The organism is Mesorhizobium sp. P2_B11 (genome assembly GCF_056404855.1).
The window spans coordinates 1-57,671 of sequence record NZ_JBFUDF010000001.1 but is presented as its reverse complement, the minus strand read 5'-3'; the positions used below and the strand labels follow the sequence as shown (position 1 = coordinate 57,671).

General features: G+C 63.5%; 47 protein-coding genes and 1 riboswitch (1 of these 48 running past the window's edge). Of the genes, 19 read left to right on the top strand and 28 right to left on the bottom strand.

The window, feature by feature from the left end:
- Together xylB and AC1DYJ_RS00230 are read right to left on the bottom strand one after the other, a co-directional pair.
- On the bottom strand, positions 1-943 hold the 5' portion of the coding sequence (gene xylB / locus AC1DYJ_RS00235; RefSeq protein ID WP_477278920.1) for a xylulokinase. 512 nt of this gene lie to the left of the window's left edge; the window shows 943 of its 1,455 coding nt (coding positions 1-943); the start codon lies at positions 941-943; the stop codon falls past the left edge of the window.
- Between the two features lie 82 nt (positions 944-1,025).
- On the bottom strand, positions 1,026-2,348 hold the full coding sequence (locus tag AC1DYJ_RS00230; RefSeq protein ID WP_477278918.1) for a tetratricopeptide repeat protein: 1,323 nt from the start codon (positions 2,346-2,348) through the stop codon (positions 1,026-1,028).
- A 225-nt stretch (positions 2,349-2,573) separates the two neighbouring features.
- Between AC1DYJ_RS00230 and AC1DYJ_RS00225 the strand changes: the two genes are divergently transcribed.
- Complete coding sequence (locus AC1DYJ_RS00225) at positions 2,574-5,363, top strand: autotransporter family protein (protein ID WP_477278916.1); 2,790 nt, start codon at positions 2,574-2,576, stop codon at positions 5,361-5,363.
- 282 nt (positions 5,364-5,645) lie between these two features.
- Here AC1DYJ_RS00225 and AC1DYJ_RS00220 read toward each other — a convergent pair whose 3' ends face one another.
- Complete coding sequence (locus AC1DYJ_RS00220; protein ID WP_477278914.1) at positions 5,646-6,269, bottom strand: LysE family translocator; 624 nt, start codon at positions 6,267-6,269, stop codon at positions 5,646-5,648.
- A gap of 228 nt (positions 6,270-6,497) precedes the next feature.
- Here AC1DYJ_RS00220 and AC1DYJ_RS00215 point away from each other — a divergent pair, with 228 nt between their 5' ends.
- The 6 genes from AC1DYJ_RS00215 to AC1DYJ_RS00190 all read left to right on the top strand — a co-directional run bounded on the left by AC1DYJ_RS00215 (position 6,498) and on the right by AC1DYJ_RS00190 (position 12,614).
- The gene (locus AC1DYJ_RS00215) at positions 6,498-7,262 is read left to right on the top strand and encodes a L,D-transpeptidase (protein ID WP_477278912.1); all 765 of its coding nucleotides are present in this window, start codon (positions 6,498-6,500) and stop codon (positions 7,260-7,262) included.
- A 178-nt stretch (positions 7,263-7,440) separates the two neighbouring features.
- Positions 7,441-8,607 (top strand): diphosphate--fructose-6-phosphate 1-phosphotransferase, encoded by a 1,167-nt coding sequence (locus tag AC1DYJ_RS00210; protein ID WP_477259685.1) that lies wholly within the window; start codon positions 7,441-7,443, stop codon positions 8,605-8,607.
- On the top strand, positions 8,607-9,371 hold the full coding sequence (locus tag AC1DYJ_RS00205; RefSeq protein WP_477278910.1) for an MBL fold metallo-hydrolase: 765 nt from the start codon (positions 8,607-8,609) through the stop codon (positions 9,369-9,371). The genes AC1DYJ_RS00210 and AC1DYJ_RS00205 overlap by 1 nt, the downstream gene beginning before the upstream one ends.
- Positions 9,372-9,610: 239 nt before the next feature.
- Positions 9,611-11,137, top strand: a complete 1,527-nt coding sequence (locus AC1DYJ_RS00200) for a DegQ family serine endoprotease (protein ID WP_477278908.1) — start codon at positions 9,611-9,613, stop codon at positions 11,135-11,137.
- Positions 11,138-11,259: 122 nt separating this feature from the next.
- Positions 11,260-11,871, top strand: coding sequence for a molybdopterin-dependent oxidoreductase (locus AC1DYJ_RS00195; RefSeq protein WP_477278907.1), 612 nt, complete (start codon positions 11,260-11,262; stop codon positions 11,869-11,871).
- Complete coding sequence (locus AC1DYJ_RS00190; protein WP_477278905.1) at positions 11,868-12,614, top strand: FAD-binding oxidoreductase; 747 nt, start codon at positions 11,868-11,870, stop codon at positions 12,612-12,614. Before AC1DYJ_RS00195 ends, AC1DYJ_RS00190 begins: the two co-directional genes overlap by 4 nt.
- A gap of 67 nt (positions 12,615-12,681) precedes the next feature.
- On the opposite strand, the gene AC1DYJ_RS00185 is transcribed toward AC1DYJ_RS00190, so the two are convergent.
- Together AC1DYJ_RS00185 and AC1DYJ_RS00180 are read right to left on the bottom strand one after the other, a co-directional pair.
- A complete protein-coding gene (locus AC1DYJ_RS00185) occupies positions 12,682-13,782 on the bottom strand; it encodes an FAD-binding oxidoreductase (protein ID WP_477278903.1) in 1,101 nt (366 codons plus the stop codon).
- A 22-nt stretch (positions 13,783-13,804) separates the two neighbouring features.
- Positions 13,805-15,052, bottom strand: coding sequence for an aromatic ring-hydroxylating oxygenase subunit alpha (locus AC1DYJ_RS00180; protein ID WP_477278901.1), 1,248 nt, complete (start codon positions 15,050-15,052; stop codon positions 13,805-13,807).
- A gap of 118 nt (positions 15,053-15,170) precedes the next feature.
- A riboswitch (cobalamin riboswitch) is annotated at positions 15,171-15,372 on the bottom strand.
- A gap of 502 nt (positions 15,373-15,874) precedes the next feature.
- Here AC1DYJ_RS00180 and AC1DYJ_RS00175 point away from each other — a divergent pair.
- From AC1DYJ_RS00175 to AC1DYJ_RS00165, 3 genes are all read left to right on the top strand, one after another.
- Positions 15,875-16,078: a DUF680 domain-containing protein gene (locus AC1DYJ_RS00175; protein WP_477278899.1), complete on the top strand. Its 204-nt coding sequence runs from the start codon at positions 15,875-15,877 to the stop codon at positions 16,076-16,078.
- A gap of 80 nt (positions 16,079-16,158) precedes the next feature.
- On the top strand, positions 16,159-16,365 hold the full coding sequence (locus tag AC1DYJ_RS00170) for a DUF680 domain-containing protein (RefSeq protein WP_477278897.1): 207 nt from the start codon (positions 16,159-16,161) through the stop codon (positions 16,363-16,365).
- Positions 16,366-16,436: 71 nt separating this feature from the next.
- A complete protein-coding gene (locus AC1DYJ_RS00165; RefSeq protein ID WP_477278895.1) occupies positions 16,437-16,673 on the top strand; it encodes a DUF680 domain-containing protein in 237 nt (78 codons plus the stop codon).
- Positions 16,674-16,749: 76 nt separating this feature from the next.
- Here AC1DYJ_RS00165 and AC1DYJ_RS00160 read toward each other — a convergent pair whose 3' ends face one another.
- The 5 genes from AC1DYJ_RS00160 to AC1DYJ_RS00140 all read right to left on the bottom strand — a co-directional run bounded on the left by AC1DYJ_RS00160 (position 16,750) and on the right by AC1DYJ_RS00140 (position 23,380).
- Positions 16,750-17,862, bottom strand: coding sequence for an ABC transporter ATP-binding protein (locus AC1DYJ_RS00160; protein WP_477278893.1), 1,113 nt, complete (start codon positions 17,860-17,862; stop codon positions 16,750-16,752).
- Between the two features lie 65 nt (positions 17,863-17,927).
- The gene (bglA, locus tag AC1DYJ_RS00155) at positions 17,928-19,589 is read right to left on the bottom strand and encodes a beta-galactosidase BglA (RefSeq protein WP_477278891.1); all 1,662 of its coding nucleotides are present in this window, start codon (positions 19,587-19,589) and stop codon (positions 17,928-17,930) included.
- Positions 19,590-19,594: 5 nt separating this feature from the next.
- Positions 19,595-20,749, bottom strand: a complete 1,155-nt coding sequence (locus AC1DYJ_RS00150; protein ID WP_477278889.1) for a carbohydrate ABC transporter permease — start codon at positions 20,747-20,749, stop codon at positions 19,595-19,597.
- 1 nt (position 20,750) lies between these two features.
- Positions 20,751-21,764 (bottom strand): carbohydrate ABC transporter permease, encoded by a 1,014-nt coding sequence (locus AC1DYJ_RS00145; protein WP_477278888.1) that lies wholly within the window; start codon positions 21,762-21,764, stop codon positions 20,751-20,753.
- Between the two features lie 260 nt (positions 21,765-22,024).
- The gene (locus tag AC1DYJ_RS00140) at positions 22,025-23,380 is read right to left on the bottom strand and encodes an ABC transporter substrate-binding protein (RefSeq protein WP_477278886.1); all 1,356 of its coding nucleotides are present in this window, start codon (positions 23,378-23,380) and stop codon (positions 22,025-22,027) included.
- A gap of 364 nt (positions 23,381-23,744) precedes the next feature.
- On the opposite strand from AC1DYJ_RS00140, the gene AC1DYJ_RS00135 reads away from it, so the two are divergent.
- The gene (locus AC1DYJ_RS00135) at positions 23,745-24,767 is read left to right on the top strand and encodes a substrate-binding domain-containing protein (RefSeq protein ID WP_477278884.1); all 1,023 of its coding nucleotides are present in this window, start codon (positions 23,745-23,747) and stop codon (positions 24,765-24,767) included.
- Between the two features lie 843 nt (positions 24,768-25,610).
- Here AC1DYJ_RS00135 and AC1DYJ_RS00130 read toward each other — a convergent pair.
- Positions 25,611-26,489 (bottom strand): hypothetical protein, encoded by an 879-nt coding sequence (locus AC1DYJ_RS00130; RefSeq protein ID WP_477425891.1) that lies wholly within the window; start codon positions 26,487-26,489, stop codon positions 25,611-25,613.
- Between the two features lie 533 nt (positions 26,490-27,022).
- On the opposite strand from AC1DYJ_RS00130, the gene AC1DYJ_RS00125 reads away from it, so the two are divergent.
- Both AC1DYJ_RS00125 and AC1DYJ_RS00120 read left to right on the top strand, forming a co-directional pair.
- Positions 27,023-28,165, top strand: a complete 1,143-nt coding sequence (locus AC1DYJ_RS00125; protein WP_477278880.1) for an amidohydrolase — start codon at positions 27,023-27,025, stop codon at positions 28,163-28,165.
- Between the two features lie 124 nt (positions 28,166-28,289).
- Positions 28,290-29,636 carry an NAD(P)/FAD-dependent oxidoreductase gene (locus AC1DYJ_RS00120; RefSeq protein ID WP_477280184.1) on the top strand — a complete coding sequence of 449 codons (1,347 nt, stop codon included), beginning with the start codon at positions 28,290-28,292 and terminating at the stop codon, positions 29,634-29,636.
- A 13-nt stretch (positions 29,637-29,649) separates the two neighbouring features.
- Here the strand turns inward: AC1DYJ_RS00120 and AC1DYJ_RS00115 are convergent, their stop codons facing one another.
- From AC1DYJ_RS00115 to puuE, 14 genes are all read right to left on the bottom strand, one after another.
- On the bottom strand, positions 29,650-31,074 hold the full coding sequence (locus AC1DYJ_RS00115) for a S8 family serine peptidase (protein ID WP_477278878.1): 1,425 nt from the start codon (positions 31,072-31,074) through the stop codon (positions 29,650-29,652).
- On the bottom strand, positions 31,064-31,732 hold the full coding sequence (locus tag AC1DYJ_RS00110) for an anti-sigma factor (RefSeq protein ID WP_477280183.1): 669 nt from the start codon (positions 31,730-31,732) through the stop codon (positions 31,064-31,066). Before AC1DYJ_RS00110 ends, AC1DYJ_RS00115 begins: the two co-directional genes overlap by 11 nt.
- Before the next feature lie 14 nt (positions 31,733-31,746).
- A complete protein-coding gene (locus AC1DYJ_RS00105; protein ID WP_477278876.1) occupies positions 31,747-32,313 on the bottom strand; it encodes a sigma-70 family RNA polymerase sigma factor in 567 nt (188 codons plus the stop codon).
- 280 nt (positions 32,314-32,593) lie between these two features.
- On the bottom strand, positions 32,594-33,433 hold the full coding sequence (locus AC1DYJ_RS00100; protein ID WP_477278874.1) for an alkaline phosphatase family protein: 840 nt from the start codon (positions 33,431-33,433) through the stop codon (positions 32,594-32,596).
- A 93-nt stretch (positions 33,434-33,526) separates the two neighbouring features.
- Positions 33,527-35,116 carry an ABC transporter substrate-binding protein gene (locus AC1DYJ_RS00095; protein WP_477278872.1) on the bottom strand — a complete coding sequence of 530 codons (1,590 nt, stop codon included), beginning with the start codon at positions 35,114-35,116 and terminating at the stop codon, positions 33,527-33,529.
- Between the two features lie 106 nt (positions 35,117-35,222).
- Positions 35,223-36,878, bottom strand: a complete 1,656-nt coding sequence (locus AC1DYJ_RS00090) for an ABC transporter ATP-binding protein (protein WP_477278870.1) — start codon at positions 36,876-36,878, stop codon at positions 35,223-35,225.
- On the bottom strand, positions 36,878-37,702 hold the full coding sequence (locus AC1DYJ_RS00085) for an ABC transporter permease (protein WP_477278868.1): 825 nt from the start codon (positions 37,700-37,702) through the stop codon (positions 36,878-36,880). Before AC1DYJ_RS00085 ends, AC1DYJ_RS00090 begins: the two co-directional genes overlap by 1 nt.
- A gap of 10 nt (positions 37,703-37,712) precedes the next feature.
- A complete protein-coding gene (locus AC1DYJ_RS00080) occupies positions 37,713-38,672 on the bottom strand; it encodes an ABC transporter permease (RefSeq protein ID WP_477278866.1) in 960 nt (319 codons plus the stop codon).
- A gap of 16 nt (positions 38,673-38,688) precedes the next feature.
- Positions 38,689-40,275, bottom strand: a complete 1,587-nt coding sequence (locus tag AC1DYJ_RS00075) for an ABC transporter substrate-binding protein (RefSeq protein ID WP_477278864.1) — start codon at positions 40,273-40,275, stop codon at positions 38,689-38,691.
- Positions 40,276-40,429: 154 nt separating this feature from the next.
- Positions 40,430-42,415, bottom strand: coding sequence for a CocE/NonD family hydrolase (locus AC1DYJ_RS00070; RefSeq protein WP_477278862.1), 1,986 nt, complete (start codon positions 42,413-42,415; stop codon positions 40,430-40,432).
- 96 nt (positions 42,416-42,511) lie between these two features.
- Positions 42,512-43,105, bottom strand: a complete 594-nt coding sequence (locus tag AC1DYJ_RS00065; RefSeq protein ID WP_477278860.1) for a nucleoside deaminase — start codon at positions 43,103-43,105, stop codon at positions 42,512-42,514.
- A gap of 7 nt (positions 43,106-43,112) precedes the next feature.
- On the bottom strand, positions 43,113-43,613 hold the full coding sequence (locus AC1DYJ_RS00060; RefSeq protein WP_477278858.1) for an ureidoglycolate lyase: 501 nt from the start codon (positions 43,611-43,613) through the stop codon (positions 43,113-43,115).
- Positions 43,610-44,467, bottom strand: a complete 858-nt coding sequence (locus AC1DYJ_RS00055) for a bifunctional allantoicase/(S)-ureidoglycine aminohydrolase (RefSeq protein WP_477278856.1) — start codon at positions 44,465-44,467, stop codon at positions 43,610-43,612. Before AC1DYJ_RS00055 ends, AC1DYJ_RS00060 begins: the two co-directional genes overlap by 4 nt.
- Before the next feature lie 26 nt (positions 44,468-44,493).
- A complete protein-coding gene (puuE, locus tag AC1DYJ_RS00050) occupies positions 44,494-45,912 on the bottom strand; it encodes an allantoinase PuuE (RefSeq protein ID WP_477278854.1) in 1,419 nt (472 codons plus the stop codon).
- A 183-nt stretch (positions 45,913-46,095) separates the two neighbouring features.
- Here puuE and uraH point away from each other — a divergent pair, with 183 nt between their 5' ends.
- The 4 genes from uraH to xdhC all read left to right on the top strand — a co-directional run bounded on the left by uraH (position 46,096) and on the right by xdhC (position 51,394).
- Positions 46,096-46,470 (top strand): hydroxyisourate hydrolase, encoded by a 375-nt coding sequence (gene uraH / locus AC1DYJ_RS00045; RefSeq protein ID WP_477278852.1) that lies wholly within the window; start codon positions 46,096-46,098, stop codon positions 46,468-46,470.
- A gap of 3 nt (positions 46,471-46,473) precedes the next feature.
- On the top strand, positions 46,474-47,955 hold the full coding sequence (xdhA, locus tag AC1DYJ_RS00040; RefSeq protein ID WP_477278850.1) for a xanthine dehydrogenase small subunit: 1,482 nt from the start codon (positions 46,474-46,476) through the stop codon (positions 47,953-47,955).
- Positions 47,955-50,300, top strand: a complete 2,346-nt coding sequence (xdhB, locus tag AC1DYJ_RS00035) for a xanthine dehydrogenase molybdopterin binding subunit (RefSeq protein WP_477278848.1) — start codon at positions 47,955-47,957, stop codon at positions 50,298-50,300. Before xdhA ends, xdhB begins: the two co-directional genes overlap by 1 nt.
- Before the next feature lie 62 nt (positions 50,301-50,362).
- Positions 50,363-51,394: a xanthine dehydrogenase accessory protein XdhC gene (gene xdhC, locus AC1DYJ_RS00030; protein WP_477278846.1), complete on the top strand. Its 1,032-nt coding sequence runs from the start codon at positions 50,363-50,365 to the stop codon at positions 51,392-51,394.
- A 6-nt stretch (positions 51,395-51,400) separates the two neighbouring features.
- Here xdhC and AC1DYJ_RS00025 read toward each other — a convergent pair whose 3' ends face one another.
- The 3 genes from AC1DYJ_RS00025 to AC1DYJ_RS00015 all read right to left on the bottom strand — a co-directional run bounded on the left by AC1DYJ_RS00025 (position 51,401) and on the right by AC1DYJ_RS00015 (position 54,629).
- Entirely contained in the window at positions 51,401-52,651 is a 1,251-nt protein-coding gene (locus tag AC1DYJ_RS00025; protein WP_477278844.1) for an LLM class flavin-dependent oxidoreductase, read from the bottom strand.
- Positions 52,648-53,589 carry an LLM class flavin-dependent oxidoreductase gene (locus AC1DYJ_RS00020; RefSeq protein WP_477278842.1) on the bottom strand — a complete coding sequence of 314 codons (942 nt, stop codon included), beginning with the start codon at positions 53,587-53,589 and terminating at the stop codon, positions 52,648-52,650. The genes AC1DYJ_RS00025 and AC1DYJ_RS00020 overlap by 4 nt, the downstream gene beginning before the upstream one ends.
- 119 nt (positions 53,590-53,708) lie before the next feature.
- Positions 53,709-54,629, bottom strand: coding sequence for a LysR family transcriptional regulator (locus AC1DYJ_RS00015; protein WP_112397109.1), 921 nt, complete (start codon positions 54,627-54,629; stop codon positions 53,709-53,711).
- A gap of 138 nt (positions 54,630-54,767) precedes the next feature.
- Between AC1DYJ_RS00015 and AC1DYJ_RS00010 the strand changes: the two genes are divergently transcribed.
- Positions 54,768-55,985, top strand: a complete 1,218-nt coding sequence (locus AC1DYJ_RS00010; protein WP_477278840.1) for a urate hydroxylase PuuD — start codon at positions 54,768-54,770, stop codon at positions 55,983-55,985.
- 2 nt (positions 55,986-55,987) lie between these two features.
- On the top strand, positions 55,988-57,304 hold the full coding sequence (guaD, locus tag AC1DYJ_RS00005; RefSeq protein ID WP_477278838.1) for a guanine deaminase: 1,317 nt from the start codon (positions 55,988-55,990) through the stop codon (positions 57,302-57,304).
- The last annotated feature ends 367 nt before the right edge of the window (positions 57,305-57,671 follow it).

Genomic DNA, 57,671 nt, shown 5'->3' with positions numbered 1-57,671 from the left:
TCAGTTCGCCGGCCTTCTTGCCCGATATTTCCGACAGCCAGTTCAACGAATCCGTTGCCGACAAAATGACGCCCATCTGGTGCCAGGTGTTGGGCAGAGCGTGGCAGAAGGTGTGGACCGCACTGGCCGGGTTGGGCAGGTAGGACGCGTTGGCGGCAAACAGCACGCCGGACGTGCCGAGCGACACAAAAGCGTGGCCGGCGCCGACCGTGCCCATGCCGCAGGCCGAAGCCGCATTATCGCCGGCGCCGCCGGCTACCGGGATGCCTGCCTGGACGCCCCATTTCGAGGCGAGCTCGGCGCGCAAGGCGCCGGCCTTCTCCGTGCCCTCGACCAGCGACGGCATCTGCGTCTCGTCGAGCGATGTCGCTGCGAGCAGTTCGGAAGACCAGCGTCTCTTGCCGACATCGAGCCATGAGGTGCCGGCCGAGTCGGACATTTCGGAGATATGCTCGCCGGTCAGCCAGAACCGCAGATAGTCCTTGGGCAGCAGCACCTTCGCCACCTTGGCGAAGACAGCCGGCTCGTTGTTCTTCACCCAGGCGAGTTTTGGCGCTGTGAAGCCGGGGAAAACGATGTTGCCGGTCAGTTTGCGAAAGCGCGGATCGGCATCGAGCGCAGCCGCCTCGGCATGGCTGCGCGTATCGTTCCACAATATGCAAGGGCGCAGCACCTGGTCGCCGGCGTCGAGCAAGGTGGCGCCATGCATGTGGCCGGAGAGGCCGATGCCTTTGACCGCGGCGAGCTCTTTCGGATGCGCTGATTTCAGCTCGGCAATGGCGGTCTCGCAGGCGCGGACCCAGTCGGCTGGGTTTTGCTCGGACCAGCCGGGGTGCGGCCGCGAGACGTCAAGCGAAGCATGACCGGAGCCGATGACGGTTTGCCCGGCATCGATCAACAGCGCCTTGACGCCCGACGTGCCTAGATCGAGGCCGAGATACATGCATTCCTCCCATTGCCATTAATTTTTTCGGGTCTCGAAAAAATCTGGCTTGGCCAGTTTTTAAAACAAGATCAGCTGCGGGTCAATTCTCTGACAAATTGGCGGCGCGCCGCGAAAACAGCGCCGACAGCGGACTGTCCGGCCGGGCCAGCTGGCGCTCTGCCGTCAGGGCGCGTGCAAGCGCTGTGTCGCCCGCCCGCAGCGCCGCCTCGATCAGCGTCAGGTCGATCACGTCGCGCTGCGCATGGCTGCCGCCGAAGCGATGAGCAATCGACCGTATCGGCCGGATCAGGCGCACCGCCTCGGTGTAGTTGCCGTCGCCAAAGGCCTTGATCGCGAGCGTCAACGGATGGCCGACATCCCTGGTGAAGGCAGCGTTGTCGTCGCTGCCGCGCATCGCCTCGCGCTGTGCCTCGAGCAAGGTCTTGGCTGGCGCTTCGAGCCCGGCGCCGACGAAGGCCATCATGGCATGGGCGTCGTTGAAGGCGTAATTGCCGGCACCGATCTTGGGCCAGTTGGCGGCGAGCGCTACCCAGCGGTCGCCGACGTCGACGCCACCGAGAAGAAGCCGCCACAGGATCGCCGAGGCATCGACCATGTTGAGCGCCATCGTCGACGGCGTGCCGTAGATCGGCCCGTCATATAGGGCCAACACCTCTTCGGCCTCGCCGAGATCGTAGTGGAAGAGCGCCAAATGCCACCAATTGTGCACCTGCAGGAAGCTGTCCCTTGTCCACGCCTCGGGATTGGTCCGCATCCAGGCAATGCCGTCCTTTTGCCGGCTTTGCATTTCCATGACATGGGCGACTGCGTGCTGCGCCCAGCCGTCGCGCGGCTCGATGTCGACGGCCTGCCGGCCCAGTCTCTCGGCGCGCGCATAATCACCCATTTCCTCCAGCCCGAAGGCCTGCATGCCGAGAATGGCATGGTAGCCGGGCATGCCGCTTTGCCATGACGGCAGCGCGCGGCCGATACGGTCGCGCAGCATGCGGGCGTTGCCAGTGAAGAAATCGACCTGATGCCCGGTCTGCAGCGCCACCGCGTCCAGCGGGAAGTCGATGGCGATATCTTCGAGCAAGCGCGAGGCCTCGTGCCAGCGGCCGGCGGCGAGATGGCCAAGGGCCGCGACATGCGCCTGCTCGCGCGCGGTCGCCGCAAGCGGCAGCGCCGTTTCGTGGCATGCCTTGGCCACCGCCGTTGCCTCGCGCTCGGTGGCGAGGCCGAACAGATAGCCCTTGAACACATGCGCCATGACGAAGCCGGGGTCGGTCGCAATGGCGCGATCGATGGAAGCGACGGGGTCGCCGATGAAGCATTGCAATTCGCGGACGGCCTGGCTGTAAGGCGTGAAGCCGGTCTCTGTCGCGCCCGATAAGGTCAGGCCGAATGCATCCCTGACTGCCATACCCGGCCCTCCGGTGATCATAAAGTTCCGCTGTGCGCCGATCCTAGAGCATTGGCGGCGGGCGCGCCAAGCGAAGTCTGGACCAATCAATACTGGAGTCCAGTTCAACTAGTTTCGTAGTTCATCAACCATGAGGGGCAGAATAGGCTTTGTAAAATCTGGCGGATTATGTCTTCATTGCGGCGCCGGGCGGGGAGCTTGAAATCGCGAATCGAGAGGGACGCGATGCGGCACCTGAAGAACCAGCCTGCGGACAGTTGTTCGCGGGATACGGAGGGAGCAGTTGCTTTGCCGCCGCGAAAGCTGCGTCATCCACATCCATGGTTAATTAGCGTTCTCTCAACTACGGCACTGGCGTTGCTGCCCAATTCTACGGCCTTCGCCGCCTGCGCGCTGGTCCTGCCGGCCGGGAATACCGCCTACATCTGCGACAGCGGCGATTCGGGCGGCAGCCTCACCGACACCAGCGGCGACAACACACTGACCTTCCCCACCGCCGGCACCGGACAGATCAGCGGCAACGTCACCTTCGGCACCGGCATCGACCGCATCGACATGCAGTCCGGCACCATTACCGGCACTGTTGACCAGGGCGGCGGCACGGATTTCTTCACCATCGGCGGCGGCACCGTCGTCGGCAATGTCCAGCAAGGCGCCGGTATCGACGATTTCAACATGAGCGGCGGCCAGATCGGTTCGCTGAACCAGGGCGACGCACTCGACACCTTCTTCATGAGCGGCGGACGCATCGTCGATTTCTTCGACGACGGCGACCGCGCGGTGATGACCGGTGGTCGCATCGGCCGCGTCAACATGAAGCTCGACGACAATTTCTTCAACATGTCCGGCGGCACCATCGACCGCAACCTCGTCACCGGCTTCGGCAACGACACCATCCTTCTCTCGGGCGGTACCATCGGCGGCAACATCAGCGTCAGTGGCGGCACCGACAGCGTAACGGTGACCGGCGGTACGGTCGGCGGCGACGTGCTGATGAGTTTCGGCACCGACAACTTCGTCTGGAACGGTGGCGGCATCATCTATGGCATGGTCGATCTCGGCGGCGACATCGACACCGCGAAGCTGAGCAACCTCACCAACGCCAATCTCGGCGGCACCGATGCGATCACCGGTGGCGCCGGCGCCGACACACTCACCTTCGACAACGTCAAGCTGGATGGCATCAGCCGCGTTCAGAACTGGGAAACCATCAACGCCACTGACGACACGGAATTGACGTTGGACAGCAATCTCGTGCTCGGCGACAGCGCCACCGGTACGGGCGCACTCAACGTCGACGCTTCCAGCACTTTGTTCGGCGGCGGCTTCAACAGCTCGATCGAGGCGTTCACCGCCGGCCAGATGGCGTCGGTCGGCAATGCCGGCCGCATCGACCTGACCAATGGCGGCTCGGGTGTGACTGACCGGCTGACGATCAGAGGCAATTATGTCGGCCTCGGCGGCCTGCTGCTCATCCAGACCGAGCTCGGCGACGATTCCTCGGATTCGGACAGGCTGGTGCTGTCGGGCGGCACCGCTTCCGGCACGACAGGCATTGCGGTGGTCAATGTGGGCGGCGCCGGGGCCGAGACCACCGCCAGCGGCATCATGGTCATCCAGGCGGAAAACGGCGCCACATCGGGGGCCTCGACGTTTGCGCTGGCTGCACCCGTCGCCGCCGGCGCCTTCGAATATTATCTGTTCAAGGGCGGTGTCACCGCCGGCACTGAAGAAAACTGGTATCTGCGCTCGACCCTGACCACACCGGCGCCGCCGGCACCTGCACCGCCGCCGCTCGAACCGACGCCGACGCCGGAGCCCGAGCCACCGGCGGTCGAGCCGCCGCCTCCGCCGCCATCCGAACTGCCGCCGACACCGCCGCCGAGCGATGGCGACATCAACAATCCGCCGGTCGATCCGACACCGCCGGTGCAGCCCGCCGATCCGGAGCCCGAACCGCCGCCACCGCCACCTCCGGCGCCGCCGGCCGACCCGCCGCCACCGCCACCAACCGTGCCGACCGATATCCCCGATCTGCCGACCCCGGCGCCGGGTGAAGAAATCCTGCTCTACCGTATCGAGGTGCCGGTCTATTCGGCCTTGCCTCCGGTGGCCGAGCACCTGGCGATGAGCATGCTTGGCACATTCCACGAACGGCGCGGCGAACAGAGCCTGTTGTCGAACGCCGAGATATCGCCAGTCTGGGGGCGCATCTTCGGTCAGGACACCAAAATGGCCTGGTCGGGAACGGTGTCACCATCCTTCGATGGCACGCTCTTCGGCCTGCAGGCCGGCTTCGATGTGTTCGGGCGCGAGACAGCGTCAGGCAGCGTCGATCGCGCCGGCCTGTTCATCGGCTATGGCAGCATGAATGGCGATGTGCGCGGCCAGGCGCTGGGTCAGGACGGCCTCTCCGTCGGCGGCATCGATCTCGGCGGCACCAGCGTCGGCGGCTACTGGACACGCATCGGTCAGGGCGGCTGGTATCTCGACGGCGTGCTCATGGCGACCTTCTTCAGCGGCTCGGCAACCTCGTCGCGCGACATCGGCATCGACATCGACGGAACCGGCATCACCGCCTCGCTGGAGGGCGGCTATCCGACCGCGCTGGCGCAAGGCTGGACGCTCGAGCCGCAGGCGCAACTGGTCTGGCAGCACCTGTCGCTCGACGATGCCACGGACCGTTTTTCGTCGGTCTCCTTCGATCTCGACGACCAAGTGAGTGGCAGGCTCGGGCTGCGGCTGCAGGGTGAGACGGTGCTGAACGGCATCGCGCTGCAGCCTTACCTCAAGGCCAATCTCTGGCATGATTTCGGTGGCACCGATCACGTCAATTTCGGCGCCACCGACATCTCGACCGAAGGCAAGTCGACATCGCTGGAATTCGGCGGCGGCGTGGTCGCCAAGGTGACCGACAAGGTCAGCCTCTTCGCCACCGGCGACTACACCACCAATCTCGGTGGCGACAAACGCCGCGTGCTCGAGGGCAATCTGGGCTTTAGCGTCAAGTGGTGAAAGCCAAGGCCGGCATTCCAGTGATGTCGGCCTGCAAGCAAATAGAGAAGTCTGCGCTGCCCCTCATTGCCCTGCCGGGCATTTCTCCCCGTAAACGGGGAGAAAGAGGCTGACCGCAACCTCGGCGCCACCTTCTGCAACGCAGATGATTGGCGAAATCGTCAAATGCGAGCGTCCTTCTCCCCGTTCACGGGGAGAAGATGGCGGCAGCCAGATGAGGGGCGGCGCCGACGTCAAATATGCTAACTCTGATCGTCGGCCTTGGTTCAGAAAGCCTCGACCTTAGCGTCCCGAGCGCATCGCCACCGTGGCGATCCCCGCGCCGACCAGCAGCGTGCCGCCGGTGCGGTTGAAGATGCGGATCGCCTTGGGGTTGCGCACGACATTGCGGGCGCGCGCCGCAATCAGTGCGTAGCCGAAGGCATTGGCGAAGGCGAGCGCCAGGAAGGTGGTCTCGAAGATCAGCATCTGCGGCCAGAAATCGGCCTCGCGATTGAGGAACTGCGGCAGGAAGGCGACGAAGAAAGTGATGCTCTTCGGGTTGAGCGCGGTGACCAGCCAGGCATGCGCCATCATCTTGGCCGCGGACACGGCGTCGTTGCGCGGTTCGGCTTTCAGCGCACCGCCAGCGCGGAACAGTTTTATGCCGAGATAGATCAGATAGCAGGCACCGATCAGCTTCAGGACGGTGAACACGGTCGCCGACGCGGCCAAGAGCGCGCCGATGCCCAGCATCGACAATGTCATGGCGGTGAAGTCGCCCAGCGCCACGCCGACCGCCATCGGCAGAGCGGTGCGCCAGCCCTGGCCCAGCGCGTAGGACACGACCAGCAGGATGGTTGGGCCGGGAATGATGAGCAGAACGGTGGAGGCGGCGGCGAAGGCAGCCCAATTTTCGAACGACATCTTTGTCTCCTTGAGCGCAAAGAAAAGGATAAATCCTTGGGCTCGCCGGAATGTAAAGAGCCATCCCAAAAAATTCGCGGCGGACCGGTTTGCCCCATCTGCGGAGTTGTTCAAAAAACAGGGTTAAGGCCCGACCGAACGCCTTCATGCTTTTTCAACCATGTTTGGCGAAACTGCCCGCTATCCGGCCGGACCGTGTTTCCCGCCGACAGCGTAGGGTTTGGGTGTATGCGTGAGTTGCCGCAGAATCTGACGCCGCCAAATGGCGACGCAATCGAAACCGAACATCTCTATTCCCGCCGCTTCGTCCTGACAGGGGCCGGCGCCATGGCGCTGATCGGCATGGCCGGCTGCAGCACCGCGACGCTAGAACTGCCGCAATTGCAGTTGGACGATACGGTCACCGGCTCGGTGCGGCCGATCCGCCCGGCGATCAGCGTCGACAAGAATGTCACCGGCCCCGACATCATGTATGCCGCGCTCAACGATGGCGGCTTCGAGGTGCCGGCCGTGCCCTACCAGAAGGTCAAGCCGGAGTTCCGCCGCCAGATCGTCGTCAACGAAACCGGCGAGGCGCCCGGCACCATTGTCGTCCATCTCAACGAACGCAAACTCTACCTCGTACAGGAGGGCGGCGACGCCATCCGCTACGGCGTCGGCATCGGCAAGGACGGCTTCCGCTGGTCCGGCCGTGCCAACATCCAGTACGGCAAGGAATGGCCAGTGTGGACACCGCCGCCGGAAATGATCCAGCGCAAGCCGGAACTGGTGAAATGGCAAAACGGCCAGCCCGGTGGCCTGACCAATCCGCTCGGCGCGCGTGCGCTCTACATCTACCAGGATGGCAAGGACACCGGCTATCGCATCCATGGTTCACCCGAATGGGCGAGCATCGGCCAGGCGATGTCGTCGGGCTGCGTGCGCCTGATCAACCAGGACATCATCGACCTCTACAGCCGCGTCTCCAAGAAGAACCCGGTCGTCGTCGTCTGATCCTTCTGCGGCGGTTTGGCGCCGCTCTTGTCTGAGCATGATCTCTGGACAAACGGGAACCGTTTGTCCGAGAAAACCGGTTTCCACTTTTCGGGATCATGCTCTTGTTCTCCCGTTGCGCGATGCGGCAAGACAGGCCAAGGTGCCTTGAAAACCATCACGCCGGGAGAGATCAAGCATGGCTGGAACGTTTGTCATCGCACAGGGCGGCGGCCCGACCGCCGTCATCAACCAGACGGTTGTCGGCGCCACGCTGGAAATCCGCAAGCGCCATCCCGGCGCCAAGGTGCTGGGCTCCATCCATGGCGTGCGCGGCATTCGTGACGGCAATTATGTCGACCTCTCCGCCATCCCCGAGGATCGGCTGCGGCTGATCGCGGGAACGCCGAGTGCCGCCCTCGGCTCAACGCGCGACAAGCCGGATGCCGCCTATTGCGAGGTCATCCTCAACGGCCTGAAGAAAGCCGGCGCCGACGCCTTCATCTATATCGGCGGCAACGACACGTCGGGCACCCAGCAGATCCTGACCGATGCCGCCGGCGGCAGCATCGCTTTCGTGCATGCGCCAAAGACCATCGACAATGATCTCGAGGAGAACGACCACACGCCGGGCTTCATCTCGGCGGCCGAGTTTGTTGCCGGCGCCTTCCTGTCGGTCGATCTCGATTTTCGCGCTTTGCCCGGGATCTATGTCGGCATCGTCATGGGCCGCCACGCCGGCTTCCTGACAGCCGCCGCCGCCGCCTGGCAGCTCGATCCTGACAGCGGTCCGCACCTCGTCTACGTGCCGGAGCGGCCGTTCTCGGCCGCCGGCTTCATCGATGACGTGCGCGCCTCGCTCGACCGCCACAAGCGCTGCATCGTCGCCGTCTCCGAAGGCGTCAGCACCGCCGACGGCAAGGCGCTGGTCGAGAGCCTGGTGCCGCCGGACAAGCTCGAGCGCGACGCCCATGGCAACGTCAAACTGTCGGGCAGCGACCTGCCGGCGGCGCTGGAACGGGCGCTGGCCGAAGGCCTGCCAGGCAAGCGGGCGCGGGTCGACGCATTGGGCTACATGCCGCGCGGCTACATCGGCGCGATCAGCGCCGTCGACGCGCAGGAAGCTTTCGATGCCGGCGCCTTCGCGGTTGCCGTCGCCGGCGAAGGCGGCGGCTCGGTGGCGCTGCAGTATGACGGCAGCAAAACCGTGCTGAAGAAGGTGCCGCTGAAGAACGTCGCCGGCAAGACGCGTCATATGCCCGACGATTTCATGAAGCCCGACGTCAACCAGTTGTCGGAGGCTGGCATGGCCTATCTGAAGCGGCTGGTGCCGGAAAAGTACAAGGTCGGAAAGCCCTTCGTCTGATGGGCGACCGTTTTGGCGGTGCCCGTTTTGGCGGCGAACGTGTTGTCGGCGACTGGTTCGGCAAGACTGTCATCGATATCAGGACAACGATGCTGACAGAGCCGTTCGTGCACGATTTCGTGCGCGCCAACATCTGGCATTTCAGAGGACGCGATGCCGACCTGCTGGTCGACACCGGCATGGGCATCTGTCCGCTGGCGCCTGAGATCGACACACCTGAGGGTAAGCCGCTCATCGTTGTGGCCACCCACATTCACCTCGACCATGTCGGCTCGCTGCATGAATTCCCGCTGCGGCTCGGGCCAATCCAAAGCGCCTCGACCTTCAGCACCATGGATGAGGCCGTCACCTACGCCTACATGTTCACCAACCTCGACGGTGCCGTCTCGAAATTGCCGGCGCCGGGCTGGACGGCGGCCGACTACAAGATACCGCCGGCGCCGCTGACGCGCACACTGGACGAAGGCGATGTCGTTGACCTCGGCGACCGGCAGTTCCGTGTCCTGCATCTGCCCGGACATTCTCCGGATTCAATCGCGCTGTTCGATGAGGCCGACGGCCTGTTCTTTGCCGGCGACGCCATCTACGATTCCATGCTGATCGACGACCTGCCGGACTCCTCCAAACCCGATTATCGCCGAACCATGCAGCGGCTGATCGAGCTGCCTGTCCGTCTCGGCCATGGCGGCCACGGGCCGAGCTTCGACGGCGCGAGGATGCGTGAGATCGCCAGCGCCTATCTCAGGCGCACACAGGGCCGGTGAAGGCCGCTGAAGGCTGGCCACCCGCTGCCGTCTAACGGAAATGTGATCGGATATTAAATCTTCGTAAGATGGCGCAGAAACCCTAAATCGGGCCGATCCGCACCCTAGATGCAGGGCTGTCGATCCGGCCGGCTGCCATGCCAGGCGAGACGGGCAACCGCGACCGCCGACACGCCGATGACTATTCCGCCCGGGAATGAGCCACGGCGCCGGATCATTTCTCGCCCGGACAAACGACCATGTCAGACATACTTCGCAGACATCGCGTCGCGGCCTTGCTGGGCGCTGCGCTGATCGTCAGCCCCTTCGTCGTGTCTTTCGCTCAAAGCGCAAGCAACGCCGTCGCGACAACCCAGACTCCTGTCGCCGGCATAGCGGCGCCCAACGGCTCCTTTGCGCCGATCGTTGCCATCGCCAAGCCGGCGGTGGTGACCGTCACCACCGTCATGAAGGCGCAGCCACAGGACATGAGCGATGAGCAGCCCTTCAGCGGCAATTCGCCCTTCGACGACTATTTCCGCCAGTTCTTCGGCGACCAGGGCATCCCGATGCCGAAGACCCCGCCGCAGCAGGCGCAGCGGACTGAAGCGCTCGGCTCCGGCTTCATCGTCGACGCCGACGGCACCATCGTCACCAACAACCATGTCGTCGACGGCGCCACGTCGATCAAGGTCACGCTCGACGACGGCACCGAGCTCCCCGCCAAGCTGGTCGGCCACGACGCCAAGAACGACCTCGCCGTGCTCAAGATCAAGGCGGACAAGCCGCTGCCGACGGTCAAATGGGGCGATTCCGACAAGCTCATGCCGGGCGATCAGGTGCTGGCGATCGGCAATCCGTTCGGCATCGGCACCACGGTCACCGCCGGCATCGTCTCGGCGCGCGGCCGTGACCTCAACAGCGGGCCCTTCGACGATTTCATCCAGATCGACGCGCCGATCAACCATGGCAATTCCGGCGGACCGCTGGTCGATGTCGCCGGCAATGTCGTCGGCATCAACACGGCGATCTATTCGCCCAATGGCGGCAGTGTCGGCGTCGGCTTCGCTATTCCTTCGGACCAGGCACAAAAGGTCGTCGCCAAGCTGATGAAGGGAGGCAACATCCAGTACGGCTATCTCGGCGTGCAGATCCAGCCGGTGACGCCGGATGTGGCTGGCGCCGTCGGCCTCGATCATCCTGGCGGAGCGCTGGTTTCCGAGGTCACCGAGGGATCGCCGGCGGCAAAGGCCGGCATCAAGACCGGCGATGTCATCACCAGCTTTGCCGGCGAAGCGATCAAGGATCCCAAGGACCTGTCGCGCGCCGTCGCCGATGTCGCGCCCGGCGCCAAGGAAACGCTCGATGTCTGGCGTGGCGGCAAGACGGTGCAGATCTCCGCCGATGTCGGCCGCAACAATGACGATGTGAAGACCGCCTCTACCGGGGGCGACAATCAAAAGCCTTCGGCCGGCCAGGCGCTTCGCGTGCCGTCGCTCGGCCTTGGCCTGACCGATCTCACGCCCGATATCCGCGAGGAGCTGAACCTGGCGTCCAACCAGCGCGGCGCCGTGGTCGAGCGTGTCAATCCGGACAAGGCGGCCGCCAATGCCGGCCTGCAGCCGGGCGATGTCATCGTCGCCGTCGACCAGTCTCCGGTGCGCAACGCAAGACAGGCCAACCAGGCGATCGCCGAGGCCGGCAAATCGGGCCGCAAGTCGGTGCTGCTTCTGGTCGACCGCGGCGACGCGCAGATCTTCGTCGCCGTGCCCTTCGCCGCCGGCTGAGCCATGACGCGGCAGGCTCGCCAACCACTCGCGGGCCTGCCGTGTCACCCAAAATTCCTGTTGCCCGATCAGGCATCTTCGAGAACACTGCGGCTGCATCCCCAGCAGACGGACACGTCCCGATGGTCACTCGCGGTTTCTCCTCCGGTCGAAAGCCTCCGACAGAGACGGATGCTCGCATCCCGCCCGGGCAATATCTCGAGCAGGGTTTTCCGGTGCTGTCGGCAGGGCCGACGCCGCGCGTGCGCACCGAGGAGTGGTCGTTCACGCTCAAGCACGGGCCGCGCCCGATCAAGAAATGGAACTGGGCCGAGTTCAACGCACTGCCCTTGACCAAGATGACGCGCGACATCCACTGCGTCACCGCCTGGACCAAGTTCGACACCGCATGGCAAGGCGTGCTGGTCGACGACATTCTTGCCGATGCTGGTATCGAAGCGCCGACCGGCTTCCTGCTGGCGCATGGCTATGATGGCTACACCACCAACGTGCCGGCCAAGGACCTCACCACCGGCAAGGCGATGGTGGCATTGCTCTATGAGGGCAAGCCGATCACGGCCGACCATGGCGGCCCGGCGCGGCTTCTGGTGCCGCATCTCTATTTCTGGAAGTCGGCCAAATGGCTGAACGGGCTGCAGTTCACCGAACGCGACGAGCCGGGTTTTTGGGAATTGCGCGGCTATCACATCTATGGCGATCCGTGGCGCGAGCAGCGCTATAGCAGCGATCCATGAGCGAGGCCGCATCGCCGCAGTCGCCCTGGCAGACGGCCACAATCACCCGCATCGAGATGCGCACGCCGCGCGTCACCAGTTTCTTCTTCGCGCTGTCACGGCCTTTTGCCTATCGCGCCGGACAGCATGTCGATGTCAGGCTGACGGCGCCGGACGGCTACCAGGCGCGCCGTTCCTACTCCATCGCCTCGGCACCGGAGTGCGGCGCCACGATCGAGCTGGCGATCGAAAAACTCGAGGACGGCGAGGTCTCGCCCTTCTTCCACGAGGTGGCGGCGGTCGGCGACGAGATCGAGCTGCGCGGGCCACTTGGCGGGCATTTCGTCTGGTCCGACAGCGAGGGCGGGCCGTTGCTCCTGGTCGGCGGCGGCTCCGGCGTGGTGCCGCTGATGGCGATGGTGCGTCACCGGGCCTTGCGCAAATCCACGGTGCCGGTCGCGCTGATGTTTTCGGTGCGGGTCTGGGACGAGGTGATCTTCCGCGACGAGCTGATCGGCCTCGACGACCGCCGCGACGGTTTCGACCTGGTGCTGACGCTGACGCGCGAGGCCGCACAGCGTCCGTCCGACTATTCAAGGCGCATCGACACGGCAATGGTCATGCAGGCGCTCACACGGCTGCCACAACCGCCGGCGCTTGCCTTCGTCTGCGGCTCGAACGCCTTCGTCTCGGCCGCCGCCCAGGCGCTGATCGACACCGGCATGTCTGCGGACATCATCCGCACCGAGCGGTACGGCGTCTAATGCATGTCGCCCAGAAGTGTGCAGCGGTTCTGGGACAACGACATGCATAAAAACAAAGCGGCGACGCTCAGGCCTCGATTTCGAGCGCCGACAGCGGTTTCGAGCAGCAGGCGAGAATGAAGCCGTCATCGATCTCGTGGTCGAGGATGCCGCCATTGTGGCTCATCTCGACATCGCCGGAGACCTTCTTCACCTTGCAGGTGCCGCACAGGCCGAACTCGCAGGCGGCCGGTATGCGCACGCCTGAGCTGCGCGCTGTCTGCAGCACAGTCTGCCCGGCGACGCAGTCGGCGTCGACCTCCGAAAGCGAGAAGCGGATCGGGGTCACAGCTTCGACAGGAACAGCAGTGCCGTCTTCGCCGGGTGAGGCAAACGGCGCCGGCACCTCCTCCACCGCGGGCGTGGCAAAGCTCTCCTGATGATATTTCGTCATGTCGAAGCCGGCGGCGTCCAGCATGCCGCGCACGGCGCGCATGAACGGATCGGGGCCGCAGCAGAAGATCTCGCGTTCGCGGAAATCGGGCGCCAGCAGCGGCAGCCGGATCGCGTCGATGCGGCCCATATGGCCGTACCAGCCTTCACGGCTCGAGCGTTCCTCGATCATGAAGCCGAGCGACAGGCCGGGCATATGGCCACCAAGCAGTTCAAGTTCCTTGCGGAAGATGATCTCTTCCGCGCGCCGCGCGCAGTTGACGAAGCCGACATCCGTCCATGGCGCACAGTCGTTCAGCCAGCGCAGCATCGACATCATCGGCGTCACGCCGGAGCCGGCCGAAATGAACAGATATTTGGCCGCGGGGTGGCTGTGCAACGAGAAGTCGCCGGCCGGTCCATAGGCCTTGACGTGGGAGCCGGGTACCAGGTTCTCGAACATCCAGCGTGTGCCGATGCTGCCGGCTTGCGCCTTCACCGTCACCGCGATCGAAAACGGCCGCGACGGCGACGACGACAGCGTGTAGGTGCGCATCAGCGGCCCGTCCGGTGTCGGCAGCTCCAGCGTCACGAACTGGCCCGGCTTGTAGCGGAACCAGGTCTGGTTGTCGGAGCGGAAGGTGAAGGTCTTGACGCCGGGCGCCTCGTCGCTGACGCCGATCACCTCCAGCACCTGCAGCCTGTCGTTCCATGGCGCCATCTGGTCGAGATGGCGATAGAGCCCAAGATCCGTCATCGCATTCATCCTTCAACCTCTCTTAGGCGACGCTGCGCAGCGCCGGCCGCCCGCCTTCGACAAGGCGCGGGCCAATGAAGGCCGCGTACCATTCGACGAACTGGATCACGCCGCCTTCATGCAGCTCCGAATAGGGGCCTGGCTCATAGGCCGGCGACAGGATGCCGAAGGCGTTTTCCTCGACGATGCGGCGGTCCTGGTCGTTGGTCTCGGTCCAGACATGGGTGAGCTCTTCAAGGTTGTAGTCGACACCCTCGACCGCATCCTTGTGCACCAGCCACTTGGTCGTCACCGCGGTTTCGGTGGCGCTAATCGGTAGCACACGGAAGGTGACGGCGTGGTCGCCGAGGATGTGGTTCCAGGTCGTCGGATAGTGGTACAGCAGCAAGGAGCCGATGCGGTCGGTCGCGACGCTGTCGGACAGGTTCTTCTTCACCGCCCGCTTGCCGGTCATCGTGTAGCTGACCGCATCGCGCAGGAGCGGCGCGCGGGTGGCGCGGTATTGTCCGGCAGGATCGATGCGGAATTTGCTCGGCAGGCCCGCCTCCTCGCATTTTGCCCAATGCGCCAGCATCTCCGGGTCGCTGTCGGCGCCCTGCACGCCGGTCACGGTCGGCGCTTCCGGGAAGGTCTTGCAAAGCTCGGGATGATTGCCGGCGCAGTGATAGCACTCGCGGTTGTTTTCCCAGACCAGCTTCCAATTGCCCTTCTCGATGATCGTGCTCTCGAAGGCGACCTTGGCTTCGCTAAGCCGGTGCGGCTTGAGGTACGGTTCGATCATGGCGCGCATCGGCGCGAAGTCTGCGGGTTCTTTCGCCAGGCAGATGAAGATGTAGCCGGCCACACTTTCGCAGGCGACCGGCTTCAGGCCGAACTGGCTCTTGTCGAAACCCTCGGCCATCTGGCGGGCGAACAGCAGGCGGCCATCGAGTTCGTAGGTCCACTGGTGATAGGGACAGACGAGCTTTGCCGCCGTACCTTTCTCGGTGTTGCAGACGCGGCTGCCGCGATGGCGGCAGGAATTGTGAAAGGCGTTGATGTTGCCCTTCTGGTCGCGGACCAGCACCACCGGATAGTCGCCGATCTGCACGGTGATATAGCTGCCGGGCTTCGGCAGTTCGCAATCATGGCCGATGAACAGCCAGTCGCGATACCAGATCAGCTCCATGTCGAGCTTGAAGTAGTCCGGGTCGGTGTAGAAGGGCTGTTCGAGCGAAAAGCCTTGCTTGCGGCCGTTCAAGAGCCTCAGCATGTCGTTGCGCGCATCCATAGTTCTGTCCTCGTGGTTTAAGGACTGAACTTGGTGGTGATGGAGGAAGGATCGGCCGCAGGCCGGCGGTGACGCCGGACATGCACTATCCACCTCTTGACCGCCCACCGCGATCAGTCGAGTTCAAGCATCTCGGGCTGGTTTCCGGGCTCTGGAGTTGTCCTTGCGGACCATCGCGACACCTTCCCAGGCTATTGCCCAGTGGTCTCCCGTTGCGACTTGGACTCCACCACCGTTGCGGGGGCAGCGCCGGATTCTGACCGGCTTCCCAATTCTCCGCTGCGTCGTCACGAAGCGGCACCTGAGATGTGATCATCTAATCACGGCAGCGATCGCGACATCGGCATGAATGCGACATCGTCTCCATGCGGCGCGACACGCGCGACAAACGCGGGCGGCCGACGATTGTGGGGCTGACGGCGCTGTTTTCGGGACAGATCGCGGCCATCGCAAATCACCTCGAATCAGACTGTCGACCAACGAAAAAACCGTCAACAGTATCGAAAAGTGACTATTAGCAGTTTCTAAAATCGAACCGAACGGTTCGTTTCTGTTGACAATGCGTGCAGGACGGTGTGAACGCTGACGCCCGGACACACTCAGTGAGCCGAATGGCGCTTTCACATAAACCTTTGTATTATTTACATAAAATAAGATGATAGGCATGCTTATGAAAATTACAAGAGGCGAAGTTGCGGCCTGGTTGGAACAACTTCGTGATTGGAAACCAGCCTACGGCTTTCCCACATCGGGGCTGTCCGAACGACGCGAATTCCTCCCAGGACACGCCGCTAGACGGACAGCAAAACTGGAGTACCAAAAATGAAAAAGATCATCCTCACTGCCGCCGCCGTTTTGGCCATCACCGGCAGCGCCTTCGCTGGTGGCGACAATTATGGTTCCAATGGTGCGAACCAGCCCGCTGCCGCGGTTGACAGCTCGTATACGGCTTCCATTCAGAAGTCGGCGCCCGCTGACAAGCAGCCCATCGTTCAGGGCAGCGACCGCAACCTCTTCGGCCGTTAACAGCTGATCCCGATCCAAACAACAGAGTCGCGGCACGTCCGTCGCTCTTGGGATCTCGAAGATATTCAGGAGTATTTAAAATGAAAAAGATCATCCTTGCTGCCGCCGCCGTTCTGGCAGTTTCCGGCAGCGCTTTCGCCGCCAGCGACAACTATGGTTCGAATGGCGCCAACCAGCCCGCGGTTACGTCGACCGACAATAGCCACACCGCTTCGGTTGAGAAGTCGGTTCCGGCCGAGCAGGTCCCAGCTCAGAGTTCCAACCGCGACCTCTACGGCAACCGCTAACAGCCGATCCCCAGCATGTGGCGGATTTGTCCGTCACTGCTGGCGACATCGCAAAATTCAGGAGACTTGAAATGAAGAAGATCATTCTTGCCACCGCAGCCCTTCTGGCTGTTTCGAGCGCTGCCTTCGCGGCCAGCGACCATTACGGCTCCAACGAAGCCAACCAGCCGGCCGCTACCTCGGTCGACACCACGCGCACGTCGTCGTTCAACACCAGCTCGCCGGTCTACAAGCTGTTGAACTCGTCAGGCGACGTACAGAAGTCGGCCCCCCAAGGCAGCGATAGGAACCTCTTCGGCAACCGCTAACAGCCGAAGCTGGTAATAAAAAAGAGCGGCGGGCCTGGCCCGCCGCTTTTTTTGATACCGGTACGGCGCGCCGATCTCAGGCCGCCTTCACTTCCAATGGCTTGAGCGAGAAGGAATGCCCGTCGGCATCGAAGATGTGCAGGTCGCCGGCGTCCGCAGTCAGCCGCAGCTTTGCCCCGCGCTTGACCTCGACATTGCCGGGCAGCTTGGTCACCAGCGGCAGGTCGGCACGGCCGATGTCGACATAGACCAGCTGGACCTCGCCGAGCTGCTCGACATAGTCCACCACGCCCTCGAACAGATACTCCGTGCCGGTGGCGACCGACAGATCCTCCGGCCGCACGCCGAAGCTGACCGCCGCACCCTTGGCGGACGCCGGCGTCGCGATCGGCACCGTGGCCTTGCGGCCGCCGACATGGCTGACGATGGTCGGATTACCGGTATTGTCGATCGTCGCCGGCAGGATGTTCATGGCCGGCGAGCCGATGAACTGGGCGACGAACAGATTGCCGGGCTTCTTGTAGAGGTCCATCGGCGTGCCGACCTGCTCGATATGACCGTCCTTCAGCACCACGATGCGGTCGGCGAGCGTCATCGCTTCGACCTGGTCGTGGGTGACGTAGATCATCGTCGTGTTGGGCATCGATTCCTTGAGCTTGGCGATCTCGATGCGGGTGGCGACGCGAAGTGCGGCGTCGAGGTTCGACAGCGGCTCGTCGAACAGGAACACTTTCGGGTTGCGCACGATGGCGCGGCCGATGGCGACGCGCTGGCGCTGGCCACCCGACATCGCCTTGGGCAGGCGGTCGAGATATTTGGTCAGCTGCAGGATCTCGGCCGCCTGCTTCACCCGCTTGTCGATCTCAGCCTTGCTTTCCTTGCCGATCTTCATCGAGAAGGCCATGTTGTCGTAGACCGTCATATGCGGATAGAGCGCATAGGACTGGAACACCATGGCGATGCCGCGCTTGGACGGCGGCACATCGTTCACCACCTCGCCGGCGATCTTCAACTCGCCGGAGGTGATCTCTTCAAGCCCGGCGATGGACCGCAGCAAGGTCGACTTGCCGCAGCCGGACGGGCCGACAAAGACGATGAACTCACCCGACTTTATGTCGAGGTCGATGCCATGGAGAATGTGCAGATTGCCGTATGATTTCTTCACTTGTCTCAGTGTGACATCGGCCATGATTTCCTCCCAGTGATTTCCCTAGAGAACCCAGATTTCCTCAAGAAATTCCGTTTCGTCAAAACTCAGTCGATACGCCCAAACCAGGCGCCGTAGCCGCCGAGGCGGATGGAGCCTGTGCCGGATTGTCCCGAAAAACCGTGCCCGGCCAAGGGCTGCAGCGCTTGGCCGAGATCGACCTCGGCCGGCCTGCTGCCCAGATTGAAGACGCAGACGATCTGCTCATTGCCCTCGCGGCGGGTGAAGGCGACGGTGTCGCCCTCGCTTTCGATGAATTCGATGTCGCCTTTGGCCAGCGCCGGATGCTGGTGGCGGAAGCCGAGAAAGCGCCGGTAGTGCTCGAGCAGCGAGGCGGCGTCACCCTGCTGCACGTTGACCGCTTGCGACAAATGCTTGCCCGGAACCGGCAGCCAGGGCTTGGCCGTCGAAAAGCCGGCATTGCTGGCGGTTGCGTCCCACACCATCGGCGTGCGGCAGCCGTCGCGGCCCTTGAATTCGGGCCAGAAGCGGATGCCGTAGGGGTCCTGCAGATCCTCGAACCTAAGCTCGGCTTCGCCCAGCCCAAGCTCCTCGCCCTGATAGAGGCAGACCGAGCCGCGCAGCGACATCAGCAGCGCCGAGATGACCTTGAGATAGGCGGCCGGATCGGCCTCATCGGCGGCCCAGCGCGAAGCCGGACGCATCACGTCATGGTTGGAGAAGGCCCAGCATGACCAGCCGTCGCTGGCGACCCTGCCGAAGGCTTCCAGCACCTGGCGCACCTTGGCGGCGCTGATCTTTTCCGGCGCCAGGAAGTCGAAGGAATAGCACATGTGGACGCGCTTGCCGCCGGCCGTGTAGGCGGCGACCACTTCCAGCCCGCGCTGCGAATCGCCGACTTCGCCGACGGCGGCGGTCGCCGGATATTCGTCGAGCAGCGCCCGGAACCGTTCGAGAAAGGCAAGGTTCTCCGGCCGGCTCTTGTCGTAGATATGGTCCTGGTAGTTGTAGGGATTGACCGCAGGTGCGGTCTGGTCGTTGCGCTCTTCCGGCGGCAGCGGCGGATTGTTCTCCAGGCCCTGGCTGTGGAAGTAGAAGTTGATGGTGTCGAGGCGGAAGCCGTCGACGCCGCGCTCCAGCCAGAAGCGGGTGACGTCGAGCAGCGCGTCCTGGACTTGCCTGTTGTGGAAGTTGAGGTCCGGCTGCTCGGACAGGAAATTGTGCAGATAATATTGCTGGCGGCTGGTGTCCCACTGCCAGGCCGAGCCGCCGAAGATCGACAGCCAGTTGTTGGGCGGAGTGCCGTCCGGCCGGGCGTCGGCCCAGACATACCAGTCGGCCTTCGGGTTGGTCCGATTGGCGCGGCTTTCCTTGAACCATGGATGGATGTCGGCGGTGTGCGACAGCACCTCGTCGATCATCACCTTGAGGCCAAGGTGATGGGCTTCCGCCACCAGCGCATCGAAATCGGCAAGCGTCCCGAACATCGGATCGACGTCGCAATAGTCCGAGACATCGTAGCCGAAATCCTTCATCGGCGACTTGAAGAAGGGCGAGATCCAGATGGCGTCGACACCGAGCGAAGCGATGTAGGGCAGCCTGCGGATGATGCCCTTGAGGTCGCCAATGCCATCGCCATTGGAGTCCTGGTAGGAGCGCGGATAGATCTGGTAGATCACCGCGCCCCGCCACCAGTCGCGATCGACGGCGAGATCGGGCTTCGAGGTCGCCTTCAAAGCGGATTGCATCAGTCTCAACCTCCTTTGACCGAGCCGGCCAGCAGCCCGCGGACGAAATAGCGCTGCAGCGAGAAGAACACGATCAGCGGCACGATGATGGTCACGAAGGCCGATGTCGTCAGGATCTCCCAGTCGCCGCCGCGCGACCCGAGCAGCGCGTTGAGCCTGGCCGTCAGCACGATCTGATCCTGCTCGGTGCCGAGGAAAACCATCGCCACCAACAGATCGTTCCATACCCACAGGAACTGGAAGATGGCGAAGGAGGCCAGCACCGGGAACGACAGCGGCAGCACGATCTTGACGAAGATCTCGAAATCGCTGGCGCCGTCGATGCGCGCCGATTCCATGATCTCGCGCGGCAGGCCGGCAATGTAGCTCCTGAGCAGGTAGATGGCGAAGGGCAGGCCGAAGCCGGTATGCGCCAGCCAGATGCCGAGATAGGTCTTGGACGGCACGCCGAAGAAAGTGCCGACACCGTTGTAGAGTTTGAGCAGCGGGATCAGCGACATCTGCAGCGGCACGACCAGCAGGCCGATGATGACCGCGATCAGCAAGGCGCGGCCGGGAAAGCGCATCCAGGCCAGTGCATAGGCGGCGAAGGCTGCGATCAGGATCGGGATGACGGTCGCTGGAATGGTGACGGTCAGCGAGTTCATGAACGAGCGGCCGATGCCTTCCGAAAACAGCACCGTCTTGTAATTGTCGGTGGTGAATTTCGGTGGTGCCGACGAGGCATAATAGAGGCGCTGGCCACGGTCGCCTTCGAAAGCCTTGGGCGAACTCATGACGAACGTGCCGTCTGCATTGACCTGCAAGGTGACGCCGTCGCCGAGATCGGCCGATGTGCCGGCCGGATACTGCGTGGGTGCAGCCGACTTGACGCCGAAGGCGCTGATGTTGCGGGCAGCACCCTCACCGAAGATGTTGCCGGCAAGCACGAACTTGCCGTCTTTCTCGACCTGCGCCGAGGCCGGCGGCAACCGACCGGCTTCGGTCTGGCTGGAGCTGGAGAACGAATTCCACCAGCCCGACGCGATGATCTGGTCCTTGTCGCGCAATGACGAGACAAGGATGCCGAGCGTCGGCACGGTCCAGATGGCAACGAAGATGAGCACGGCGATGTGGACGCCGAAACGGCTGGCAAAGGACTTTCCGGTCGCGACGGCCATCTCAATGTCCTCCCATCTCTTTGTTCGCCTGGCGGATGTTCCACACCATGATCGGGATGACCGCGATCATGATGATGATGGCGATGGTCGCGCCACGGCCGAAATCGCCGCCGCCGCGGAACATCCAGTCGAACATCAGATTGGCCAGCACCTGGCTGTTCCACTGGCCGTTGGTCATGGTCAGCACGATGTCGAACACTTTCAACACCAGGATGGTGATGGTGGTCCAGACCACGGCGATGGTGCCCCAGATCTGCGGCACCATGATCTTCCAGAAAATCTGGAACGGATTGGCGCCGTCGATAACAGCCGCTTCCAGCGTTTCTTCAGGGATACCGCGCAATGCCGAAGACAGGATGACCATGGCAAAGCCGGTCTGGATCCAGATCAGGATCACCATCAGGAAGAAATTGTTCCAGAACGGCAGCGATATCCAGACCTGCGGCTGGCCGCCGAAATACTGGATGATGGCGTTGAGCAGGCCGATCTGGACCTGGCCGTCGCCGCGATATTCGTAGATGAATTTCCAGATCACGCTGGCGCCGACGAAGGAGATGGCCAGCGGCAGGAAGATCAGGCTCTTGGCGATGGTGCCCCACCAGATCTTGTCGGTGAGCACGGCGATGATCAGCCCGAGGAAGGTGCAGGCCGCCGGCACCACCGCCAGCCAGATGATGTTGTTGAGGATCGAGCTGCGGAACTCGCGGTCGCCGAAGGCCCATTGATAGTTGGCGAACCAGACGAAACTGGTGCCGTCGCGGTTGAAGAAGGACAGCCACAGCGTCGCCACCACCGGATAGATCAGATAGACGGTGAGGATGATCATCGCCGGGCCGACGAACAGCCAGGGACGCACCAGCCCTTGCCGGCGCAGATTGTCGATGGCGGCCGCCCCGGAAACACCGCGCGACGGGAATATCAGGTCGACCAGCTTGTTGGCGCCCCAGAAATAGGCGACGCAGCCGCCGACGCCGATGATGATGACAAAAATGGCCGATAAGATCTGAGCAGCCATGGGTCCCTCTCCCTGCGCATGATCGGCCGGGCTTTGAACAGCCCTGGCGATGTGGCGATGCGCCGATTTAAGTTATTCGGAACGAACGAACGCAAATCGGTCCGGCGTCATGCATGTCGCTCAAAAGTGGTCACGGTTTTGAGGGAACGATATGCATCAAAATTGAAAGCCGCCGGTCGGATCCGGGCCAAAAGGCCCGGATCCAGTCTGTGGAGGACGTTCTAAAAACTGCAGCCTGCGCGGCTGCTGATTGGCGCTGATTACTTGATCGCGTCCCAGCTCTTCTGGATGTCGGTTGCGACATCCTGGGCCGACTTGCCGCCGACCAGATCGATCATACCGGTCCAGAAGGCGCCGGCGCCGATCTTGCCCGGCATCAGGTCCGAACCGTCGAAGCGGAAGGTCGAGGCGTTGGCCAGGATATCGCCCTGCTTGCGCAGCGCGTCGCTGGCATAGGCGTCCTTGTTGACCGACTTGAACGGCGTCACGAAGCCGCCCTGGGCCATCCAGATTTCATGCGCCAGCGGCATCTTCAGGAATTCGATGAAGGCGCGGGCGCCTTTCGAATCCTTGGTGATCATGGCGAGCGTACCGGCGCCAAGCACGGGCGTGCCAAGCTCGGGCTTCGAGGCATAGGGCGGGAAGTAGAAGAAGTCGGCGTCCTGCCCCACCTTGGTGCCTTCCGGGAAGAAGGTCGGGATGAACGAGGCCTGATGGTGCAAATAGCATTTCGGCGGCACCGAGAAGAGGCCCTTCGGGCTGTCGCGGAAGTCGGTCGCGGCAACCGCCTTGGCGCCGCCATCGACCATTTTGTCGTCGGTGGCGATCTTGCCGAAGATGTCGATGGCGTTGACCACCGCCGGGTCGTTGAACGGGATCTCGTTCTTCACCCACTTGTCGTAGACGTCAGGCGCCTGGGTGCGCAGCATGATGTCTTCGACCCAGTCGGTCGCCGGCCAGCCGGTGGCGCCGCCCGATCCGAGGCCGATGCACCACGGCGTGCCGCCGTCGGCGATGATCTTCTTCTCGAGATCGGCGAGTTCTTCCTGGGTCTTGGGAACCTTGTAGCCGGCTTCCTCGAAATTGTCCGGCGAGTACCAGACCAGCGATTTCACGTCGGCCTTGTAGGGGAAGGCGAAGAAGCCCGGCTTGCCGTCCTTGTCTTTGAAGGTGCCGAGATCGACCCATGACTGGCCGGCGCCGTAATTGTCCTTGACCCATTTGGCGGTGTCGTCGCCCAGCGGCGTCAGCAGGCCCTTGGAGGCCAGGTCCTGGATCAGGCCCGGCTGCGGCAGCACGGCGATGTTGGGCGGGCTGCCGGCCTGAGTGTCGATGACGATCTGCTGTTCGTAATTCTCCGACGAGGAGTATTTGATCTCGGCGCCGGTGGCTTCCTGGAAATATTCGAGAACCGTGCGGATGAGGCCTTCATCCTCGCCGCGCCAAGGTCCGAAGATGGTCAGCGTCTCGCCCTTGAGATCGACCTTCTTCAGCTCTTCGTAGTTGGCCCAGTTGAAGCGCTTGTCTTCACCCGGCTTGAATTTCAGTTCGGCTTGCGCCGGCAGGCTCAGGGCGAGCGTTGCAAACGCGGCGCCAAGCAGAAGCATCTTCTTCATCGGTATTCCTCCCAGTGATCACATACACCCGGACGGAACCTCCATTCCGTCCGCCGACGCCGCAGGACTGTGACTCACTCGGAAAGGAACCGCAACCTTTCGAAAGAGTCTTCCAAAGCGCTTTGGTCCTTTTGATCTCGCCACTGAATCCGACGGAAGTCAAGAGGGTAGCGGGCTAATCGATTTAATTTCAGGCGACAACACTTTGAAAAAGTGCGCTGCAGCATAGTTTTTTGGCGATGCAGCAGCAGATTATGCTTCAAACTGGCCGGACCAGTGCGTATGGTCCCATGGTTCGATCGCGCCATTCATGGCGCCGTGCGGATTCGAAATTAAAAGCGCTTTGAGGCTTGGAGGCCTCCCGGTGAACCTGAAGCAGCTCTCCCATATGCTGGCTCTGTCGCAGACAACGGTCAGCCGTGCGCTGAACGGCTATCCGGAGGTCAACGAGGAAACCCGCCGGCGCGTGGTGGATGCCGCCAAACGCCACGGCTACCGGCCCAACCCGAGCGCGCGCCGGCTGGCCACCGGCAAGACCGGCATGATCGGCTATGTCCTGCCGACCGGCACCTCGGTCGATATCGATCCGCATTTCGTCGAATTCCTCTCCGGCCTCGGCGACTATGCCCGCTCGCATGAACTCGACCTCGTTCTGTCGCCGGCCGATGCCGACGACCAGGAGACCACCTATCGCCGCATCGTCGCCAACCGCCAGGTCGACGCCGTCTACATCTCTTCGCCACGGCCGGCCGACCGGCGGGTGGCGCTGGTCAATACGCTGGGCATTCCCTTCATCGTCCATGGCCGCAGCGACGGCTTCGACTTCGACTACCCGTTCACCGACATCGACAATGAGGGCGCCTTCCACGAAGCGGCCCGGCTGCTGGTGCAGCTCGGTCACCGCCGGCTGGCCCTGATCAATGGCGACGACCGCGAGACCTTCGCCATCCACCGTGAGCGCGGCATGCGCCGCGCGCTGGCGGCCAGCGGCCTGACGCTCGGCGAGCGCCATGTCTGCTCGGTGACGATGACCGAGGAGAACGGCTATCGCGCCGCCCGTCGCCTGCTCGAACAGAGCGAACCGCCAACCGCGATCGCCTGCTCCAGCCTGATCATGTCGCTCGGCGTCGTGCGCGCGGTGCGCGACCTTGGCCTGACCATTCCCGGCGACCTGTCGCTGATCGCCCATGATGACGTCTTCCCATGGCTGAAGCCGGAGAATTTTTCCGTGCCCTTGTCGACGACACGCTCGTCGATCCGCCTCGCCGGCGCCCGCGTCGCCGAGCGGCTGGCGGCGCGCATTTCCGGCCTTGAAGAAGGGGCACGAGGCGAGGTCTGGCCGGTCGACCTGGTGGTCAGGGGTTCGGTGGCGGGCGCGCCGGTGTAGGCCGGAACTCTCGATGGCTGGCAGTGACCATAGTTCGACCCTCTGTCGTCGAGCCGATAGGCGCTCGTTATTTTACTGCGGTGACCCTTCCCGCCGCGTCGAGGCGACATATGACTCTCGCCTGTCGCACTTGGATTTTGCCTTGGCGTGCATACTGTATTCGCACCTCGATCGGCGCCATCAACGCAGCGTGACGTTGGCGCATTGGACCGGCACTTACCGCCGACACACGCAAGGCGCCAAGCGGCGTCGCGGCAGACGCGATCGCCGCTCGGCAGGTGTTCACGACTGCAGGCGGCGTCCCGGGTTTCGCTTTCAGGGATACCAGGGGCCCAAAGGGATAGCCCGTGATAATCCTACCGAGCTCGCCGCGCCCGGCTTTGGATGGCTTGAGGGTGGATGGCAGGTCGATGGCGCGTGTGGCGCTATTGGCCGAAACAACGGCAGTGTTGTCTGGGGCCGGGCTGCGGCTAGGATCCGCCGCAGCGGCAGACGGGTTGCCGGTACCTGTCGATACGCCTCCGCTTGCGCTGCCCACATTGCCGCCAGCATCAATGCCTACGCCGAGCGCCCCATTGCCCGTGCCGACCGATGCTCCAACGCTTGTTCCGCCTACACCGTCGACGCTCGCACCGACCCCGACAGAGACGCCTTGTCGACCGGCGCTCACTCCAGCACCGACCCCGAGACCGCCGACCTTACCGCCAGCACCCACGTCGAGGGCCGAGGCAGGTCCAGCGGCCACACCGACAATCATTGCGGCTGCCACATATCTGTACATTGCGGGATTCCCCCTGCGGCATCGGTTTGGGCTCACCCCATCTGCGCTCTTTGTTTTCACGATCAGGGGCCCTGCGGGGTGGGGAGCAACGCATCGGGGAGGGTGATGGTCGTCGCCGCCAGCACCCGTTTTGATGATTTTTGAACCTTCTTGTTTTTCTCCTGCAATGCCGGTTGACGTGCCGGTTGGCTTGCAAGTGGACCTGCCGCGAACCGCGCTTCGATCGCTTGCTTGCTACGCGCGGTGCGACGCACACCTTGCGCTTTGACGAGATCGATCGCCTTACGCGCGGCGCTGAGGTTGATGGCCATGCCGATGACCTTTTCGCGCGCCTGCTCCAAGGCGGCGCTCAGCTCGGCAGAAATCTGCTTGGCCGCGTCGCGTTCCTGGCGGGCACCGTCGAGATCACGCGCGGCTGACTCCGCCCGCGCGCGTTCCAGTCTCAATGCGTCGTTAACCTGCTCCAAAGCGGCCTCGGCCACCTGTCGGCCCTTCGCGGCATCGGCCAGTTCGACCGCAGCCAATTCTGCGCTTTTCTTGTTGGCGTCGCTGGCTTGGCGGGCCATGGCGAGTTCGTGTTCGGAGAGCTCAGCCCTGTGCAGCTCCTCATCAAGCGCCCGGTTCGCCTGGGTCAGGGAAACTGCCATGGAATGGCGCGCTTCATCCGAGAGATTGGCTTTGGCTTGCAAGCCTTTGATGACGCGGCGCGCCGCTTCCAGATCGAGTGTGAGGGCTTCGTCTCGTTGGTTCGCCTCCTTCAAGGCCTGTGCCTGCTCGGCCGCAGTGTCAGCAGCTATACGCGCCTGCTCGCTGGCGTTGCGTTCGGCGCGCCGCATCAAGTCCAGTTGCGCTTTTGCCGCCGCCAGTTCGCCGTGCGCCGCATCGAGCTTCTGCTGCATTTCGGCGCCATCGTTGGCCGGAGAGATCAGCCAGAGCAGCAATATGCATATGGGAATGGCGCTCCATCTCCAGTGGCGCATGCTAAAGTGGACCCAGCCCGGGCGCGTGTTGCCTTGGAACTCTGAAGGTGATCTACCTCTGAACATCAATGGCGCTACCCTCGCTGCTAGTTATTCTCACCAAACTCATGAGCACACCATTGCGGCTGTGCTTGCAGTGAGCAATTTCAGCATGCCAGTTCACCTCGTATAGACCCAATTTTACCGAGGGGAAACTTGCACCATTTGAGATTGTTCCCAATGTGTGCACCAAGTACCTAATAGGGCTTAGGCATCGTCTCCATAAGGAGTAACATCACGGGACTTTCACAGTGCGATCTCGCCGCGGAGGGCGACGTCCGTGGAATACAGATAGGAAGGTCGGCGCGAGACGCGTTAAAGCCGCGATAGATCGCAGCCGGTCGCCGGAGCGCCGATCTGGGATCAAGACCCAACAGTCTCGACGCCCGCGACGCCTTCTTGGGGTGGTTTTTCTGTGCGATGGTCGAAGGCGTGACAGAAGGATTTCGCGGATCATGTACGACGAGATCATCGCGTGGCGGCGTGATCTGCACGCGCATCCCGAACTCCAGTATGAGCTGCCACGCACCTCGTCATTCGTAGCCGACAAGCTGAGGGCGTTTGGCTGCGACAGCGTCACCGAGGGCGTCGGCATCAGCGGTGTCGTCGGCGTCATCTCGGGAAAAAGCCGGTCCTCCGGCAGAGTGATCGGGTTGCGCGCCGACATGGACGCGCTGCCGATCGAGGAAGCGACCGGCCTGCCCTACGCGTCGCGGGTTGCCGGCAGGATGCATGCGTGCGGGCATGATGGACACACGGCGGTGCTGCTGGGCGCGGCGAAGGCGCTCGCGGAGACGCGCAATTTCGACGGCACGGCGGTGCTGATCTTTCAGCCGGCGGAAGAGGGCGGCGCCGGCGCCAAAGCCATGTGCGACGACGGGCTGATGAGCCGCTGGAGCATCGAGAAAGTGTTCGCCCTGCACAATGAGCCGGGCATGCCGATCGGCCATTTCGGCACCCGCACCGGGCCGTTCGGCGCTGCCGTGGCCAGCTTTCGCATCGCAATAGAAGGCAAGAGCGCTCACGCAGCCAGTCCTCAGGCGGGCGTCGATACGCTGCTTCCCGCAGCCAACATCCTGATCGCCCTGCAGACCATCATCGCGCGTAACGTCCATCCGCTGAAGAGCGGGGTCATAAACATCGGCTCGCTGAATGGCGGCGTTTCGGGAGCGGTGGTCCCGCAATCGACGCTGATGCGCGGCACCGCGCGCTGGTTCGAGCCTGAGGTCCGGGACAGGATGCAGCAGCGCATCATCGAGATATCTGAGGGCATCGCTGTGTCCTACGGGGCGGCCGCGACGGTCAAGTTCAAGAACCTCTATCCAGTGGTCGTGAACCACCCGGCCGAGACCGTGTTGGCCGTGGCTGTCGCGCGCGACATCATGGCAGCCGTCGACGCCGAGCATCCACAGCTCATGGGGTCCGAGGATTTCGCGTTCATGCTTGAAGAGCGGCCGGGCAACATCGCGCTCATCGGCAATGGCGACACCGCCGGCCTGCATGACGCCTCGTATGATTTCAACGACGCGGCAATCCCTTATGGCGTCTCGTACTGGACGCGCCTGGTCGAGACCGCTCTGCCGATAGACTCCGCATAGAGGCCTTGCGGAGGTTCAGAGCTTGCCGTCGTGGGACAACGGTCTTCCTGGACCTGTCCTTGATTTGGCTTCTACAGGGTGTCAACCAGTAAGCCAGAGCCGGACCAGCCCACAGGTGCGCCACTTGCCGACATTCCCGTTCTCCGAAGCGGATCCAATCCAGCATCCTGGTCCGCCGCCGAAGGCGTCGGAGGTGGTCATTGTCGGTGGCGGCGTTATCGGCGTGACGACAGCGCTTTTCCTGGCGCAGCGCAACATCCCGGTGACGCTGCTGGAAAAGGGACGCGTTGCGGCAGAGCAGTCGTCCCGTAACTGGGGCTGGATCAGAAAGCAGGGACGAGACGCCGACGAGTTGCCCATCGTCATCGAGGCCATTCGCCTGTGGCGGCAACTGACTGAGGAATGCGGCGAAGACATCGGGCTGACCCAGGCGGGCGTGACCTATCTGGCCGAGACCGACAAGGACATGGCCGGCTTCGAAGCGTTCATGAAGATCGCCGCGAGCCACGATCTCGACACGCGTCTCCTGGACGGTGGCGAAACCGCGAAACTCATCAAAGGGATGTCTCGCACATTCAAGGGCGCGATGACGACGCCGTCCGACATGCGTGCCGAGCCCTGGCTGGCGGTGCCGGCACTTGCCCGGCTTGCCGTGCGAAAAGGCGTCAAGATCGTCGAGAATTGCGCGGCGCGCACCCTCGATATCTCGGCCGGCAAGGTCAAGGGCGTGTGGACCGAGGCGGGATATATCGAGGCCCCCAGCGTACTGGTCGCGGGCGGCGCCTGGTCATCCCTGTTCCTGAGAAGACACGGCGTCTCCATTCCCCAGCTCAGCGTCAGGGTAACCGTGGCCGCAACCGAGCCCATGCCTGAAATCTATCCAGGTGCGGCAGCCGACGACCACATCGCCTTCAGGCGCCGGCAGGATGGCGGCTACACGCTCGCTGCAGGCGGCAGCAGTCTGCTTTACCTGGGGCCGGACGCATTCCGGCACGCCACCAAATATCTTCCCGCCGTCAGGGCCAACCCGCTGGGAACACGCTACTTTCCGTTCGCGCCGTCAGGCTATCCCGATGCCTGGTCGACGCCGCGCGATTGGGCACCGGATTCCATAAGTCCTTTCGAGAGAATGCGGGTGCTCAACCCCTCCCCTGAACCTGCCGGTCTGCGCTCGATAGAGCGCAATTTCGGAGGCCTTTTTCCGCAGGTTGGGACAGTCCGCCTGAAGGCCAGCTGGGGCGGCATGATCGACGCCATGCCTGACGTCGTCCCCGTTGTGGATCGGGCAGAGGCAATCGGCGGCCTGTTCGTCGCGACGGGAATGAGCGGCCACGGCTTCGGCATCGGGCCTGGCATCGGCCGCGTGGTTGCCGACCTGATCCAGGGAAACGAGACCGGACACGACCTCAGCCGCTTCCGGCTATCGCGCTTTTATGATGGCAGCCCTGTCCGGTTGGGTCCGGCTCTCTGACCTGGTCGCAGGCTCACTTCGCCGCTTCGGCCGCCTTGATGTCCAGCAGCCCGTAGCCGAAATCCTTGTCGCGGCCTTTCGGGCCGAGATCCCGGGCGGTGGCGGCCAGCGCCTTTTCGATGTCGTCGGCCGAGCGCTCGGGTGCGGCGTGGATCAGATTGGCGATGGCGCCGGACACGATCGCGGCGGCAAACGAGGTGCCGGTGACCACGTCCGAGCCGGCACCGCTCGGCGCCACCATCTCGACGCCGGGCGCCGAGATGAAGACGTACGCGCCGCGATTGGCCTGCGGCATCAGTCCGTCCTTGGCGTCGGTGGCGGTCACCGCGATGACGCCGGGATAGGCGGCCGGGTAGCCGTACGGCGCTTTCGGCCCATTGTTGCCGGCCGCCGCAACCAGGATGATGCCGAGCCCGCGCGCATTGCGGCAGGCGCTGGCGAGCAAATCGTTCTTGGGGCCGACGAAGCTCATGTTGATGATGCTGACATTCTGCTCGGCCGCCCAGTCGAGCGCCGACAGGATGACGTCCATGGTCGACCTGCCGTCCTCGAAGGCCCGCGCATGATAGATCCTCGCCCCCGGCGCCATGCCTTCGAGCGCGCCGACACCGGCGATCAGCCCGTCGACCGAGGTGCCATGGTCGCGCTTTTCGACCGGCACTTCGGGCATGGCGTCGAACTGGTCGGCAATGACGCCGGCCAGCGCCGGATTGGTGTCGTCGATGCCGGTGTCGATGACGGCGACGCGCACGTTCTCGCCGCTGGCCTGCTTGTTGTCGAGCTGGATGCGATCGAAGGCATAGTTGACGATGCCGGCTGCCTGTTGCAGCGAATAGACATGGTTCGGCTCGCGCCGCAGGGTGCGGCCATCGGCGGCCAGCTGCGCCAGCACGGTGCCGACCGGGCGGCCATCGGGGATGCCAAAGCGCACCAGCGTGGTGCCGAGCAGCCGCGACTGGCGCTGCGAGCGCACTTGCAGGCCAAAGGAGGCGGCGATCTGCTGGACGGCGCCGGCGTCGCCATCGACGGTCACCAGCACCTCGTCGGGCACGAAATCGCCGGCGATGGCACGCCGCGGCGCGGTCGCGACAAGATCGGTCGGCGAAACGATGGGGCCGCCGGCCGGCGGTCCGGCCTGGGTGTCGGCAGGCGGTGCTGACGGCCGTGGCGTCGGCACCGGCGCCGCGGTCGCGGGCGGATTGGGAAACAGGTCAACAATCAGGGCCGGGAGGACAACAGCGCCCTGGCCGCCGCCCGCTCCGCCATTCGCCCCCTTGTCGTCCTTGGGGCAGTCGGTTGCCGCCGCACCAGTCGTGTCGGTGCAGTCAACTTTTGTCCGGCCGGCATTGGGATCGTTGGTCTGCGCTAAAGCGGGCACGGCGGCGATTGTCATCGCCGCCGCCAGGACTGCAAATCGAATGACCGCCTTAGCTGCCATCAACCGGTTTCCTTCCCTCGATCACAGTCTCAGCGAAAGGCTGGGCGGCAATAAGGCCGAGCAACTTGGCGTAATCTGCTCCGGTCTTGGCCGGGATGGCAATGTGGAAGACGCCCGAGGCGGTCGGCCCGCCAGCGATCTTCAGTCCGTTCTGGTCGAGGAAGACGGCGATATCGGACATCTTCGCCTCCGGCTTGAACTTGACCAGCGCGAACGGCAGCTTCGCCAGATTGTCCTCGGTGCCGGCAATCTCAAAATCATTGCCCTTGCCGCCGGTGTGCACATAGGACTGCACCACGATCAGCGCCAGCAACACTGCGGCTGCCGCCCAGGCGACACCGACCGGCACCGCCATGAAACGATCGAGCGCTTGCGCCAGCCAGGAGCGGCCTGCCGGCGCGCGTGCCGGTCCGGCCTCGGCGTCGAGCGCCTTGGCAAAGCGGCTGAGCGCATCGGCCGGCGGCCGGATCGCTTCGTTGGCGGCGGTGGTGCCGGAGAATTCGGCCTCGGCTTCGTTAAGCGCCGCCATCGCGGCCGGATCGGTCGCCAGCCATTCCTCGACGGCTTCGAGGTCAGAACCTTCCAGCGAGCCGTTCAGATAGAATGGCAGCAGCGTTTCCATTTCGTCGCGGCGCGACATTTTTTCAGCGGCGCTCATATCTTCAGGATTGCTCATGGCCACCCCCTGTCGTAACCGGCGGCCTTGAGGGCTTCGCCGAGTTTCTTGCGGGCGTAAAACATACGGGTCTTGACGGTGGCGACCGGGATGTTGAGCACCTCGCCGATCTCTGTCACCGATTGTCCGTGGTAATAGGCAAGGTCGATCACCGAGCGGTGTTCTTCCGGCAAGGCATCGACGAAGCGCCGCAAGGCGGCGCCCTTGTCTTCCTTCATGGTGGCGACTTCGGGCGTGTCGGCGCTGTCGGGAATCTGCGCCGCATCGTCGTCGTCGATCCAGTCTTCCTTTTTCTTGCGCAGCATCGACAGCGCCTTGAAACGGGCGATGCCGAGCAGCCAGGTCGAGACTTCCGAGCGCCCTTCGAAGCCGGGCGCCTGGCGCCACAGCTCAAGAAAGACCTCGTTTGCGATATCGTCGGCCATCATTTCCGATCCCGTCTGGCGCGCCACGAAGCGGTAGACCCGCGCGTGATGACGCATGAACAGCAGCCGAACAGCGGCACGGTCGCCCTTCGCGACCCGGTCGACAAGCGCGCGATCAGTCTCTGTCGCTGCCGTCATGGCCGGTCGAGCCGCCTGGCTCCTGTCTGCTCTGTCGCCGATCGGTCCAAAAAGGTTCATCCTTCCGCCAAGGAATTTTCCGGAAGCTAACCGAAGAGAGGGAGTGTTGCCAGTGGTGCACCTTTTTCCCTTCTCCCCCTGTGGGAGAAGGTGGATCGGCGCGCAGCGCCGAGACGGTTGAGGGGTGTTCCAGTGGAATGAGGCGTCGGCGTTCCCTGGAACACCCCTCATCCGACCTCGCTTCGCGAGGCCACCTTCCCTCACAAGGGGGGAAGGGAAACTAAGTCAAAAACGGCTTCGCCTTCATCGTCTCCGGCACCGGCACACCCAGCCGCTTCAGCACCGTCGGCGCCAGCTGCAATTGATCGAGCAGCGTGTCCGCCTCAGGCCCCTTGCCTTGCCCGAAATAATACAGCGCGAAATCCTGCATTTCATCGTCATGGCCGCCATGATGGCCGCGGTCGGTCTGGCCGTGGTCGGCGGTGACGATCACCTCGTAGCCGGCCTGCCGCCAGAGGGGCAGGAAGGCGGCAAGCATGCCGTCCATCGCATAGCAGGCATGGTCCATTTCGTGGCAATCATGACCAAAGCGATGGCCCATCGAATCGAGCGTGCAGGTGTGCAGGATGCCGTAGTCGATACCATGGCGCCGGGTCAGCATGGTCAGCGTCGCAAACAGGTCGACATCGCTCGGCGTCATCTGGTTTTTCAGATTGTAGCCGGTCATGCTGTGGAAGCGGCCATGCGTGATCGGACCGTCCGGCTCGTCATATTCCAGGTCTTCGACCAGGTCGAACGGATAGGAGCGGAAGAATTCCGACCAGTAGGAGTGCGTCACCGCGCCGGTCTTGCCGCCGGCCCTGCTGACCTCGGAGAAGATGTCCGGCTTGTTGACCAGGAAACGGTTCTCGTTGGACAGGATGCCATGCTCCTGCGGCGACACCCCGGTGTGGATCGAGGCGTAGCAGCAGGCCGAGGTCGACGGCAGCACCGAGCGCATCTTCCACACTTGCGCCTCGCCCGACTGCACCCAGCCTTCGAGATTGCCCATCAATCGGCGCCAGTTCCGGTAAGGCACGCCATCGAGGACGATGAGGAGGAGCTTGGTCTTGAGCGCCATGGGAATTCCGCTTGGGTTAAGCCGTGATATCAAAGCGCCGCGCACCCTGGGGTGCACGGCGCTTTCTGTTATGAAACAACAGGCAGGATTTGGCTACGCCGTCAGCCAGCAGGCGCCGAGCGCGTAGCCGTCCATCATCTCGCCATTGGGGTTCTTGACCCAGCCGGCAATCTTGCTGGTGGCGGCCGCGTCGATGAACTGATTGAAGAACGGCACGATCAGCCCGCCCTCGTCGCGCATCAGCACCGCCATGTCGTGGTAGATCGCCTTGCGCTTGGCCTGGTCGAGTTCGGCCCGCGCCGTGAGCAGCATCTTGTCGAACGCCGGCTGCTTGAAGCGCGTATCGTTCCAGTCGGCGGTCGAGACATAGCCGGTGGAATACATCTGGTCCTGCGTCGGACGTCCGCCCCAATAGGACAGCGAGAAAGGCTGCTTGTTCCACACTTCCGACCAGTAGCCGTCGCCAGGCTCCCGCTTGATCTCGATCTTGATGCCGGCCTTGGCGCAGGACTGCTGGTAGAGTTGGGCCGCGTCGACCGCGCCCGGGAAAGCGACGTCCGAGGTGCGCAGCAGGATCGAGCCGCCATGACCCGATTTCTTGTAGGCGGCGGCCGCCTTTTCCGGATCGAACTTGCGCTGCTCGATATCGGCCGAGAACAGCGGATAGGCCTCGTTGATCGGGAAGTCGTTGCCGACCGAGCCGTAGCCGCGCAGGATCTTCTCCAGCAATTCGTCGCGGTCCATGGCGAGCTTCAGCGCCATCCTGAGGTCGTTGTTGTCGAAGGGCGCGGTGTCGCAGAACATGTTGAACGGGTAGTAGCCGCGGCCCGACACGTTCTCGATGGTGACGCCCGGAATGCGCTTGACCAGGTCGACCACTTTCGGCTCGACGCGGTTGATCAGCTGCACCTGCCCGCCCTGAAGTGCTGCCAGCCTGGCCGTCGCGTCATTGATGACGACGATCTCGATCTGGTCGGCATGGCCAAGCTTGTCGCCTTGCCAGTAATTGGCGAAGCGTTCGCCGCCATGGCGCACGCCAGGCTGGTTGACGGTGACCTTGTAAGGACCGGCGCTGATGCCGGCATTCGGGTTGTCCTTGCCGCCATTCGGCTGGATGACGAGGTGGTAGTCGGCCATCAGATAGGGGAAGTCGGCATCGGCGTCGGCGAGTGTGACGACCACTTCCTTGCCGCTCGGCTTGATCGCCTTGATGTTCTTCAGGACGCCGAGCGCACCCGACTTCGACTTCTCGTCGGCGTGGCGTTCAAGCGTGGCGGCGACGTCTTCCGCAGTGACGGTCTTGCCATTGTGGAACTCGATGCCGTCGCGCACCTTGATGGTCCAGGTCTTGGCGTCGGCCGAAGCGCCGATCTCTTCGGCGATCAGATTCTCGACGCCGCCTTCCGGCGTCAGGCGGACGAGGAATTCGCCCCACTGCTTGCCGAAATTGTAGGTGACCTGGCTGAGGTTCAGCGCCGGGTCGAGGCTGTTGGTGGATTCGCCGCCCTGCAGGCCGGCCTTGATGATGCCGCCCTTGACCGGCGTCTGCGCGAAAGCCTTGCCGGCCAGCGTTGGCAGAAGGGCCGCCGACACGCCAAGTGCTGCGGCACGGCCAAGGAAGTCGCGGCGCGAGATCCGGCCCTTGCCGGCGAGCTCGGAGAGATGGTCGAGTTCGTTCTTCATTTTTCTACCCCTGTTCCAGTGAAAACAAATTCGGCGCGAGCCGTGTTCGCTCGCGCCGATCTATTCCGCTCCGCATTGCAGCCGGATGACGGCCGCGCTGTTTATCTCAGTTGCCCGCGCTTGCCATGCGCCGTCCCTTGATCGCCTTTTCCAGCCAGCCGATCTCCATCTCGGGAACGGAGGACAGGAGCAGGTCGGTATAGGCGTCGAAAGGCGGCGTCAGCACCTTGCTCTTGGCGCCATAGCGCACCACCTCGCCGCGATACATCACCGCGATCGAATCGGCGATCGACTTCACCGTCGCCAGATCATGGGTGATGAAGAGGTAAGCGACCTTCTCGTGCTGCTGCAGGTTGAGCAGCAGCTTGAGGATGCCGTTGGCCACCAGCGGGTCGAGCGCCGATGTCACCTCGTCGCAGATGATCAGCTTCGGCTTGGCGGCAAGCGAACGGGCGATGCAGACACGCTGCTTCTGGCCGCCGGACAACTCGGCCGGATAGCGGTCGAGGAAACCCTTGCCCATCTCGATCTCGTCGAGCAGTTCGGCGACGCGCTTGTCGCGCTCGCGGCCGCGTATGCCGAAATAGAACTCCAGCGGCCGGCCGATGATGGTGCCGACGGTCTGGCGCGGGTTCATCGCCACGTCGGCCATCTGGTAGATCATCTGCAATTGCCGCAGATCCTCCTTCGGCCGGTCGGCGAGCCTGTTGGCCAGCGGCCTGCCGTCGAAGGTGACGGTGCCCTCCTCGGGCGGCAAGAGCCCGGTGATGGCGCGCGCCAGCGTCGACTTGCCGGAGCCGGATTCGCCGACGACGGCCAGCGTCTGGCCCGGATAGATGTCGACCGAGACGTTCTTCAGCACCTTGACGCTGCCGCCGGCATAGGCGGCGGTGACGTTCTTGACCGACAGGAACGGTGTTGCGCCGGGCTTCTGCTCGGCATGCTCGATCTCATGCACCGAGACCAGCGCATTGGTGTATTCTTGGCGCGGCTCCTTGATGATCTGGCGGGTGCCGCCCCATTCGACCAGCCTGCCATGGCGCAGCACCATGATCTCGTCAGAGACCTGGGCGACGACGGCAAGGTCGTGGGTGATGTAGAGCGCCGCGACATGGGTGTCGCGGATGGCGTCCTTGATCGCCGCCAGCACGTCGATCTGCGTCGTCACGTCGAGCGCGGTGGTCGGCTCGTCAAAGACGATCAAATCGGGTTCCGAGCACAGCGCCATCGCCGTCATCACGCGCTGCAGCTGGCCGCCGGAGACCTGGTGCGGGAAGCGTTCGCCGATGGTTTCGGGATTCGGCAGGCTAAGCTTCTTGAACAGCGCCACGGCGCGTTTCTCGGCCTCGGCCCGCGTCGCCGTGCCGTGCAGCAGCGTGGCTTCGACCACCTGGTCCATCAGCTTGTGCGCCGGGTTGAAGGCGGCGGCCGCCGATTGCGCGACATAACAGACCTCGCGGCCGCGCAATTTGCGGAAACCTTCCTTGCCGCCCTTGAGGATATCGCGGCCGTTGAGGAGCACCTCGCCGCCGGTGATGCGGACGCCGCCGCGGCCATAGCCCATCGATGACAGGCCGATGGTCGACTTGCCGGCGCCGGACTCGCCGATCAGGCCGAGCACCTTGCCCTTTTCCAGCGTCAGCGAGACATCGTGCACGAGCACGATGTTCTTCGGCGCCTCGCCGGGCGGAAACACTGTCGCTTCGATGCGCAAATTGCGGATATCGAGCAGCAGGCCGGGCTTTCCTTTTGTGTCGGCCATCACCCGCGTCCTCCCTTCAGGCTTGTCGTGCGGTTGAGGATCCAGTCGGCGACCAGATTGACCGAAATTGCCAGTGCGGCGATTGCCGCCGCCGGAATGAGCGCGGCGCCGATGCCGAAGACGATGCCGTCCTTGTTTTCCTTGACCATGCCGCCCCAGTCGGCGTCCGGCGGTTGCACGCCAAGGCCGAGGAAGGACAGCGTCGACAGGAACAGCACGGCGTAGATGAAACGCAGGCCGAGTTCGGAGACCAGCGGCGACAGCGCATTGGGCAGGATCTCACGGAAGATGATCCAGCCGCTGCCTTCGCCGCGCAGCTTTGCCGCTTCGACATAGTCCATGACGTTGATGTCGACGGCGACTGCGCGCGACAGGCGGTAGACGCGGGTCGAGTCGAGGACTCCCATCACCAGGATCAGCGTCACCAGATTGGTCGGCAGCACCGAGAGCACGACGAGCGCCATGATCAGCGTCGGGATCGACATCAAGAGATCGACGAGGCGCGACAAAAGCGTGTCGAACCAGCCGCCGAACACCGCCGCCGAAAAGCCGAGAATGGCGCCGAGCGAGAATGACAGCGCGGTGGCCAGCACCGCGATGAACAGTGTGATGCGGGCGCCGTAGATCATGCGCGACAACAGATCACGGCCGAGATTGTCGGTGCCCAGCAGATGCGCCGCCGTCATCGGTTCCCAGACGTCGCCGACGATCTCGGCATTGCTGTAAGGGGCGATCAACGGTGCGAACACCGCAGCCAGCACGAACATCGCCGTCAATACGATGCCGATCAGCGCGGGGATGGGGATGCGTTTGATATCGAGCATGCCCGCCCCCCTATTTCGGATGTCTGAGGCGCGGATTGGCGACGATCGCCCCGATGTCCGCAATGATGTTCAGGCTGATATAGACGGCGGCGAAGACCAGGCCGACCGCCTGCACCACCGGCACGTCGCGCTTGGTGACGTGATCGACCAGATACTGCCCCATGCCGGGATAGACGAAGATCACCTCGACCACGACGACGCCGACGATGAGATAGGCGAGGTTGAGCATGACGACATTGATGATCGGCGCGATGGCGTTGGGGAAGGCATGTTTGCGGATGACGTTGAAGGCCGACAGGCCTTTTAGTTCGGCCGTCTCGACATAGGCCGACTGCATGACGTTGAGGATGGCCGCGCGGGTCATGCGCATCATGTGGGCAAGAACAACCAGCGTCAGCGCGGTGGCCGGCAGGGCGATCGCCTGCATGCGTTCGCCGAACGGCATGCCGTCATAGACCGTCGAGATCGCCGGGAACCATTGATATTTGACGGCAAAGAAGAAGACGAGCACGTAGCCGATGAAGAACTCCGGGAAGGACGTGGAGGCGAGCGCCAGTCCGGAAATGAGCTTGTCGACCCAGCCATTGCGGTAACGCACCGCGATCAGACCGAGGATGATGGCCAGCGGAACGGCCACGACCGCCGCCCAGAAGGCCAGGAACAACGTGTTCCACAGCCGCCCCTTGATCGAGGTCGCGATATCCTGGCCGCTCGACATCGCGGTGCCGAGATCGCCGGTGAGCACACCGCCGAGCCAGTGGAAATACCTGATGTAAGCCGGCTGATTGAGGCCGAGCTGCTCGCGCAGATTGGCGAGCGACTCCGGCGTCGCCGACTGTCCGAGAATGGCTTGCGCGACGTCGCCGGGCAGGATTTGCGTACCGGCGAAGATAAGGACCGAAACGGCCAACAGGAGGACGATGCCCAGCGCAATGCGCTGGGCAATTAGTTTCAAGATGGGTGAGGACATATCCGCAAAGCCGGGCTCAAGCTTCGAGCCAGCACTTCGCCAGTGCGTAGCCGTTCATCAGCTCCTGATGCGGATCGTCGACCCAGCCGCCGACCTTGGCGCCGGTTGCATCGATGAACTGGTTGAACATCGGCAGGATCAGGCCGCCCTCGTCGCGCACCATGACGGCCATGTCGTGGTACATCGCCTTGCGCTTGGCCTCGTCGAGCTCGGCGCGTGCGGCAAGCACCATCTTGTCGAAGTCCGGACGCTTGAAACGGGTGTCGTTCCAGTCGGCGGTCGACAGATAGGCTGTCGAGTACATCTGGTCCTGGGTCGAGCGGCCGCCCCAGTAGGAGGCGCAGAAGGGCTGCTTGTTCCAGACCTCGTTCCAGTAGCCGTCGCCGGGCTCGCGCTTGATCTCGAGCGTGATGCCGGCCTTGGCCGCGCTCTGCTGGTAGAGCTGTGCGGCATCGACGGCGCCGGGGAAGGCGACATCCGATGTGCGCAGCAGCACGGAGCCGTCATGGCCCGACTTCTTGAAGTGGAACTTGGCCTTGTCGGGATCGTATTTGCGCTGTTCGATCTCGGTGAACAGCGGGTAGGAAGCATTGATGGGGAAGTCGTTGCCGAGCGAGCCGTAGCCGCGCAGGATCTTGTCCAGCATCTCTTCGCGGTCGATCGCCAGCTTCAACGCCATGCGCAAATCGGCGTTGTCGAAGGGCGCGGTGTTGCAGTGCATGATAAAGACGTAGTGGCCGGGACCGGCATGGTTGCGGATGGTGACGCCCGGAAGGCGCTTGATCAGGTCGACGATCTTCGGCTCGACGCGGTTGATCATATTGACCTGGCCGCCCTGCAGGGCCGCCGTGCGCGCCGTCGCATCGTTGATAACGACGACTTCGATCTGGTCGGCATGGCCCATCTTGTCGCCCTGCCAGTAATTGGCGAAGCGCTCGCCGACATGGCGCACGCCGGGCTCGTTGGTCTTGACCACGTACGGGCCGGCCGAGATGCCGGCGTCGGGCTTGTCCTTGCCGCCATTGGGCTGGACGATCAGGTGATAGTCGCTGAGCAGATAGGGAAGGTCGGCGTTGGCCTCCTTCAGCGTCAGCACCACTTCCTTGCCACTGGCCTTGATGCTTTCGATGCCCTTCATGTAGCCGAGCGCGCCCGACTTCGACTTTTCGTCCGAATGGCGCTCGAGCGTTGCGGCGACGTCTTCGGCGGTGACGGTCTTGCCGTTGTGGAACTCGACGCCGTCGCGGATCTTCAGCGTCCACACCTTGGCGTCGTCCGACGAGCCAATTTCTTCGGCGATGCGGTTCTCGAGCTTGCCCTCGGGCGACAGCTCGACGATCATTTCGCCCCAGCACTTGCCGAAGGCGAACGGCACCTGCGTCATCATCAACGCCGGGTCGAGGCTGTTGGTGGATTCACCGCCGACCAGGCCGGCCTTCAGCGTGCCGCCCTTGACCGGGCCTTCGGCGCGAGCCGCGCTCGACAGCAGCATATTGGCGAAGGGTGCGGTGACACCGAGTGCTGCGGCGCGACCGAGAAAATCACGACGGCTCAGCTTGCCGGACGCAACGCGCCGGCTCAGATATTCGAGTTCGTTAGACATTTGAGTTCCTCACTCTGTTGGTTCGACCTTGTGGTCGTTTTTTGTTTGTTGTTACCAAAGAGATATTGACCGAAGGGCAAAGCCATAAGCAAGACCGAATGCGACATGCCGTGGCGTAAATCGCACGTCGCAACTGGACCAGTCGGATCTGCGCTCAGAGCAGATCGCGTGGAATCGTCTCTTCGAAATCGCGCTCGAAAACCAGCCTTTCGCCCTCATAGGCTTCGATTCTGGCACTGACGATGAAGTTTTGCGCGTCGCAGCGCATTTCGGCCGATGTCTCGGTGCGCACCGACCATTCATTTCGCGACAGGGTCTGCGTCCAGTGGGTTTTTCCCGAGGCTGACAGCGGGTCGTCGGGATGGATCGTCCAGCTCTCGCGGGCAATGCTGCCATTGGCCAGTCCATGCGCAAGATCGCACACCGCGCCGAAATCGTCCGTGATGGACAGCGTGACGATGCCGGTCTTCTCGTCGCGATCGACATGACGCTCGGAATTGGCCGCACGAACCGTCTCGGTTGCCCAGGGCGTGGCGCCCTCAGGGGCCTGGAATGAGGCCTCGTCGCCTTCCGCCAGCGGGCGTAGCGGCAGACTCAAAGTCGCCGCCGAGAGGTCAAGCCGCACGGGCTCCGGCGACGGCCAGATCATCGGCCAGTAGGCATTCGAAACGGCAATGCGCAGGCGGTGTCCGGCTGGCACGCGGTAGGCGCATTGGTCGAGCACGACACGTGCCGAAACAGTCTCGCCCGGCACCAGGGCTTGCGGGAATTCGTGCGAGTCGCGATGGGTGAGATTGAACACGCCGTAGGAGATCAGCTCCGAGGCGCCGTCCGGGTGCACGTCGCACAGCCGCACCGCGATGTTGGCCTGTGGCCGATCTGACGACACCCGGATCAGAAGCTCCGGCGCGCCGACGATGTCGATGGCCTCGGCAAGCACAGGCTGGTCAAAGCAGACCGACAGCGCATCGTCGGGACGCTGATCGCCCGGCAGTTCCGGACCGAAGGTGAAGGGAAAATACTCGCCGCCGGCAAGGCCGCAGCTTTGCGGTGTTGCCACGATCGCCGGCCTGGCGCCGGCAGCGATGAGTTCGATCGCCTCAACCTTGATGTTGGGTGACGGCCATTCCTGCTCGGCCACCCAGCGGCCCGGCCGCTCGGGATGCCAGCGCGCCGGACGCACGCTGTCCATCACATAGGCGCGATAGTCCGGATCGGCCTCGACGCCAGTCTCAGTGCCTTTCAACCAGCGATCCCACCAGCGCAGCGCCTCCTGCAGGAAGCCGATGGCGGGTTTTGGCCCGGCATAGTGCGGGTATTTGTGGATCCACGGCCCGACAATTCCCTTTACCGGCGCCTGAATGTTGGTGACGAGGTGCGAGATCGTGTTGCGGTAACCGTCATGCCAGCCACCGATCGACAGCACCGCGGCCATCACGGCGGAAAAGTCCTCGCAGATCGAACCACGCTTCCAATAGGCGTCGCGGTGCTGATGGCTGAGCCATAGCGGCAGAAGGAAGGACTGGTTCTCCAGCCGCGTCAGCCACAAATCGCGCCAGCGGTTGTCGCCGGCAATCAGCGGATCCGGCGGCCGCGACGAGTAGGACAGCATGGTCGAGGCCCAGCCGAAATTCTCGGTCAAAAGGCAGCCGCCCTTGTAGTGGATGTCGTCCGCATAACGGTCGACCGTCGAGCACAGGCTGATGACAGCCTTCAGCGCCGGCGGCTGTTTGGCCGCCACCTGCAGGCAGTTGAAGCCGCCCCAGGAGATGCCCATCATGCCGACGCTGCCATTGCACCAGGGCTGTGCCGCGGCCCAGGCGATGACGTCGCAAGCGTCCTGCAGTTCCTGCTCGGAATATTCGTCGTCCATCAGCCCTTCGGAATCGCCATTGCCGCGCATGTCGACGCGGATCGAGGCGTAGCCGTGGCCGGCGAAATAGGGATGCGTCAGCTGATCGCGAAAGATGGTGCCGTCACGCTTGCGATAGGGCAGGTGTTCGAGGATCGCCGGCACCGGATCGTCACCCGCATCTTCCGGCATCCACACCCGCGCCGACAGCCGGCAACCGTCCGGCATGACGATGCCCATATCCGGAAACTCGACGATTTTGCGGGGAAATTCGGTGACGGTTTTCATGGGCTGGCATAACGCCCCGCCAGCCCGCGACTTTCAATCGCCATTCGCGACTGGAGCAGTGGAAATTGCGACCTGGCCGCAGCCCCCTTCGCGACCTCAGTTCAACGGAATGTCGTTCTCGGCCTTGCTCTCCTGATAGACACCGGAAAGCGCGTCGTAACGCCCCGAAATCTTGCCGATCCGCGCCTCCAGCCGGCTACGCTCAGCCTCAGGCAGCGCGCGCACCAGCCTGCGGATGGAAAAGCTCTTCCAGTAGGCGTTCTCGGCGGCGTAACCGCCGGGATCGAGGGTGAAGACCTCTTTCAGGATCTTCAGATCGTGCGGAATGGCAAAACTGTCCCGCGAATCCTCATGGCTGAACAAATAGTAGAAATTGTCGAAGCCGGTCCAGGTGATCGCCGACAGGCAGAGCGAACACGGCTCATGCGTGGCGATGAAGATGGCGTCTTTGGTATCGACCCGCTCCGCTCTGGGCATTTCATAAAACCGCTTCAGGCAGTGCACTTCGCCATGCCAGAGCGGGTTTTCCATCTCGTTGTTGGTCTCGGCCAGCACCAGCGAGCGATCCTCTTTCCGCAGGATCGCGGCGCCGAACAGCTTGTTGCCATGGGCAACACCCTCGGCCGTCTTGGGTACGATGTCGTGCTCGATGACGTCGAGCAGGCGGTCGATCAGCGATATGTCGGTCATTTTTTACTCAGGTCTCGTCGGGAAGATGGATCTCGTAGGGATGCGAGAAGTGGAATTCTTCGAGGTTGGAGCCGTCGCCGCCACGGTCGACAATGACGAAATCCTGGGCTTCACCAAGCGGCGTCAGCACGCCATGCCAGAGATTGCGCGGATAATTGATGCCCTGGCCGGGTGCGGTGATGAAGGCGTGCGGCTCGCCGGGTCCATCCTTGTCGTCATGGCAGACGACGACCAGGAAAGGCCGCGGTGACAGCGGGATGAAGGCCTGGCTGCCGAACGGGTGGCGCTCGACCATGGTCAGCTTCAGCGGCAGTTCGTAAGGCGTGCCGCGCGCCATCGAGATCAGCACGCGGGCATTCGGTCCCGCGGCTTCAGCGGTGGCGAGATCATGGTAGCGCTCGGTCCTGCCGCCATTGATCGGGTAGTGATTGTCGCCGCCCATGTCGATGACGTCGCCGAAGCCGGCAAAGCTTTCGCGGGTCAGCGGCCGCGCGACGATACGGGTCACCGCGCGCGACCGCCAATGCCCGCCCCGCCGAGCTTGGCGTGCCGGTTGACATCCTTGTAGAGCAGATAGCGGAATTTGCCGGGGCCGCCGGCATAGCAGGCCTGCGGGCAGAAGGCGCGCAGCCACATGAAGTCGCCGGCCTCGACCTCGACCCAGTCCTGGTTGAGGCGGTAGACCGCCTTGCCTTCCAAGACATAGAGCCCGTGCTCCATGACATGGGTCTCGGCGAACGGAATGACGGCGCCGGGCTCGAGCGTGACGATGGTGACATGCATGTCGTGGCGCATGTCGGCCGGGTCGACGAAACGGGTCGTCGCCCAGCGGCCCTCGGTGCCGGGCATCGGCGTCGGCGCGACCTGCTGGTCGCTTGAGAAGAAAGCCTCCGGCACGTCGATGCCGTCGACGGGCTCATAAGCCTTCCTGATCCAGTGGAAGCGCACGGCGTCGCGAGCTTCGTTGCGTACTGTCCAGCCGCTGGCCGGCGGCAGGAAGGCAAAGCCGCCGGCTTGAAGCACGTGTTTCTTGCCGGCGAGCGAAACGGTCAACTCGCCCTCGACCACGAACAGCACGCCCTCGGCGCCAGCGTCCAGCTCCGGCCGGTCGCTGCCGCCGCCAGGCAGAACCTCGACGATGTACTGCGAAAATGTCTCGGCGAAGCCCGACAGCGGCCTTGCGATGATCCAGGCCCTGGTCTTGTCCCAGAACGGCAGCGGGCTGGTGACGATGTCCTGCATCACACCTTTGGGGATGACTGCATAGGCCTCGGTGAAGACGGCGCGACCTGTCAAAAGCTCATTTTGGCCGGGATGGCCGCCATGCGGCGCGTAATAGGTTTTCTGGTCAGTCTTGATCATATCCATGGGGTCCTGACCCTCAGTCATTAGAGCGGGAGCATGTCTTTCAGGCGGAGCAGCGCGATGCGCTCGACCTGTCTGCAGGCGGTATCGAGCTCGACGCCACGGCTGTTGCCGATGCGCGCCTCGAACTCGGCGAGGATTTCCTCCTTGGTCTTGCCCCGCACCGCGATGATGAAGGGAAAGCCGAAGGTGGTGACGTAAGCGGCGTTGAGTTTTGAAAACAGCTCGCGCTCCTTGTCGGTCAGCGCGTCGAGGCCGGCGGAGGCCTGTTCCCTCGTCGATTCCGCCGTCAGGCGTTTGGCCTTGGCCAGTTTGCCGGCGAGATCCGGATGGGCGTTGAGCACGCCGAGCCGCTCGGTCTCGCTGGCGGCGCGGAAGACGCGGCAGAGCGCATTGTGCAGACCGCCGGCGCTGTCATGCGCAGGCCCAAGCTCCAGCTCAAAGGCGCGCTCGGCAATCCACGGCGAATGTTCGAAGACGCCGCCGAAGGCGTGAACGAAGGTCTCGAACTCCATCGTCGATGGCTTGAGCGCCGGCGGCTGGTAGGGATGGTGTTCCTGCCAGTGCCTGGCGATGTCGATGCGCCGCGCCAGCCAAACCTTGTCGTGCGATTTTACATAATCGACGAAGCGCTTCAGCGCCGCCACCCGGCCGGGACGTCCGACCAGCCGGCAATGCAGGCCGATGTTCATCATGCGTGGCCGCCCGGCCTTGCCCTCGGCATAGAGCGTGTCGAAACTGTCTTTCAGATAGGCAAAGAACTGATCGCCCGAATTGAAACCTTGCGGCGTGGCGAAGCGCATGTCGTTGGCGTCGAGCGTGTAGGGGATGACGAGTTGCGTGCCGCCGGCGTGCTCGAACCAGTAGGGCAGTTCATCGTCATAGGTGTCCGAGACATAGTCGAAGCCACCCTCTTCGGCGACCAGCCGCACCGTGTTGACCGAGGTGCGGCCGGTGTACCAGCCGGTCGGGCGCTGGCCCGTCACTTCGTAATGCAGCTTGATCGCGGCTTCGAGGTCGCGGCGCTCATCCTCGACGCTGTGGTCGCGGTAGTCGATCCATTTCAGCCCGTGCGAGGCCATTTCCCAGCCAGCGTCCTGCATCGCCGCCACCTGGTCGGGCGAGCGGGCGAGGGCCGAGGCGACGCCGTAACAGGTCACAGGCACGTCAGCCTCGCTGAACAGGCGCAACAGCCGCCAGAAACCGGCCCGCGCGCCATATTCGTAGATCGATTCCATGTTCCAGTGGCGCTGGCCGACCCAGGGCGCGGCGCCGACAATTTCCGACAAGAAGGCTTCGGAGGCCTTGTCGCCGTGCAGCACGCAGTTCTCGCCGCCTTCCTCGTAATTGACGACGAACTGCACCGCGACATGCGCGCCGCCGGGCCATTTCGGATCCGGCGGATTGGCTCCATAGCCGCGCATGTCTCTGCTGTATCGCATTGCCCCTCCCTGCCGGACACCGCCGGAAGTTGTAATCAGGATAGTCGAAAGGGCTGCCTGCGCATTCCCCCGAAATTTTTGAAAGTGTTTTTGTGCCGCTCCGCTCGACCGGGACTTATGCATCGCCTTTAATTGGCGCACAATTCATTGCTTTGTTCGACTGTACCGAAATGGGAGGCGCCAGTGGCAGAAACGTCGAAAGCCGATGGCGGACGTCTGACGACGCATGTGCTCGACACCGCGACCGGCAAGCCGGCAGCGGGCCTGTCGATCGCGCTCTATCACCTTGAGGGCGAGGCGCGGACACATCTGAAGACCGTTGTCACAAATGCCGACGGCCGCTGCGACGCGCCGCTTCTGGCGGGACCGGAATTCCGGCTTGGCGAATACGAACTGGTCTTCGCCGCCGGTGACTATCTGCGCGGCCAGGGCACAAAACTGCCGGAACCGGCCTTCCTCGACAGCGTGCCGATCCGCTTTGGTATGGCTGCATCCGTGCATTATCACGTGCCATTGCTTATCTCTCCCTACGGCTATTCGACCTACAGGGGGAGCTGAAGCATGGCCAAGATTTCCATACGCAACGAAATCCGCTTCATCCTCAACGGCACGGATGTCGCCCTGTCATCGGTGGCGCCCGACGCGACCTTGCTCGACTGGCTGCGGCTTGAGCGTTCGCTGCGCGGCACCAAGGAAGGCTGCGCCGAAGGCGATTGCGGCGCCTGTACGGTGCTGGTTGGAAAATTGTCCGCCGGCAAGCTGGTCTATGAGAGCGTCAATGCCTGCATCCGCTTCCTCGGTTCGCTCGACGCCACCCATGTCGTCACGGTCGAGCATCTGCGCGGTGCGCCCGGCCAGTTGCACCCGGTGCAGCAAGCGATGGTCGATTTCCATGGCTCGCAATGCGGCTTCTGCACGCCCGGCTTCGTCATGTCGCTCTATGGCCTGTGGATGAAGTCGCCGGACCCGTCGAATGCTGCGATCGAAAAGGCGCTGCAAGGCAATCTCTGCCGCTGCACCGGCTACGAAGCGATCATGCGCGCTGCGCACGCCATCTCCAGCTATGGCAAGGCGGCAAAGGATCCATTGGCGGCCGAGCGCAAGGCGATCACCGCAAGGCTCGAGGCCATGCGTGACGGCGCCCGTGTCGAGATCGGCGCCGGCAAGCAGCGGCTGGTGGTGCCGGCCAATGCCGACGACTTCGCCACCGTGCTGGACAAGGAACCCGGCGCCACTGTCGTCGCCGGCTCGACCGATGTCGGCCTCTGGGTCACCAAGCACATGCGCGACATCTCGCCGGTGGTTTTCATCGGCAATCTCGACGGGCTGTGCGACATCTCGGAAGACAATGACGTCATCACCATCGGCGCCGGCGTCACCTACACCGATGCCTTCGCGACACTGGCCAAGCCCATTCCGGCGCTCGGGCCATTGTTCGACCGCATCGGCGGCGAACAGGTGCGCAACATGGGCACGATCGGCGGCAACATCGCCAATGGCTCGCCGATCGGCGACACGCCGCCGCCACTGATCGCGCTTGGCGCGCAGCTGACGCTGCGCCGGGGCAAGAAGCGGCGCACGATCGCGCTCGAGGATTTCTTCATCGCCTATGGCAAGCAGGACCGGCAGCCTGGCGAATTCGTCGAGGCCGTGCATGTTCCCGTGCCGGCCAAGGGAACAAAGTTTGCCGTCTATAAGATCACCAAGCGCCGCGACGAGGACATCACGGCGGCTCTCGGCGCCTTTTTTCTCGATCTGGCCAAGGACGGTACGGTGGCCGATATCTGCATCGCCTATGGCGGCATGGCGGCGACGCCGAAGCGCGCTTTCGGTGTCGAAAAGGCGCTGCTCGGCAAGCCCTGGACGGAGGCGACGGTGGAGGCGGCGATGGCCGAATATGCCGGCGATTTCACACCGTTGACGGATATGCGCGCATCGGCCGAGTACCGGGCGCTTGCGGCCAAAAACCTTCTGCTGCGCTTCTTTGCCGAGACCAGCGGCACCAAGGCACCGATCCAGGTAACGCGGGACGAGGCAGCCTGATGAACAAACACGCTTCTCCCAACCTCAAGGCGCAGAAGATTGCCGGCGGCGTCGCCACCGACCAGCGCCATGATTCAGCGCACAAGCATGTCAGCGGCAGCGCCGTCTATATCGACGACATGCCGGAACCGGCAGGCATGCTGCATGGCTGCCTCGGCCTGTCCTCAGCGACACATGCGACGATTACCAAAATGGATCTGTCGGCGGTGCGCGCAGCGCCGGGCGTTGTCGATGTGCTGACGGCCAAGGACGTTCCGGGCGAGAATGATATCTCGCCGACCGGCCGTCATGACGAGCCGGTGCTGGCCGAAGACAAGGTGCAGTTTTACGGCCAGCCGATTTTCTACGTCATTGCCAGGACGCGCGAGGAGGCGCGCCGCGCCACGCGGCTGGCCAAGGTCGAATACAGCCAATTGCCGTTCGTCACCGACATTGGCGACCTCGATCCGCGCAAGGACAAATTGGTCACCCCGCCGCTGACCTTGAAGCGCGGCGATGCCGCTGCCGCGATCAAGGCGGCACCGCGCCGGCTGAAGGGCAAGATGCGTGTTGGCGGCCAGGAGCATTTTTATCTCGAAGGCCATATCGCGGTGGCCATTCCGGGCGAGGACCAGGACGTCACGATCTATTCCTCGACCCAGCATCCGAGCGAAGTGCAGCATATGGTGAGCCACGCGCTGGGCGTGCCGAGCAACGCCATCACGGTGGAAATCCGCCGCATGGGCGGCGGCTTCGGCGGCAAGGAAACGCAAGGCAACCAGTTTGCGGCATTGGCGGCGATCGCCGCGAAGAAACACCATCGTGCGGTGAAAATCCGACCCGACCGCGACGACGACATGATCGCCACCGGCAAGCGCCACGACTTCCTCGTCGACTACGAGGTCGGCTTCGACGATGACGGCAACATTTTGGGCGTCGACTTCATGTTCGCGGCGCGCTGCGGTTTTTCGTCGGACCTGTCAGGCCCGGTCACCGACCGTGCGCTGTTCCACTGCGACAACACCTATTTCTGGCCGGCCGTGCATGCGCAGTCAGCGCCGCTCTACACCAACACCGTGTCGAACACCGCCTTTCGCGGCTTCGGCGGCCCACAAGGCATGGTCGGCGCCGAACGGGTCATCGACGAGGTCGCCTTTGCCGTCGGCAAGGACCCGCTCGATATCCGCAAGCAGAATTTCTATGGCACGTCGGATCGAAACGTCACGCCCTATCACCAGACGGTCGAGGACAACATCATCCATCGCATCGTCGCCGAGTTGGAGGCGAGCGCCGACTATGCAAGCCGCCGCCGCATCATTCAGGCCTTCAACGCCAACAGCCGCTTCATCAAGCGCGGCCTGGCGCTGACGCCGGTCAAATTCGGCATCTCGTTCACCGCCACACACTACAACCAGGCTGGCGCGCTGGTGCATGTCTACACCGACGGTTCCGTGCATCTGAACCATGGCGGCACCGAGATGGGGCAAGGCCTCTACGTCAAGGTGGCGCAGGTGGTGGCGGAGGAATTCCAGATCGACCTCGACCAGGTCAAGATCACCGCGACGACGACCGGCAAGGTGCCCAACACCTCGGCCACCGCAGCGTCGTCCGGCACCGACCTCAACGGCATGGCGGCGCAAAACGGCGCCCGCCAGATCAAGGACCGGCTGACCGATTTCGCCGCTGAAAAATACCAGGTACCGCGCGACCAGGTGCTGTTCCTGCCCAACCGCGTGCGCATCGGCAATCAGGAGATCGCCTTCGCCGACCTCGTCAAGCAGGCCTATATGGCCCGCATCCAGCTGTCGGCGGCGGGCTTTTACAAGACGCCGAAAATCCACTGGAACCGCGACAAGGGCGAGGGCCGCCCCTTCTACTACTTCGCCTATGGCGCCTCGTGCTCGGAAGTCTCGGTCGACACGCTGACCGGCGAATATGTGGTCGAACGCACCGACATCTTGCACGACACCGGTCGCTCGCTGAACCGCGCCATCGATATCGGCCAGATCGAGGGCGGCTTCATCCAGGGCATGGGCTGGCTGACGACGGAGGAACTGTGGTGGGATGACAAGGGCCGGCTGCGCACGCACGCGCCGTCGACCTACAAGATCCCGCTCGCTTCCGACCGGCCGAAGATCTTCAACGTGACGCTTGCCGACTGGCCGGAGGCCAACGAACCGACGGTGCACCGCTCCAAGGCGGTCGGCGAACCGCCCTTCCCGCTCGGCATGTCGGTGCTGCATGCACTGTCGGACGCGGTGGCGAGCGTTGCCGATCACAAGGTCTGTCCGCGTCTCGACGCGCCGGCAACGCCCGAGCGCGTGCTGATGGCTATCGAGCGGCTGAGAGCGGCCAAACCGGCCTGATTGGGCCAAAACGTGCAATTTGGGGCACAAAACGCTATATTTCCCGAGTGGGAATGCAGACGATGAACTCGAAAGTGCAAAGCCTCAGAGCTTTTCTCGCCAGCGCCGGCCGGCTTGCCCTGGTCGAAGTGGCGGGCACCAAAGGCTCGACTCCGCGCGAGAAGGGCGCCTTAATGCTCGTCTCGCAAGCGGCGATTTTCGGCACGATCGGCGGCGGCCAGCTCGAATATATGGCGATCGACAAGGCCAGGCAGATGCTAGCGTCCTCACCCTCCCCCTTGTGGGGAGGGTCGGCCGGCAAAGCCGCCCGGGGTGGGGGTGCGGACGATCGTGCCACGCTACCCCCGCCCCGTTTCGCTGACGCCGCTTCGCGGCGTCCGCTCACCGACCCTCCCCACAAGGGGGAGGGTAAAAAGGAAGCCCGCATTGCGGTCGACGAAGTCTGCGCCACGCTCGACGTGCCGCTCGGGCCGGAAATCGGCCAGTGCTGTGGCGGCCGTGTTGAAGTCTTGATCCGTCTGGTCGATGCAACGCTCGCCGGCGAATTGATTGCGGCGGCCGAGGCAGAAGAAGCCCATTTGCCGCATGTCTATATCTTCGGTGGCGGCCATGTCGGCCAGGCGCTGGCTGCGACCATTGCGCTGCTGCCTGTCCATGCCGTCGTCATCGAGACCCGTGCCGAGGCGCTGGAAGGCATGCCGGAAACCGTCGAGACGCGGCTGACGCCGATGCCGGAGGCCGAAGTACGCAAAGCACCCGCGGGCACCGGTTTCGCCATCCTCACGCATGATCATGCGCTGGATTTCCTCATCGTCGCCGAGGCGCTGAAGCGCGACGATGCGGCCTATGTCGGCATGATCGGCTCGAAGACCAAGAAGGCGACGTTCAAGAACTGGTTCCTGAAATCGGCGGAGGGCACGGAGGCTGAGTTCGCGCGTCTCGTCTCGCCAATCGGTGGCGATGCGGTCAAGGACAAGCGCCCACCGGTGATCGCGGCGCTTGCTGCAGCGGAAATCATGACGGCGCTGGTCGTTCACAACGCGGCACCAGCGGTAAGCCAGCCGGTGCGGCAAGATAAAGTGGTAGCCGGCTAATCTTTTCTATCCCGGACGCTTCAAGCCGAGATGCTCGCGCAGCGTGCTGCCCTCGTATTCCCGGCGGAACAGCCCGCGTGGCTGCAGTTCCGGCACCACGAGATCGCAAAAGGCATCGAGCTCGCCGGGGAAGTATGACGGCATGACATTGAAGCCGTCCGCGCCGCCGCCTTCGAACCGCGCCTGCAATTCATCCGCGACCTGCGCCGGCGTACCGACGATGCGCCAATGGCCGCGCGCGCCGGCAAAATGACGGGCAAGCTGGCGGATCGACAGGCCGTCGCGGCGCGATTGCTCGACCACCAGCGCCTGACGGCTCTTCATGCCCTCGGTCTCCGGCAGTTCGGGCATGGGTCCGTCGATCGGATAGCGCCCGAGGTCGGAGATGCTGAGATAGCTGGACAGCAGCGCCACCCCGACATCGTCTGGGATCAGCGCCTGCAACTCCTCGTGTTTCTCCCGGGCTTCGGCCTCGGTTTCCGCCACCACGGGCGACACGCCAGGCATGATCTTGATGTCGTCAGGCTCGCGGCCATAGGCCGCCATGCGCCCCTTGAGATCGTCGTAAAAGGCCTTGGCTTCCTCGAAAGTCTGCGCGGCCGTGAACACCACGTCCGCAGTGCGGGCAGCAAGGTCGCGGCCGACATCCGAGGCGCCTGCCTGCACCATCACCGGCGCCCCTTGCGGCGAGCGCGGCAGGTCGAGCGGATCGCGCACCGAAAAACTCTGGCCGTCATGGCCGGGAAAGCCGGAGCCTTGCCAAAGTCCTGACACCACCTCGGCGAATTCACGCGCGCGCTCATAGCGGTCGGCATGCGGCTTGAGGCCCGTCGCGCCGAAATTGGCGGCTTCGATGGGGCTTGCCGACGTCACCAGATTCCAGCCGGCGCGACCGCCGCTCAAGTGATTGAGTGACAGAAAAGTCCGCGCAAGGCCGTAGGGCTCGTTGTAGCTGGTCGAGGCCGTCGAGACGATGCCGATGCGGCTGGTCTGGACGGCAAGCGCCGACAGCAGGCTGATCGGCTCGAAGCCGATCGACCGTGAGGTCTGGCTGGCAATGCCGACATTGGCCTCGCGCAGGCCGGCGGCATCCTCGCAGAAGATCATGTCGAACTTCGCCGCTTCCGCCGTGCGCGCCAACTGGATGTAGTGGTCGATGTCGATGCCGGCGGTGACATGCGCCTTGGGGTGACGCCAGGCGGCGATGTGGTGGCCCGTCGCCCACAGGAAGGCGCCGAGCTTCATCTGGCGGGTCATTGGTCGCCTCCGGCAAGTCCGAGGTGCCCGCGCAACGTTGTCTCACGATAGCCTTCTCGGACGAGGCCACGGCGCCGCAGCTTCGGCAGCACACGGTCGACGAAACCGTCGAGGGCCGAGATCGACATTGTGATGTTGAACCCATCGCAGCTTTTCGCGCGAAACAACTCTTCCAGCCTGTCGGGATCGAGGTCTGGCCCGCTGACATTCAAAAGCGTCTTCACGACATCCGGCTTGCGTCCGCGGGCCGCGACACGGCGCTTCAGATCGTCATGGCGCGTCTTGGCGTCTTCGGCCTCGTCCAGCAGGACGACATCGGCGCTGCGGGCAGCAAGATCGAAGGCTCGCTCCGACACACCGGACATCACCAGCACCGGCCTATCCTGCGGCGAGCGCGCGACATTGAGCGGGCCGCGCACCGAAAAGAACTCACCCTTGTGGTCGAGCAGATGCATCTTTTCGGGGTCATGAAAGCGGCCGCCGCTTTTGTCGAACAGCAGCGCATCCGCATCCCAGCCCTGCCACAGACCCCTGACAATGCCGACATACTCCTCGGTGCGGCGATGGAAAACGTCGTCCGAAAAGCCTTCCGGACGGCTAAGATTGGCCGCTTCGCGCGGCGCCTGTGCCATGGTCGCGTGCCAGCCCGCGCGGCCATGGCTGATAATGTCGAGCGAGGCAAAGCGGCGCGCCAGATTGTAGGGTTGGTGGGTGACAGTGGAAGCCGCGGCAACAAGGCCGATCCGGCTCGTCACCATCGCCAGCGCCGCCAGCAAGGTCGTCGCTTCGAAAGGGCTCGACCCCGCGCCGTCCGGCGCGGAATCATCTAGGAAGATCATGTCCACCCCGGCTGCCTCCGCCTCCTTGGCAAAACCGGCGAGGTCGCTGAAAGCGAGCGGCTGCCCGGAAGCAATGTTGAGCGAAACGGCGAGATGCATATGGTTTGCTCGTCAGTCGGCGCGGAGCCATCGACCATGGGGTACGCAAACCTAAGGTCGCCTGCGTGTAAGGCAACCCTTGCGACTGGGCCAAGACCCTGTCACTTGCCGGCCAGCCCCTATTTGCCCGCCAGCAAATCCTTGATCAGCCGCTGGCAGCGCTCGGCCATGAAGTCGAGCAGCAGGCGCACTTTGGGGTCCTGCAGCTTCTTGTGCGGATAGACGGCAGCGAACTGCACCGGGGTCGGCGGTGTGCTGGCCAGGATGACCTGCAGCCGCCGGTCGCGGATGAACGGCTCGACCTCGAAGCGCGGCTTGTTGATGATGCCGCGTCCCGACAGCGCCCAGCCGGTCAGCACGTCGCCATCGTCGGTGTCGTAGGGGCCGTGCACCTCGAACTTCTGCGGGCCGGACGGCGTCTGCAGCGTCCAGACATATTCGCGCGCCCCGGAATAGCGCAGCATCAGGCAATCGTGCTTCTTGCCGATCAGTTCTTGCGGCTCCACCGGTTCGCCGCGCGCCTCCAGATATTTCGGCGCGGCCACCAGCACACGCTCGCATTCCATGATGCCACGCATGCGCAAGCTGGAATCCTCGATGATGCCGAGCTTGAAAGCGACGTCGATGCCTTCCTTCATGATATCGATATTGTGGTCGGAGAGCCTGAGCCGCACCTCGATGTCGGGGTATTTGTCGTGGAAATCGGGAATGCCCGAGGCCACCAGCCGGCGGCCGAGGCCGAGCGGCGCGGTGACCCGGATGGTGCCGCGCGGCTGGCCGGAAAGCGCGGAGACCGCCGCTTCCGCCTCGGTGATCGCCTCCAGCACCTGCTTGGCGCCGGAATAGAACACGTTGCCATGCTCGGTTGGCATCAATTGCCTGGTCGTGCGGTTGAACAGCCGCACGCCAAGGTGCTTTTCCAGTTCCTTGATGCGGTTGGAGGCGACCGCCGGCGAAATGCGCATGTCGCGGCCCGCAGCCGACAGATTGCCAAGCTCGACGACGCGAACGAAGACGGCAATGTTGTCGAGATAGGCCATAAGGCTTCGTGGCTCTCAAACGGCTGCGTAGGACCAGACTAGTATTTTCCATTTTTTTTTGAAAGTCATCGTACACCTCGCCTCTTTTCGTTTGCGTACCACACCGTAAAGTCAACCGAACGGCAGGGACGATTTCAAATGATGGATTTCGCGATTTTCTGGGACTGGCTGAGTTTTGCCGTGCGCTGGCTGCACGTCGTCACCGGCATCGCGTGGATCGGCTCGTCGTTCTATTTCGTCGCGCTCGATCTTGGCCTGCGCCAGCGCCCCGGCATGCCGGTCGGAGCCTTCGGCGAGGAATGGCAGGTGCATGGCGGCGGCTTCTACCACATCCAGAAGTATCTGGTGGCGCCGGCCGAGATGCCGGAGCACCTGACCTGGTTCAAATGGGAATCCTACGCCACCTGGCTGTCCGGCTTCGCCATGCTGTGCGTGGTCTATTATGCCGGCGCCGACCTGTTCCTGATCGATCCCAATGTGCTGCCGATGTCGGTGCCGGTCGGTATCCTGTTGTCGATGGCCACGATCGGTGTCGGCTGGGTGGTCTATGATCTGCTCTGCCGCTCGCCGCTCGGCAAAAGCGACACCGCCCTGATGCTGGTGCTCTACGGCGTGCTGGTGTTCATCGCCTGGGGGCTGACGCATCTGTTCACCGGCCGCGCCGCTTTCCTGCATCTCGGCGCCATCACCGCCACGATCATGTCTGCCAATGTCTTCATGGTGATCATTCCCAACCAGAAGATCGTCGTTGCCGACCTCATTGCCGGCCGCAAGCCTGACCCGAAATACGGCAAGATCGCCAAGCAGCGCTCGCTGCACAACAATTACCTGACGCTGCCCGTGCTGTTCCTGATGCTGTCGAACCACTATCCGCTGGCGTTTGGCACCGAGTTCAACTGGGTCATCGCCTCGCTGGTGTTCATCATCGGCGTGTTGATCCGGCACTATTTCAACACCGTTCACAAGCGTGCCGGCAACCCGCACTGGACCTGGATGGCGGCTGCCGTGCTGTTCCTCATCATCATCTGGCTGTCGACGGCGCCGAAGATACTGACCGGCGAGCCCAAGGCTTCCGCCGCGGCCGAGGTCTACATCGCCTCTTCGCATTTCCCGGCGGTGCGCGACACCGTGCTTGGCCGCTGTTCGATGTGCCATGCGGCCGAGCCGGTCTATGAAGGCATCTACCATGCGCCGAAGGGCGTGATGCTCGACACCGATGCCGGCATTGCCGAGCATGCGCGCGAGATCTACCTCCAGGCCGGACGCAGCCACGCCATGCCGCCGGCCAACATCACCCAGATCAGCGACAAGGAGCGGGCGCTGCTGGTCGCCTGGTTCGAAGGCGCAGGGAAATAAGCATGACCCCTACACTTCTGCGCGGCCGCACGCTGAGCTTTTTGCGCTGGCCCGAAGCAATCGACGACCATGCCGCCTGGCGCTACGAGGAGGATGGCGGCCTTTTGATCCGCGACGGCCGGATCGTCGCTGCCGGCGCCTATGCGCACGTCGAGAAACAGGCCGGCGAAGGCGTAAAGAAAATCGACCACCGGCCGCATCTGCTGCTGCCGGGCTTCATCGACGCGCATGTGCATTTCCCGCAGATGCAGGTCATCGCCTCCTATGGCGCCGAACTGCTCGACTGGCTGAATACCTATACCTTCCCGGAAGAGACCAAATTCGCCAATGCCCAGCATGGCCGCCGCATCGCACGGCTGTTCCTGGACGAGATGGTGCGCCATGGCACGACGACGGTCGCTGCCTACTGCTCGGTGCACAAGGCGTCCGCCGAAGCCTTCTTCGCCGAGTCGCATGACCGAAACATGCTCAACATTGCCGGCAAGGTGATGATGGATCGCAATGCGCCGGCGGGCGTGCTCGACACACCGCAATCCGGCTATGACGACACCAAGGCACTGATTGCGGAATGGCACGGCAAGGGGCGGCAGCACTATGCGATCACGCCGCGCTTCGCCATCACCTCGTCGCCCGAACAGCTTGAGATGTCGGGCGCGCTCTGCCGCGAACATCCCGATTTGCACATGCAGACGCATCTGTCGGAAAACCACGCCGAGATCGCCTTTACCCAAAAACTCTATCCGCAGGCGCGCGACTACACCGACGTCTATGAGATGTACGGGCTGCTGGGACCCAAGAGCCTGTTCGGCCACTGCATCCATCTGTCCGAGCGCGAGGCCGATGTATTGTCGGAGTCCGGCTCGGTCGCAGTGTTCTGCCCGACCTCGAACCTGTTCCTCGGCTCCGGCCTGTTCGACTACCAGCGCTTCCGCCGCCGCGACAAGCCGCTGCGCATCGCCGCGGCCACCGATGTCGGCGGCGGCACTAACTACTCTATGCTGCGCACCATGGACGAAGGCTACAAGGTGATCGCGCTGAATGGCGAAAAGCTGAACCCGTTCCAGTCCTTCTGGCAGGTCACGCGCGGCAATGCCGAGGCGCTGTCGGTGGCGGGCAAGGTCGGCACGCTGGATGAGGGCACCGACGCCGACATCACCGTACTCGACGCCCGCGCGACACCGGCGATGCGGCTCAGGATGGAGACGGTCGAGACGCTGGCCGAGGAACTGTTCCTGTTGCAGACGCTGGGCGACGACCGCGCGGTGCGCGAGGTCTATGTCGCGGGAAGGCCGGCGAAGAGTGATATGATCGCGGGGTGAGACCCGCCCCCGAGGGGAGAGCACCGCAGCTCGACGGAGTGGGCCGATCTTCGCGCGGAACAAGATGATGATTGCGCCTGGTTGCCAGGTGGTTCCCCCACTCCGTCGCTGCTTCGCAGCGCCACCTTGTATCTACACGAGAGAGATTTCGTGGGATTGAAGCGATTGAGCCAAGGTCCGGGCGGCCGCCCGGACCTTGGCTTGGCGAAGTCGCCCGTACCACCTGAGGTTACAGCCGCGGGAGAGCTTGGGATCTTCGCCGTCGTCACGCACGACCGAACAGTCGCTTGGTTCCAACCGTACGCACAAGGCAGGTTACCGTGAACAGGATCATTTGTGGAGTTGATGTTTCCAAGGATTGGCTGGA

What these genes read in the sequence shown, in the direction of transcription:
- AC1DYJ_RS00230 (WP_477278918.1), bottom strand. Translation starts at nt 2,348, where the DNA reads ATGGCAGTCAGGGATGCATTCGGCCTGACCTTATCGGGCGCGACAGAG.
- AC1DYJ_RS00225 (WP_477278916.1), top strand. Translation starts at nt 2,574, where the DNA reads ATGCGGCACCTGAAGAACCAGCCTGCGGACAGTTGTTCGCGGGATACG.
- AC1DYJ_RS00220 (WP_477278914.1), bottom strand. Translation starts at nt 6,269, where the DNA reads ATGTCGTTCGAAAATTGGGCTGCCTTCGCCGCCGCCTCCACCGTTCTG.
- AC1DYJ_RS00215 (WP_477278912.1), top strand. Translation starts at nt 6,498, where the DNA reads ATGCGTGAGTTGCCGCAGAATCTGACGCCGCCAAATGGCGACGCAATC.
- AC1DYJ_RS00210 (WP_477259685.1), top strand. Translation starts at nt 7,441, where the DNA reads ATGGCTGGAACGTTTGTCATCGCACAGGGCGGCGGCCCGACCGCCGTC.
- AC1DYJ_RS00205 (WP_477278910.1), top strand. Translation starts at nt 8,607, where the DNA reads ATGGGCGACCGTTTTGGCGGTGCCCGTTTTGGCGGCGAACGTGTTGTC.
- AC1DYJ_RS00200 (WP_477278908.1), top strand. Translation starts at nt 9,611, where the DNA reads ATGTCAGACATACTTCGCAGACATCGCGTCGCGGCCTTGCTGGGCGCT.
- AC1DYJ_RS00195 (WP_477278907.1), top strand. Translation starts at nt 11,260, where the DNA reads ATGGTCACTCGCGGTTTCTCCTCCGGTCGAAAGCCTCCGACAGAGACG.
- AC1DYJ_RS00190 (WP_477278905.1), top strand. Translation starts at nt 11,868, where the DNA reads ATGAGCGAGGCCGCATCGCCGCAGTCGCCCTGGCAGACGGCCACAATC.
- AC1DYJ_RS00185 (WP_477278903.1), bottom strand. Translation starts at nt 13,782, where the DNA reads ATGACGGATCTTGGGCTCTATCGCCATCTCGACCAGATGGCGCCATGG.
- AC1DYJ_RS00180 (WP_477278901.1), bottom strand. Translation starts at nt 15,052, where the DNA reads ATGGATGCGCGCAACGACATGCTGAGGCTCTTGAACGGCCGCAAGCAA.
- AC1DYJ_RS00175 (WP_477278899.1), top strand. Translation starts at nt 15,875, where the DNA reads ATGAAAAAGATCATCCTCACTGCCGCCGCCGTTTTGGCCATCACCGGC.
- AC1DYJ_RS00170 (WP_477278897.1), top strand. Translation starts at nt 16,159, where the DNA reads ATGAAAAAGATCATCCTTGCTGCCGCCGCCGTTCTGGCAGTTTCCGGC.
- AC1DYJ_RS00165 (WP_477278895.1), top strand. Translation starts at nt 16,437, where the DNA reads ATGAAGAAGATCATTCTTGCCACCGCAGCCCTTCTGGCTGTTTCGAGC.
- AC1DYJ_RS00160 (WP_477278893.1), bottom strand. Translation starts at nt 17,862, where the DNA reads ATGGCCGATGTCACACTGAGACAAGTGAAGAAATCATACGGCAATCTG.
- bglA (WP_477278891.1), bottom strand. Translation starts at nt 19,589, where the DNA reads ATGCAATCCGCTTTGAAGGCGACCTCGAAGCCCGATCTCGCCGTCGAT.
- AC1DYJ_RS00150 (WP_477278889.1), bottom strand. Translation starts at nt 20,749, where the DNA reads ATGGCCGTCGCGACCGGAAAGTCCTTTGCCAGCCGTTTCGGCGTCCAC.
- AC1DYJ_RS00145 (WP_477278888.1), bottom strand. Translation starts at nt 21,764, where the DNA reads ATGGCTGCTCAGATCTTATCGGCCATTTTTGTCATCATCATCGGCGTC.
- AC1DYJ_RS00140 (WP_477278886.1), bottom strand. Translation starts at nt 23,380, where the DNA reads ATGAAGAAGATGCTTCTGCTTGGCGCCGCGTTTGCAACGCTCGCCCTG.
- AC1DYJ_RS00125 (WP_477278880.1), top strand. Translation starts at nt 27,023, where the DNA reads ATGTACGACGAGATCATCGCGTGGCGGCGTGATCTGCACGCGCATCCC.
- AC1DYJ_RS00115 (WP_477278878.1), bottom strand. Translation starts at nt 31,074, where the DNA reads ATGGCAGCTAAGGCGGTCATTCGATTTGCAGTCCTGGCGGCGGCGATG.
- AC1DYJ_RS00110 (WP_477280183.1), bottom strand. Translation starts at nt 31,732, where the DNA reads ATGAGCGCCGCTGAAAAAATGTCGCGCCGCGACGAAATGGAAACGCTG.
- AC1DYJ_RS00105 (WP_477278876.1), bottom strand. Translation starts at nt 32,313, where the DNA reads ATGACGGCAGCGACAGAGACTGATCGCGCGCTTGTCGACCGGGTCGCG.
- AC1DYJ_RS00100 (WP_477278874.1), bottom strand. Translation starts at nt 33,433, where the DNA reads ATGGCGCTCAAGACCAAGCTCCTCCTCATCGTCCTCGATGGCGTGCCT.
- AC1DYJ_RS00095 (WP_477278872.1), bottom strand. Translation starts at nt 35,116, where the DNA reads ATGAAGAACGAACTCGACCATCTCTCCGAGCTCGCCGGCAAGGGCCGG.
- AC1DYJ_RS00090 (WP_477278870.1), bottom strand. Translation starts at nt 36,878, where the DNA reads ATGGCCGACACAAAAGGAAAGCCCGGCCTGCTGCTCGATATCCGCAAT.
- AC1DYJ_RS00085 (WP_477278868.1), bottom strand. Translation starts at nt 37,702, where the DNA reads ATGCTCGATATCAAACGCATCCCCATCCCCGCGCTGATCGGCATCGTA.
- AC1DYJ_RS00080 (WP_477278866.1), bottom strand. Translation starts at nt 38,672, where the DNA reads ATGTCCTCACCCATCTTGAAACTAATTGCCCAGCGCATTGCGCTGGGC.
- AC1DYJ_RS00075 (WP_477278864.1), bottom strand. Translation starts at nt 40,275, where the DNA reads ATGTCTAACGAACTCGAATATCTGAGCCGGCGCGTTGCGTCCGGCAAG.
- AC1DYJ_RS00070 (WP_477278862.1), bottom strand. Translation starts at nt 42,415, where the DNA reads ATGAAAACCGTCACCGAATTTCCCCGCAAAATCGTCGAGTTTCCGGAT.
- AC1DYJ_RS00065 (WP_477278860.1), bottom strand. Translation starts at nt 43,105, where the DNA reads ATGACCGACATATCGCTGATCGACCGCCTGCTCGACGTCATCGAGCAC.
- AC1DYJ_RS00055 (WP_477278856.1), bottom strand. Translation starts at nt 44,467, where the DNA reads ATGATCAAGACTGACCAGAAAACCTATTACGCGCCGCATGGCGGCCAT.
- puuE (WP_477278854.1), bottom strand. Translation starts at nt 45,912, where the DNA reads ATGCGATACAGCAGAGACATGCGCGGCTATGGAGCCAATCCGCCGGAT.
- xdhA (WP_477278850.1), top strand. Translation starts at nt 46,474, where the DNA reads ATGGCCAAGATTTCCATACGCAACGAAATCCGCTTCATCCTCAACGGC.
- xdhB (WP_477278848.1), top strand. Translation starts at nt 47,955, where the DNA reads ATGAACAAACACGCTTCTCCCAACCTCAAGGCGCAGAAGATTGCCGGC.
- xdhC (WP_477278846.1), top strand. Translation starts at nt 50,363, where the DNA reads ATGAACTCGAAAGTGCAAAGCCTCAGAGCTTTTCTCGCCAGCGCCGGC.
- AC1DYJ_RS00025 (WP_477278844.1), bottom strand. Translation starts at nt 52,651, where the DNA reads ATGACCCGCCAGATGAAGCTCGGCGCCTTCCTGTGGGCGACGGGCCAC.
- AC1DYJ_RS00020 (WP_477278842.1), bottom strand. Translation starts at nt 53,589, where the DNA reads ATGCATCTCGCCGTTTCGCTCAACATTGCTTCCGGGCAGCCGCTCGCT.
- AC1DYJ_RS00015 (WP_112397109.1), bottom strand. Translation starts at nt 54,629, where the DNA reads ATGGCCTATCTCGACAACATTGCCGTCTTCGTTCGCGTCGTCGAGCTT.
- AC1DYJ_RS00010 (WP_477278840.1), top strand. Translation starts at nt 54,768, where the DNA reads ATGATGGATTTCGCGATTTTCTGGGACTGGCTGAGTTTTGCCGTGCGC.
- guaD (WP_477278838.1), top strand. Translation starts at nt 55,988, where the DNA reads ATGACCCCTACACTTCTGCGCGGCCGCACGCTGAGCTTTTTGCGCTGG.